We start from the raw sequence: 48020 nt of genomic DNA on the forward strand, positions 1-48020 counted from the left end.
CCCCCCGGGGGGCGGCCCGCGGGGGGGGGGGCGGCCCCGCGTGGGGGGCGCGGGCGGGCCCCGCCACGAGCCTCCAGTCCGTCCCCCGGTCGCGTCCGCGACGCGGGCCGCGTGGTCAGGCCGCGTCGTCGCGGTCCGGCGCGCCGATGCCGAGCACCGTGTCCGCACGGTCGTTGAGGCGGGCCAGCAGCCCGGCCAGGGTGTGCAGCTCGTCGGTCGCGAACGCCTGCGTGAGCTCGTCGACGGCTTCGGCACCGGCGACGTCGAGCCGGTCGAGCAGACGTCGCCCGGCGTCGGCGACCGCCACCAGGCTCGCGCGTCCGTCCGCGGGGTCGGGCGAGGTGTCGAGGTACCCGGCCTCGACCAGCGACGCGACCCGGCGACTGACGACCGGGCGGGACAGCCCGGTCGCGTCGGCGATCGCCATGGAGCGGACGGCACCGAAGTGGTCGACGGCCCGCAGGATCACGCGCGCCGTCGGGTCGAGCCCGCCGCGCGACTCGATGAGCGACGAGCGGAGCGCCTGGCGGACCCAGAGCCGATCGAGCTGCGCGTGCAGGAGCCGCTCGGCGGCGGCGCGGTCCTCGGTCACGCGGCCAGGGTACCGGCGCCGAATTAGTTGCTTGCTGGAAGCAATGGATGTATCGTTGCGCGGTCTGCAAAGTTACACAGCCAGAAAAAGGAGTTCGATGACCGCCACCGCACCCGTCCCGGTGCAGCACGGCCGCCACGCGGCCGAGGCGCCCGCGGCGACCGGCGCGCCCGCGCCCGGCACGCCCGGCCAGCAGCCGCTCATGACGCACCGCCAGATCCTCCTCGTGATCTACGGCCTGATGGCGGGCATGTTCCTGTCGTCCCTCGGCCAGACGGTGTTCGGCACGGCCATCCGCACCATCGGTGACGACCTGCACGGGCTCGACCAGCAGGCGTGGGTCACGACCGCGTACCTGATCACGTCGACCATCGCGACGCCGATCTACGGCAAGCTCTCCGACATCTTCGGCCGCCGACCCCTGTACATCTTCGGCATCGTGGTGTTCATCCTCGGCGCCGTGCTCTCGTCGATGTCCACGTCGATGCTCATGCTCGCCGCGTTCCGTGCGGTGCAGGGCATCGGCGCCGGCGCCCTGATGTCGCTGCCGCTCGCGATCATGGGCGACATCCTCGCCCCGCGCGAGCGCGCCAAGTACCAGGGCTACTTCCTGGCCGTGTTCGGCATCTCGTCCGTGATCGGCCCGCTCATCGGCGGCCTGCTCGCCGGCTCCTCCGAGATCCTGTGGATCACCGGCTGGCGCTGGGTGCTCCTCATCAACGTCCCGATCGGTGTCGCCGCGCTCATCATGGTGATCGTCTTCCTGCACCTGCCGAAGGTGCACGGCAAGGGCGACAAGCCGAAGGTCGACTGGTGGGGCGCCACGGCGGTGATCGTCACGCTCGTGCCGCTGCTGCTCGTCGCCGAACAGGGACGCACCTGGGGCTGGGGCTCCCCCGCCGCGATCGCGAGCTACGTCATCGGCGCGCTCGGTCTCGTCGCGCTGCTGCTCGTCGAGTCGAAGATGGGCGACGCGGCGATCATCCCGCTCAAGCTCTTCCGGTCCGGCACCTTCTCGATGGCCACGGTCATCGGGTTCCTGGTCGGCTTCGCGATGTTCGGCGCCATGCTGACCATCCCGCTCTACCTGCAGATCGTCGTCGGCCTCACCCCGACCGAGTCCGGCTTCGCGACGCTGCCCCTGGTCGGCGGGCTCATGATCGCGTCGATCACCTCCGGCCAGATCGTCGCCCGAGTCGGTCGCTACCGGATCTTCCCAGTCATCGGCACGTTCCTGGTGTCCGCCGGCTACGTCGTCCTGACCTTCATGACGATCGACAAGCCGCTCTGGTTCCTGATGATCGGCATGTTCCTCATCGGCCTCGGGCTCGGCTCGGTCATGCAGTCGCTGACCCTGGCGTCCCAGGGCTCGGTCGAGGCCCGGGACATGGGCGTCGCGACCTCGTCGGCGACCTTCTTCCGGCAGATCGGCGGCACGCTCGGCACCGCCGTGCTCCTGTCGATCCTGTTCTCGGTGATGCCGTCGAACATCCTCACCGCGACCGCGAACCAGGCCGACCTGAAGCCAGCGCTCTCCGCCGCGCTCGACCCGTCCGTGGCGGGCAAGGCCGAGAACCAGGGCGCGATCGACAAGATCTGGGCCCCGATCACCACGCCGCTCACGAAGACCGTGCAGTCGCAGCTCGACGACGCAACCGCACAGGCGAAGCAGGCCGCCGACGCGCAGGTCGTGTCGAAGGTCAGCGCCGCCGTCCAGGTCCAGGTCGACGCCGGGGCGCTGCCCGAGGCCGCCGCCCAGACCGTGATCGACCAGCAGGTCGCCGACGCCAGCCCCGCGGCCGAGGCCGCCGCGCTCGACGCCGTGGCGACGAAGGCCCACGCGAGTGTCCAGGACGGCACGGTGACCGTCGACTGGTCTGACGCCTCACAGCGGTCGTACTGGGTCGACGAGCTGACGCCGAAGCTGGCGGAGGAGATCCAGGACGGCAGCGGCACCGACTCGAACGCCACGAGCACGAACGACACCTCGTTCCTGACCGGTGCCGACAGCCGGCTGACCCGGCCGTTCATGGCGGGGTTCAACGCCTCGTCCGTGACGATCTACTGGGTCGGGCTCGGGGGGATCCTGCTCGCGTTCGTCCTGACCTGGTTCTTCCGGGTGCCGCCGCTCCGCCAGCGTTCGGCGCTGCAGGAGCAGCACGACCAGGCGAACGGTGCCGGCGACCGCGCTGACGAGCTGGAGGTGCAGGCCGGTCTCGCCGCCGCCGAGGCCGGGTCCTTCACCGGGCCGATGACCGGCTCCACGCCGACCCAGCGTCGGTGACCACGCGGCCGGTCCGGGTGCACCGCGCACCGGGACCGGCCGCTCCCGTCCCACCCACCCTCCACCCAGGAGTGCACGTGACCACCACAGCAGCACCGGACCCGGCCACCGCGCCGTGCACGTTGCGCGAGCGGAAGAAGCAGCAGACCCGGCAGGCGCTCCACGACGCCGCGCTCACGCTCGTGTCCGAGCACGGTCTCGACGGCGTCACCGTCGAGCAGATCTGCGCCGACGCCGACGTCTCCCCGCGGACCTTCTTCAACTACTTCACGTCGAAGGCGCACGCCGCGCTCGGCCTCGACACCGTGGAGGTCCCCGCGTCGGCCGCCTCCCGCTTCGCCGAGGCCGACGGACGCCTGGTCGACGACCTCTGCACGCTCATCGCCTCGACCGTCCCGCTGTCGCCCGACCGTCGGCGCATGAAGGAGCTGCTCGTCCTCCGGCCCGAGATGGCCTCGATGGTGATGCGGTGGATGGCCGAGTCGCGGCAGTCGCTCCTCGCCACCGTCGGTGTCCGGACCGACGAGCAGACGGCACGGACGGCGGTCGGGCTCGTGATGTCCGCGCTGTCCGAGGTCGCACACCGGGACACCGTGGGCGACAGCGACGAGCTCGACGCGCGGCTCCGGGTCGTCGTGGCGGAGATGGGCGCGCTGGCTTCGGCGTAGGGCGCGATCGGACCCGGTCCCGGTCCCGCTGGCTCGGCCGGTGCCGCTGGCTCGGAGAGACGCCCCCGTGTGGCCGAGACGCCTTCGTCCCCGGGGCCGTCTCGACGGGGCCGGGGCGTCTCGACGGGGCCGGGGCGTCTCGAGGCAGGCGGGCGTCTCGGCGGGGTCACGCGAGCAGCGTGCGGGTTGCCGTAACGCAGCCGTCGGTGCCGGCGGGACCGCCCTATGCTCGGTCCCGCCGACCCCGGTCGGCGGGAACCCGTGTCGGCGGCGCCAACGTCGTCGTCGTCGACACCGGGGGTCCCCGCTCGGCGCACCGGGTCAGACGACCGACCACCCGCCGTCGGACGGCAGCACGACGCCGTTGACGTTCGCGGAGTCGTCGCTCAGCAGCCAGGTGATGGCCGCCGCGAGCTGCTCGGGCTGCGCGACCGGCGGGATGGCCACCTGCATGATCGGTCCGACCCGACCGGCCGCGTACTCGCTCCGCATCGGCGCCTCGATGTTCGTCGCGACCGCACCGGGCGCGACCGCGTTCGCGCGGATGCCCTGCGGGCCGTGGAAGAACGCCACGCTCTTCGTGAAGCCGGCGACCGCGTGCTTGGACGCCGTGTAGGCAGCCCCGGCGGCGGAGGCCCGGAGCGCCGCCTCGGACGCGACGTTCACGACCGCACCGCGACCGGCCCCGATCATCACGGGCAGGACGGCCCGGGTCAGCCGCATCGGACCGGTGACGTTGACGCTGAACACGCGGTCCCAGGTGGCGTCGTCGACCTCGTCCGGCGGCAGGAACGCGTCCATGATCCCGGCGACGTTCGCGAGTCCGTCGATGCGCTGGCCCGCGGCGGCGAGCAGGGCGTCGATCGTGGCCGGGTCGGCGACGTCGCCGACGACGGTCTCGACGGCGAGCCCCGGGAGGTCGTCCCGGAGCGCGTCCAGTCGCTCGGGCACGACGTCGGTCGCGACGACGCGGCCGCCCTCGTGCGCGATGCGCGTCGCCGTGGCGCGTCCGATGCCGGACCCCGCTCCCGTGACGATGATGGTCTTGCCGGCGAACCGTCCGGCGGTGGTGTCGCTCATGTCGTCTCCTCGTCGAGGTGCGCGGTGCGCGAGCTGCGCAGGTGCGCGGTGTCCACCACCCAGTTGTAGCACTCAGTGCCGAAAGGATGCCATGGGAGCCGTCGGACGCCCGCGCACGATCGATCCGGATGCGGTGTCGCTCGTCGCGCTCCGGATGTTCGACGACCAGGGCTTCGACGCCGTCTCGATGGACGAGGTCGCGGCGGCCGCCGGGGTCAGCCGTCGTTCGTTGTTCCGCCTGTTCCCGAGCAAGGCCGCGCTCGTCTGGGGCGGCCTCGACGAGTTCGCCGACCGCTTCACCGCGGCGCTGCGGGAACGCCCGGCGGACGAGACGTCCGCGGACGCCCTGCGTGCCGCCTACCGGATCGGCGCGACCTTCCCGGACGACGTCGTCGAGACGACGCGGCACCGACTCCGGGTGATCCGCGCGGAGCCGTCGCTCGGTCTGGTCGGCGCGGAGACGATCGCCACCCTGACGAGGACCGTGGTCCGGTTCGTCGCGGAGCGGGACGGGCGGTCGCACACCGACCTCGAGGTGGTCGTCCGGGCGAACGTCCTGGTCGCCGCCGCGAGCGCCGCGCTCACGTGGTGGGCGGTCGACGGCGACGGACGCCCTGAGGACGCCGTCGACCGCGCCCTCTCGATGCTCGCCTGAGGCTCGCGGTCCCCGACGACCGGGCGTAGCGTCGGCGCATGGACGTCAGCGGACCGGCACCGTACTTCCTGCTCCCCGGGACGGCACGGGTGGCGCTCACCCGGTGGCAGCGGGTCTTCGGCGGCGAGCTCCGGATCGCCACCTACGCCGACTTCTCCCGGGACGACGGTCCGGCCGACGCCGTGGCGCACGGCGAGCTCGTCGGTGGTCTCCGGCTGTTCGCGGCGGACGCCGGCCCCGACGACGAGTCCTTCGCGGCGTCGGGCCTGCTCTTCTCCCTGCTCGGCGCGGCGAAACCCGAGGTCCTGCGGCGGTGGTTCGGGGACCTGGCCACCGACGGGACCGTGGTCGACCCGCTGCAGCAACGACCGTGGGACGACTGGGACGGCACCGTCCGGGACGCCTTCGGGGTCACGTGGCTGATCGGTTTCGAGGCGTCCGCAGCGGCGACCGGCCCGGCCCCGGCCGGCTCCTAGGCGGCGTCGGCGGGCAGCAGCGGGGCCCAGAACGCGTCCGGACCGTCGGCGACGACCGCGTCCCGCTCGAACCGGAAGCCGTACTCGCGCACGAAGTCGAGGGCCGCGGCCTGCTCGTCCTCGGCGTCGTCCTGCGCCGCGTCGAACAGGTACACGCCGTGCCCCATCGCGACCCCCGCGTCGCTGATGACGGAGAGGTCCCAGCGACCGGGTTCGGCGCGCTCGATCCGGACGACGGCGGCCTGTGCAGCGGAGAAGTCAGCCATGTCGCGAGCATACGGACGCCGATCCTGCGGCCGTTCAGGACCGCGGCACCCCGTAGCCTGAGCGCATGGACGCCCCGCAGCCGTCCGGCACGACGAGGCGCCGGATCACGCTCACCATCGACCGGCCCTGGTGCACCTGGGGCGCCCGCCCGACGGTGACGATCGACGGCGTCGGGCACCCCGCGCAGTGGGGCACCGGTACGTGGGCCGTCGCCGAGTCCGGCGACACCGAGGTGGGCGTCTACCTGTACAACCGGGCCTGGCGGTTCGGCGCCGCACGGGCCACCGTCCGCACGGCGCAGACGTTGCGCTACCGCGGCGGCGCCCTGCCCCTCGGACCCGGGACGATCACGGCGCGGACGACGGCCTGACGCAGGCGGAGCCCCAGGTACCGTCCCAGTAGTCTGAGGATCATGTCAGTCGGGTTGCTCGCCGTGGTGGACGACATCCTCTCGGCGGCCCTCAAGGCCAGCGCGAAGACCGCCGGCGTGGTGATCGACGACGCCGCGGTGACCCCGCAGTACGTGCAGGGCCTCGAGCCCGCGCGCGAGCTGCCGGTGGTCGGGCGCATCGCCCTGGGCAGCTTGTTCAACAAGTTCGTCATCATCATCCCCCTGGCCCTGCTGCTGTCGGCCTTCGCGCCGTGGGTGCTCCCGTGGCTCCTCGTGATCGGCGGGACGTACCTGTGCTTCGAGGGCGCCGAGAAGGTCACCGAGTGGTTCGGGGTGCACCACGCGGCGCACGGCGACGAGCAGCCGACGACCGAGCCGAAGCTCGTCTTCGGCGCGATCCGCACGGACCTCATCCTGAGCACCGAGATCATGCTCATCGCGCTCGCGAGCCTGGACACGAGCCTCGGGTTCTGGCCGACCGTCGGGGCCCTCGCGCTCATCGGCGCCGGCATGACCGCGCTCGTCTACGGCGCGGTGGCGCTCCTGGTCAAGGTCGACGACATCGGCCTGCAGATGATGAAGCAAGAGTCGCGCCGCACCCGACGTGCGGGCGCCCGGATCGTCGCCGCGATGCCGACGGTGTTCCGCGTGATCAGCATCGTCGGGACCGTGGCGATGCTCTGGGTCGGCGGGCACCTGGTGATCGCGAACCTCGCCGAGACGTTCTGGTCCGGGCCGTACGACCTGCTGCACCTGGTCGAACACGCGGTGGAGGCCGCCGGCCCGGTCGTCACCTGGATCGTCGACACGGCCGTGTCCGCCGTCTTCGGGCTCGTGCTCGGCATGGTCGTCGTGGGCGTCGTGCTCGGCGTCGGTCGGCTGCGCCGCCGCTCGCACTGACGGCGGCGGCGACCTCACGCGCTCAGCGACACCTCACGGCCCCGGGTGCGCGTGAAGTGTCGCTGAGCACGTGGACTCGCGCGCGCCGCACGACATACGCCGCGCGCCGCACGACATACGCCGCGCGCCGCACGCACGCGCCTCAGCGCCCGCCGTCGCCCGGCGACGCCGTCGACCACTGGTGCCAGGCCTCGAGCTGCGCCTGCGCGCTGCCGAGCGAACTGTGCGACCCGCGGACGGAGTTGTCGGCCGAGGCCAGTTCGTACTGCCGCTCGAGCACGATGGTCCCGAGGACGGTCTCGCCGTCGAGCGCGGACCACGCCGTCGCGGAGTCCTGTCGCCAGGTGAGGGGGTGCACGTGTGCCATCGGGGGCAGCTTCCGCTCGGTGCCGCAGGAGCCCGGATGGCGGAACGACTGCCCGGACGCTACGCCGTCCGCCTGGACGGTGCCCAGCATCGGAGCAACGAGCAGCACCGCGGCACGCAGCCCACGGCCGCGGTCAGATCTCGACGTCGCTGCCCATCGTCACCGTGCGCTGCGCCGGCAGGCCGAACCGTGCGGCGGGGTCGGCGGCGTTGTGCGCGAGCCCCACGAACAGCTTCTTCCGCCACCGCGCCATGCCCCGGTTGCCCGGCTGCGGCCGGAGCGCGCCGCGGGAGATGAAGTACGACGCGTGCTGCATCTCGTCCGGGTCGATGTCCAGCACCTCGGCCAGGCACGCGGCGTGCAGGGCACGGGGCAGGTCCTGGTCGTCGGAGAACCCGAACTTCACGGTGATGTGGTCGATCCCGTCGTCCTCGTAGCCCAGGTCGTCGCGGAAGAACGCCTTGGCGTGCGGGACGTGCGGCACGTTGGCGGTGAGCACGGACACGATGAGCACGGTCCGGTGCATGACGTGGTTGTGCTCGACGTTCGCCCGGAGCGCGAGCGGGGTGGTCTCCTTGTTCGGGTGCGGGAAGATCGCGATCCCCTCGACCCGTGGGATGTGCTTCGTGTTGACGCGCTCGATGAACTCGGCGAGGGATCCCTCGCGCTCCTTGCGTTCCTCCTGCACGAGCTGCCGACCCCGGCGCCACGTCGTCATGAGCGTGATGACGGCCAGGGCGATGAGGAGCGGGACCCACCCGCCGTGCAGGATCTTCGACAGGTTGCCAGCGAGGAAGGTCAGCTCGAGACCACCGAAGACGACCGCGGCGAGCACGAGCTTCCAGGTCTTCCACTGCCAGAGCGGCTTCACGACGAGCAGGAGCAGCAGGGTGTCCACGACGAGCGCGCCGGTGACGGACACCCCGTACGCGGTCGCGAGGCTCGCGGACGACCGGAACGCCAGCATGATCGCCATCACGCCGATGAACAGCAGCAGGTTCACGGCGGGCAGGTAGATCTGGCCGCCTTCCTCGCGCGAGGTCTGCCGGATCGTCAGCGGCGGCAGCAGCCCGAGCTGCACGGCCTGCCGCGTCAGCGAGAACGCCCCGCTGATCACCGCCTGGCTCGCGATCACCGTGGCCGCGGTGGCGAGCACCACGACGGGGAGCCGCAGACCGTCGGGGAACAGCAGGAAGAACGGGTCCTTCGCCGCCGAGGGGTCCTCGAGCACGAGCGACGCCTGCCCGAGGTAGTTGAGCACGAGTGCCGGGAACACCACGAAGAACCACGCGCGCAGGATCGCGGGACGCCCGAAGTGCCCCATGTCGGCGTACAGCGCCTCGGCCCCCGTGATGACGAGGACGACCGCCCCCATCGCGACGAACGTGATGTACGGGTGCGCGACGAGGAACGCGATCGCCCAGGTCGGCGAGAGCCCCTGCAGGACGCCCGGGTGCGCGATGATGTGCGGCACGCCGGCGACCGCGATCACGACGAACCACAGGAGCATCACGGGACCGAACAGGTTGCCGACCTTGCCCGTGCCGAACCGCTGGACGAAGAACAGCAGCACGAGGATCACCGCGGCGATCGGGACGATCAGGTGCTCGACCGACGGGGCCGCGGTGGACAGGCCCTCGACCGCGGAGAGCACCGAGACCGCCGGTGTGATCACCGAGTCGCCGTAGAACAGCGAGACGCCGATGATCCCGATCACCAGGAAGATCGTCGCCCCGCCGCGACGCTCGGCGTACAGCCGCCGTGCGAGGGCGGCGAGCGCCATCACCCCGCCCTCGCCGTTGTTGTCGGCCCGCATGAGCACGAGCACGTACTTGATCGACACGACGACCGTGACGCTCCAGAACATGATCGAGATGACGCCGTAGACGTCCTCCTGCGTCGCCTTGACGATGCCGCCGTCGATCGTGAAGACGGTGCGCAGCGCGTAGAGCGGGCTGGTGCCGATGTCGCCGAAGACGACGCCGAGCGCCGCCAGTGCCAGCGCGACGACGCCCTTGCCGGGGACGTGGCCGTCGTCGGCCACGGTGTCCGTGGTGGGCGACGGTGAGCGGGTCTCGGTCACGCGCGTCTCTTCCGTCAGGGTCGTCCGGGCGACGACCGCGGATCATCATCGCACCGACGGGCGGCTCCGGTTCGCAGGCGACCTCCACCTGTGGACAGCCGTGCGGAGACCGGCCTGCCGTTCGCTGTACCCCGACACCTCGACGCGTACAGGAACGGCGTCCTACCGTCGGCGACGAACAGAGCGCGGACACGCGCGGGAGGAGCACACCATGAACCTCGACGGCTTCGAACCGGCCCAGCTGATCGTCTTCGTCATCGCGGTGGTGCTGGTCTTCGGCGGACTCATCGCGAGCAGGCGCCGCCGCTGACGCGGCACCCCCACGGGCCTGGAGGCACGGGGCCCGGTCCGGCGCGGACGTCGGCCCGTCAGGCGGTCAGGTCGGTGACGACGTCGTGCGCGACGCGCGCGGCACGCGCGGACGCGTCGTCGAGGTGCTCCTTGAACTCGTCGCCGTCCGGCGCGCAGAGGTCGCTGATCCCGCGGATCGACACGAACGGCATGTCGTGCACGTGGGCGAACTGGGCGATCGCCGCGGACTCCATGTCGACGGCCGCGACCTCGGGGAACGCCTCGCGCAGGACGCGTGCCCGCCCCTCGGTCACGAACACCTCGCTCGAGCCGATCGTGGCCGATCGCACCCGGTACGGGGTCTCGGCCGCAGCGGCGACGGCGGCCATCCGTGCGTCCGGCGCGTACCCAGGCGGCATGCCCGGCACCTGGCCGAGTGCGTACCCGAAGGCGGTCGCGTCCGCGTTCACGTTCACGTAGTGGTCGCCGACCACGACGTCGCCGATGGCGATCCCGCGCATCAGCCCACCGGCGGTGCCGACGCTGATCACGGGCACGGCGCCGAAGTCGTGGAAGCAGTGGGCGACGGCGGCGGTGGCGTTCGTGAACCCGATGCCGCTGCGGCGGAGCGCGACCGTCCGACCGCCGACGTCGAGCAGGTGGTGCTCGTCGTGTCCGCCCACGGGACCGTCCTGCAGGACCACACCGCCGAACAGGTCGGCGACGGCGGCGAGCTCCTCGCTCATGGCCGCGATGACGACGGCGACGGGTCGGGACTCCTGGTGCACCGGACGATCCTCCCACGCCGTGCGCGTGCCAGCATGTCCGCATGGGGATGCGCACGGACCGGGACGAGCGGGCTGGCCTGCGGGCGTTCCGCAACCAGCTCGCCGTGGTGGCCGGGATCATGCCGGTCGTCGCCTTCGTGCTGGTCGTCGACCGCGAGTCGGTCGGCGTGCTCGCCGCCGTGGGGACCGCGCTGCCACTGGCTGCCCTCGCGGTCACGGCGGCGGTGCCCGCGACGGTCGACCCGCGGTGGTTCGCGGTGGTGCTCGCGGTCGACGTCGCCGCGATCGCCCTGATCCGCGGGGACGTGCCGTCCATCGGCGTCAGCGCACTGTTCACGCTCCCCGCGCTCTGGGCGGGCTACGCGTTCGGCTTCCCCGGCGCAGCGACGACCACGGCGTTCGCGGTCGGCCTGCTCTGGGTGGGCGCACCGGGCGAGTGGGCGGCGATCGACTCCGGTGACACCGCCCGCCTGGTGTCGCTGCCGCTCGTGATCGCGGCGGTCAGCGGCACGGCGGCCGCCCTCGCCCGACGGGGACGCGCGCGCCAGGAGCTCCTGCACGACCAAGCTGCGGTGCTGCGGCGACGGCTCGGCGAGGTCACCGCGCGCGAGGAACTCGTCCGCGCGGTGCTCGACTCGGTGGACTTCGACGTGCTCGCCTTCGACGCGGACGGGAACACCACGATCACGAACGCGGGGCGGAGCGGCGCGGCCGCCCGGGACCTCGCCGCCCGCCCCACGGCGGACGGGGTCGGGTCGCTCGTGCGGCGGACCCTGGACGGCGCCGAGCTCGAGGAGGAGCTCGTGCCGGTCCGGCGCGAGGACGGTCGGGCCAGGACGTACACGGTCAGCACGCGCCTGCTGCCCGACGAGGGCGGCGGGGGCGGCGTCCTCGTGGCGAGGGACGTCACCGCCGAGCGGAGCGCCCTGCAGGCCCGGGACGACCTGGTCGCCTCGGTGTCGCACGAGCTCCGCACACCGACCACGGCGGTCCTCGGCTCCGTGGAGCTCGCGCGCGAGGTGGAGGGCCTGCCCGCGGACGCCGAGCGCCTGCTCGACGTGGCCTCCCGCAACGCCGAACGACTCGTCGAGCTCGTCGGCGGCATCCTCGACGCGGCCCGGGAGGAACGCGTCGACCTCGTGCTCGCACCGTGCGACCTGCTCGAGGTCGTCGACGCCGCGGTCGAGGCCGCCGAGCCCGCCGCCCGCGCCGCCGGGGTGACGCTCCGGACGAGCGCGGCGGCGTCCCCGGTGACGGTGGTCGCCGACGCCTTCCGCATCCGGCAGGTCGTCGACAACCTGGTGAGCAACGCCGTCAAGTACAACCACGACGGCGGCTGGGTCGAGATCGGGGCGCACGCGGTCGGCGACCTCGTGTGGCTCATCGTGCGCGACGACGGGATCGGCATCGCGGACGCCGACCAGGACCGGCTGTTCGAGCGGTTCTTCCGTGCCGAGAGCGTCCGGAGCACCGGCATCCACGGCACCGGGCTCGGCCTCGCCATCTGCCGGCAGATCGCCCGGCGGCACGGCGGGGACCTCACGGTGCTCAGCGTGCTCGGCGAGGGCACCACCGCGACGATGACGATCCCGGCAGCGGGACCCGACCGGACGGAGGCCCTGGCGTGAACCCCTACCTGCTCTGGACCGCGGTCGGCAGCGGCCTCGTCCTGCTCGCCACCGCGCTGGTGAGCCGTCGTTCGGGCGCCCGACGGCCGGACGTCCCCCGGAGTGCCCTCGACGCGGCGGTCGGCATCGTCGGGGCGTTCCTCGTCTGCATCGCCGCGGCGCTCTTCGCCGGACCCGCCACCCGTGTGTTGGTGGTCTGGCTCGTCGTGCTGCTCACGGTCGGGCTCGTCTGCACGGTGCTCCGCGTCCGCCCGGGGATGGCGGCGGCCGCGGGCGACGGCGTCCCGCAGCGGGCCGAGGCGCTCCCGGCGGCGCTGCGGATGCTCGACCGCGCCGACTACCACCAGGTGTCGGTCGTCCGCCTCGCGGTGACCGTCGGCGAGGCCGCGCAGCTCGGGACCGCGTTCGGCTCCGAGACGGTCGACGCCGCTCGTGCTGCCCTCGCCCGGGCACTCCGGGGCGTCGTCCCGCCGGACGCCCCCCTGTGGACCGAGCAGCACGACCGGGTCGTCGCGCTCGTCCGGCAGGAGGAGTGCGACCTGACGGCCTGGCGCGCCGAGGTCGAGACGGCCCTCGTGGCGGTGTCACCGGACCGCGTCCCGACCGTTCCGACGGCGACCTGGCGCACGACCTCGACCGACGACCTCGGCTACCGGCTCGACGACCTCGAGCGGGAAGACTGACAGCCGACGCCCCGCGACCGCCCGACCTCCGTGCGGTCAGCCCGCCGGGGCGAGGTCGATCGACAGCGTGTCGGTCGCGGTCTGCTGTGCCGTCGCGCCGCCGCTCCCCGCCGTGGTCTCGGTGAACACGAGCGTCACGATCGCCCGGAGCCGCGCGGCCTCGGCGGGCGCCGCCCCGAGCACGAAGGTCCCGGACCACGACTGCGGTGCGGCGACCGCGAAGCCCTGTCCGTCCGCCTGCTCGGCGGGCGAGCCGTCCGACGCGACGTCGGCGCCCGACCCCGTCCGGTACGACACGGCGACGGCGGCCCGCACGAGCCGGACCTCGGCGTCGCCGCCGGACCGGGTCGTCACGGACATCGACAGGGGCTTGTCCGCTCCCGGGGTCCACTCGTCCATCGGCAGGGTCGACCAGTAACGGACGTCCACCGTCAGGTCGCCGGCCTGCAGGGTCCGGCTCGCCGCCCCGGAGGCCAGGTCCCCGCCGACGGCGGACGGCGTCGCGGGCGGCGTGCGCGACGGCGCCCCGGACCCCGACGCGGACGGTGCCCCCGATGCCGACGCGGACGCCGATGCCGCGACCTCCCACGGCGGCGTCCCGCACCCGGCGAGCACGAGCACCGCACCGACCGCGAGCGCCGACACGGCCGCAGCCCGCGCCACGACGGAACGCCCCATCGTCGGCCGCCGCACGTCCGACCCCCGCCGAACCGTCATCGTCGCCCCCGCTCCTGCGTCCAGAGCAGATCTTGAGGATCCGCTGCGCCATGGTAGCGCCGGCGCAGAGCGGCAGCCCGGAGACTCGGTGCAACCGCATCGACCCGAACGATCAGGAGCACCCCGTGTCCGCCACCCGACCCACCGAGGCCACCCGCACCGTCCCCACCACCTCGACCGCAGCCGACCGCAGCCGCTACACCCGCCGCCACGACCCCGAGCTGGCCGCGTCGGTCCTCGACGACCTGCAGGCGCTGCCGGAGTACCGCCCGTCCATCGGCTGCGTCATCCCGGCCTACAACGAGGAGGAGAGCATCGCCGCCGTGCTCACCTCGCTCCTCGAGCAGACCCGGCTGCCGGACGTGGTGCACGTCGTGATCAACAACACGACGGACCGGACCTTCGACGTCGCCGCGGACTTCGCCGGCCCGCACGTGGTCGAGCACGACGGGGTGGAGCAGCGCACCGAGGTCTACGTGCACGACATCGGCGAGAACCCTGACAAGAAGGTCGGGGCCCTGAACTACGGCTTCAGCCTCATCGAGGGCTGCGACTACATGCTCGGCGTCGACGGCGACACCACGGCGCACCCGGACGCCGTGGAGTGGTTGGCGCAGGAGATCGTCTCCGACGCGCGCATCGGCGGCATCTCCGCGATCTACTCGATCGACGACCGGCCCTTCCGCGGTCCCGTGCAGCGCTTCCTGATCGCCGGGCAGCGCGCCCAGTTCGCCGCGTTCAACATGCAGAACATGCTCAAGGGCCGGAACATGGCGGTCCTCGGCGGCCAGTTCTCGATCTTCTCGATGCGCGCCCTGCACGAGGTCATGGACGCGAACCACCAGGGCTCGCCGTGGGTGAAGGACAGCGAGGTCGAGGACTCCCTGCTCTCGCTCCAGGTGAAGAGCGCCGGGTACCTCACCAAGATCAGCGCCCGCGCCCGCGCCGACGTCGGCGGGATGCACACCCTGCGCGGCCTCGACGCCCAGCAGGTCAAGTGGAACTTCGGCGCGATCGAGCTCATGTGGCCCGGGCAGCGCGGCGACACGAAGGGGCAGCCGTTCCACCCGAACCTGCGCCTGCGCTGGGTCGAGCACGCCTCGATGGCGATGAACTTCCTGACGCGCGTGCTCTTCGTGCTGCTGCTCGTCGCGTCGCTGTCGATCCACGCGTTCGTGTTCAGCCCGCTGTGGCTGGTCCCGCCGGTGGTCGCCGTCGCGCTGAACCTGCGGGTCGTCGCGTCGATGAAGCACCGCACGTGGCGCGACGTGCTGTTCGCGGCGCTCGTCGCCCCGGCCGAGGTCTACATGTGGATCCGGCTCGGCCACTTCCTGCGTGCGTGGACCCGCTTCGCGAGCAAGAAGCAGACCGACAACTGGGCCGAGCAGGCCAAGGCCGAGCGCGGCTCGGGCAACGCGCACCTGGCACCGGTCGCGATCGTCCTGCTCGTGATGGCCGCCGCGGTGTACGGCTGGCTGCAGCTCGACGTCGTCGCGCAGTCCACGATCCTGTGGTTCGGATGGCCGGTGCTCGCCGTGATCACGGCGATGCAGACCCTCGGGATGGTCGGCAAGCTGCTCCGCCGCCAGTTCGGGTACCGGGTCTGACGGATGCCGCCTCCCCGCTCACTCCGCGACGAACCCCGGGTCCCCGGGTCCCGTCAGCCGGTAGCCGACGCCCCGGACCGTCACGACGAAGCGTGGCGCGTTCGGGTCGTCGGCGAGCTTGCGTCGCAGGTTCGCCATGTGCACCTCGACGTTCCGCCGGTCGGCGTCGCCGATGTAGTGGGTGGTGACGTACGCGTCGTTCCGGACGGCCAGCGCCAGGTCCGCCTTGGACCGGACGCGGCGACGGGTCTCGACGAGCGTCGCGATGAGGTCGAACTCGGTCTTGGTCAGCTCGACCGGGACGCCGTCCACCCGGACGAGCCGGGCCTCCTGGTCGATCGCGAGCCCGTTGTGGTGCACCCACGCACCGTCGACGTCGGCCGGACCGACCGGCGAAACCGGCGAGCCCGGCGACGCCGGACCGTCGGGCGAGGTCGGCGGGTCCGCGGCCGCCGAAGCGGCGGGGACCTCGGGCGTGACCGTCGCGACGGACAGGACGGCCGAGGGCGCGGCGGACGCGACCGGGACCTCGCTCGCGGCGAGCGGACCGGTGCCGTCCGGGTCGCCGACCTCGGGCGCCGCGGGCTCCGCGATGCGCGGACGCCGGAGCATCGCCCCGAGCCTGGCCCGGAGTTCCCGCGGCCGGAAGGGCTTGACGAGGTAGTCGTCGGCGCCGGCCTCGAGGCCCTGCAGGATGTCGATCTCGTCACCCATCGCCGAGATCATCACGATGTAGGTGCTGCTCGACTCCCGGATGCGCCGCGCCACCTCGAAGCCGTCGATGCCCGGCAGCGACACGTCGAGCGTCGTCACGACGGGCTCGTGCGCGAGGACCGCGCGCACGCCGTCCTCGCCGTTGCCGGTGCTGACCGTCGAGAAGCCGGCCTGCATGAGCACCTGCTCGAGCAGGTAGCGGATGTCGAGGTCGTCCTCGATGACGACGGCGACGCGTCGTTCCTGTCCCGGGTCCGTCACGACGGAGTCCCCCTCCCCCGCCACGGTGGTCACCCGTGAACGGCACGCTGGTGGTCCTGGACGCGCACGACCGTGCCGAGCGGTACGGGTGGCTCGTCTCCGAGGAGTATTGCAGCACCCTCCTGCATGCGGACACCTGGGGATCCGCGCTCCGCGGCTTCGCGCCGGCCCCCGACGTGCTCCTGGTCGCGTCCCTGACGGACCGCGACGCCGCCGCCGTCGCGTCGATCGTCCGGGTCGGTCGCGCGCTCGGCGTCCGCGTGGTCTGCGACGGCTCGCGGACGGGCGAGGTCCTGCTCCGTGCAGCGGTCGCCGCCGGTGCCACCGGGTGGGACGGCTCGGCTGCGTCCGCCGGGGCCGCCTTCGCCCCGCCCGTCGCGTGACGCGACCACCCACCGGCCGGGAGGCACGGTGCGGCCCCGCCACGTGCCTCCCGTCCGGTGGTCCCCGCCCCGGTGACGGGACGCGCCGTCAGGAGGCGAGCACCGCGTCCACGGCGACCGCGAAGGCGTCCGCCCCGCCGTGGTCGTCGGCGGTGACCGTGACCACGGCGTCGGCGGCGGACACGACCATCTGGCCGTACGCGCCGTGCAGGCGCCAGAGCCGCCCTGGCCCGCCCCAACCCGCCATCGCGTACCGGTCGTAGCCGGGGTCCGCGTCGGGTCGGACGACCCAGTCCGTGTGCATCGCGTCGCACCACCGCGCCCCGACGACGCGCCGTCCGTCCACGACGCCGCGGTCGCGCACCAGGCGGCCGAGGCGGGCGACCTCCTCGGTGCGGAGCGCGATGCCGGCCCCGCCGGCGACGAACCCGCGGGAGCAGCGCTCCCAGGTGACGCCGTCGACGCCGAGCGGCGTGAACAGGCGGTCCGCGACGAACGCGCCGACGTCGCCGACCCGGGTCTCGAGGACGCGCATCGCCGTGTACGTGCTGACGTTCGCGTACTGGAAGACCCGGCCGCGTGCGGGCCGGGCGAGGAACTCGGCGGCGAGGTCCGGCCACTCGGTGAGCTCCGTCGCCGACCAGGGCATGTCGATGCCGCTCGTCATCGTGAGCAGGTGCCGCAGGGTGACCTCGCCGGTGCCCGGGCCGAACGCGGTGCCCGGCAGGGCGGACGCCATCGCCTCGACGACCGGTGCGTCGACGTCGACGAGGCCGTCGTCCGCCGCGATGCCGACCGCCAGGACGGCGACGCCCTTCGCGATCGAGTGCACCTCGCGGCGGACGTCAGGCGTCCAGTGGTGCTCGGCCGTCTCGTCACCGATCCGGACGTGCAGGCCGTGGGCGCGGAAGCCGGTCCGGTCGGCGTGGGCGACGAGGGTGTCGAGGACGGCGTCGGCGGAGTGCACGGAGGCCATCATCGCGGACCCGCGGCCGCGGCGCGCGTCAGAGTCCGCGGAGCCGGCGCCCGGACGCGGCGTCGTTCCACGACGTGGACGAGCCCTCGACCTCGGCGGCGTGGAGGCCCTCGTGGCCGTCGGCGAGCGCGCAGCGCCAGCGGTCGAAGACGCTCATGCAGAGGTCGCGGACCACTGGGTCGGACGGCGGACCGCCGACGTCGTGGGGACGGTGGGGTGTGCCGGGTTCGGGTGCGGGTTCGTGGTGCATGTCGACAGGAGGACGTCCCGAGCGCGCGTTCTGTCACGAAATGACCGATCCGCGGCGTGTCCGGACGGGGCACGGCAGCGTCCGGCGTCCCCGCGGGCGCGGGGTGTTGGCTCGGGGTGTGCCCGAGGACGACCCCCTGCTCCACGCATCGGACGCGACCCTCGTGTCGCGCGCCGGTGACGGGGACGTCCTGGCGTTCGAGGTCCTCGCCCGGCGCCACGGTCCGGTGATGCGCGTGTACGCGGAGCAGGTCCTCGCGTCGAACGTCGAGTCGGACGACGTCGTGCAGGAGTCCTTCCTGACCGGGTGGCGGAAGCTCGGGGAGCTCGAGCAGCCCGCGCGGTTCCGGCCGTGGATGATGCAGATCGTCACGCGCAAGGCCCTCGACCGGCTGCGGCGACGGCGGCACCACGAGGAGCTCGACGACGACGTCGCCGAACCGACCCACGTCGCCCGGGACCCGGAGCGCATCGTCGAGACGCGACTGCAGCTCGACGCCGTCTGGGCCGCGCTCGACCGGCTGCCCGTCGACCAGCGTCGGTGCTGGCTGCTCCGGGAGACCGCCGGCTACAGCTACCAGCAGATCGCCGACGAACTCGAACTGCCCGTGACCACCGTCCGCGGGTTGCTCGCCCGAGCGCGACGGTTCCTCTCCGCGGAGATGGAGGGATGGCGATGAACCAGGACGACCTGCCCGTGCCCGACGACGACCTGCCCCTGCCGGACGACGACCTGTCCGTGCCGGACGACGACCTGTCCGTGCCGGACGACGACCTCGACGGCCACTCCATGGAGGAGCTCGCCGAGTACCTCGACCGCGGACGGAACCCGATCGACCCGTCGATCGAGGGTTCCGCCGCGTGCCGCCTCGCGCTCTCGAACATGCAGCGGCTCCGCGAGCTCTCGCTCGACGCCCTGCAGCACCGCGCCGACGGCGAGTCCGACCGCGAGACCGGCTGGGTCGACCGGCTGCTCGAGGCGATCCGCGCCGAGGTCCGCTCCGGCCGGGACGTCCCGGTCTCCCACCCCGACCCGCGACTGCGCCTGTCGATGACCGAGGCCGCCGTGCAGGGCATCGTGCGGCGGGCCGGCGACACCATGGGCGGGGTCGTGATGGGACGCTGCACCCTGACCGGCGACCTCGACGTCCCCGGCGCCCCGATCACCGTCTCCGTCACCGCCGGACTCGTCTACGGACACCCCGCCGAGGAGACCGCCGAGCGACTCCGGCTCGCCGTCACGCGCGCACTCGAGCGGCACACCGAGCTCACCGTCGCGTCGATCGACGTCCGGTTCGACGACGTCTTCCTGCCGTGAGGAGCAGCACCGTGGACGACGAAGCACTCTCCCGCGACCTGACCGCCGCCGTCCGGGCCGTCCCCGGCGTCGTCGGGGTGCACGCGCCCCGGTCGGCGGTGCACGCCGCCGCCGAGGCCGTCGCGGTCGCGCTCTCGCTGCGGGAGCCCGACGTGCTCGTCGACGTCGACCGGCTCGACACCACGCTCCGGCTCACCACGCACATCGCGGTGGACGACCGGCGGCCGGCGCCCGACACGCTCCGGGAGGTCGGGGAGCGGTTGCGCGAGGTCGTCGACGGGGTGCCGGGGCCGCCGGCGGTCCTGATCACGGTGACGATCCGCGTGGTGGAGGACAGCGGTACGGTCGTCGGGTGACGACTCCCCGCGGTCGTGTGCGTGCCGCCGTGACGGCGGTCGGCAGACGATGGCTGCCTCGTCCACGAGGATCTGCCGGGTCACTCGCCGACTTCGATGGTTCCCTTGCGGAGGAGGAAACAACCGTAGGGGCCGGGGTCGGATGTCCGGATCACTGCGTACGCTCCGCGCGCTGCTTCGTAGAAGTCGAACCGTGCAAGCGCTTCCACGGTGACGGGTCCGCCTGCGGCCAGATCAGCGACACGTTGCATCACCTGGTGCGCATCGACGAGCCGATCCGGTGCACCGACGACCTGCATCCGCCGGATCGGCGCATCGACGAAGGTGTCCAGTGGGAGCAGGGAGAGGATCGCGGTCGTCGCCCGCTCGATACCGCATCCCGTCATGTGTACGACGCTGCCGTGGACGGTGTGTGCGGCGATGGACGCTGCTGGGTGGTTGACGTCGCAGATCAGCACCTCGTCGCCGTGCCCCATCGCCATCAAGACGCTCAGCACCTCGGCGTTCAGGACCGGATCGATGCCTCGCAACATCGGTCACTCCTTCGCAGCGGCACGGTTGTTGAGCTGGTCGAACGCCACCGCGACGAGGATGAGCGCGCCGATCGCGATCTGCAGGGAGAACGAGTTCACGGCGAGGAGGTTGCCACCGTTGTTGAGCACGCCGATCAGCAGCGCCCCGCACGCAGCACCGATCGCGCTCCCACGTGCCCCGGACAAGCTGGCTCCGCCGATGACGCACGCGGCGATCGCCTGCAGCTCGAAACCCGTGCCCGCCGTCGGCACTCCGGCACCGAGACGCGAGGTGAGCAGGATGCCCCCGACGGCGGACAGCAGGCCCGCGATGACGTAGACGCAGACCGTCACGAGTCTGACGGGAACGCCGGCGAGACGTGCAGCTTCCGCGTTCGACCCGACGGCGTAGACGTAGCGCCCGAACACCGTTCGCCTGAGCACGAACGCGGCGGCCGCGGCGATCAGGACGAAGAGGATGAGCAGGTTCGGGACACCGAAGACCGTGCCGTTGGCGAGCTGTTGGAAGCTGTCGGGCAGGCCCTGGACGGTGTTGGCGTCGGTGATCACGAGGACGATACCGCGGGCGATGCCGAGCATGCCGAGGGTTGCGATGAACGGGGGCAGCTTGAAGCGTGTGACGACGAACCCGGTGAAGAGGCCGAGGACGGCGCCGATGAGGAGTCCGAGCGCGATCGCGGGGACGACCGGGACGCCGTCGACGATCAGCTGTGCGGTGACCGCCCCGGACAGGCCGAGGATCGATCCCGTCGACAGATCGATCCCGCCGGTGAGGATCACGAGGAGCTGCCCGATCGCGATGATGCCGTAGATCGAGACCTGTCGAGCGAGGTTCGCCAGGTTGTTGGCGGTGAGGAAGTCGTCGCTGAGGAGGGTCAGCGCGCCGAAGACGACGAGCAGGACGACGAGGACTCCGCTCTCGCGGCCGGCGATGCTCCCGAGCGTGGCGACCCTCGGCTTCGGGCTGATCCTCGCGGTGAGGGGGGCGCCACTGTCCCGGACCGTGCGGATGGTGGTGGTCTCGATGGCTTCGCGCCAGAGGAGTTTCGGCATGAGGTCTTCCCTAGGGGTTCTGTCCGACGGCGGTGTCGGATCGATCGTTGCGGAGGGACGGCGTTGCGCCACTGGCGAGCTGGAGGACGTCTTCCTCGGATGCCCCGCGGGGCAGTTCACCGGCGATGGCGTCCTCGCGGAGCACGACGACGCGGTCGGCGAGACCGAGGAGCTCGGGGAGGTAGGAGGAGACCACCACGACCGCGAGCCCCTGGCGGGCGAGGCCGTTGATCACGTCGTACAGCTCACCCTTCGCGCCGATGTCGATGCCCTTCGTGGGTTCGTCGAACATGATCACCTTGGGTTTGGTGAGCAACCACCGGGCGAGGAGGACTTTCTGCTGGTTGCCGCCGGAGAGGGACGAAACGGGCTGGTCGTACGAGCCGGCCCGGATCCGGAGGCTGTCGAGCAGCGCATCAGCCTCACTGATCTGAGACTTCCGCGGCAGGAGCCCCTTCCGCGAACCGGTTCGCAGGCTCGCGATCGTCACGTTCTCCCTGATGGAGAGTTCGGGGAGGAGCCCGAGGACCTTCCGGTCCTCGGTGAGCAGCGCGACACCGGCGTTCATCATGCTCCTGGGGCCGTCCGGCCTGACGACCCGCCCGTCGATCCGGATCTCGCCTGCTGCGATCGAGTCCGACCCGAAGATGCTCAGGAGCAGCTCGCTGCGCCCTGACCCGAGCAGGCCGCCGATACCGAGGATCTCACCGCCGCGCGCGACGAGGTCGATCGGCGGGCTGTCCGGTGTGCGTCGGAGGCCGGTGACCGTGAGGCGCTCGGAGTGTTCCTCGCGGACCTCGTCCGGGTAGAGCGCGGTGACGTCCCTGCCCACCATCGCGGTGATGAGGGTGTCCTCGGTGTAGTCGGAGAGAGGCCCGCTCTGGGAGAGTTCACCGTCGCGAAGGACGGTGACCCAGTCGCCGATGGCGAACATCTCCTCGAGCCGGTGCGTGATGTACAGGATCGCGACGCCGGCTGCCTTGAAGCGTCGAATCTGCTCGAGGAGGCGATCCGACTCCGCTTCGGTCAACGCGGTCGTGGGCTCGTCGAAGACGATGACCTTGACCTGGTCGGCGGTCGCGACCTTGGCGACCTCGACCAGCTGTTTCGTCGCCGCTGGCAGGTGCTCCACCGTCGCCGACGGATCGACCTCGGTGAGCCCGAGGTCGTCGAGCGCGACCCGGCATCGGTCGTGGAGCTCGCCGGTGCGGATGAGGCCTGACCTGGAGGGGAGTCTGCCCATGAACACGTTCTCGGCGACCGAGAGGTGCGGCAGCAGGCTGAGCTCCTGGTACACCGCTTGCACTCCTGCAGCTCGCAACGCTGACGGTGTCGCGGTGGTCACGGGGTCGGAGTCGATCCGGAATTCTCCCGAGTCACGATGCAAGGCTCCCGTGAGGATCTTGATCAGGGTGGACTTCCCGGCACCGTTCTCGCCTGCCAGGCAGTGCACCTGGCCGGCGACCAGCTTCAGGGACACCCCGCTGAGGGCCTGGACCGTTCCGAACGCCTTGGAGACGTCGACGAGGTGCAGGACCGCGGCTCCGTCGGGCTCGACGATCGTCACTTGTCGACCTTGGCGGTCTGCGGCTTCAGCAGGGTCTTGATCGCGGCGTCGTTCATGTTGTCGCGGTCGACGACGGCGACTCCGGGATCGAGGACCGCCGGCGGGATGCGCCCCTGGGAGGCCATGGCTGCCTCGACGACGCCCTGGTAGCCGAGGAACCAGGGGTTCTGCACCACGAGGGCGTCGATCGTCCCCGCCTTGAGCGCGGCGTTCTCGGCGGGGTCGGAGTCGAAGGCGACCACCGGGATGGTGTCCGCTGCCTTGTTGTCCTTGATCGCCGTGGCCGCTCCGACTCCGGAGCTGTTGTTGTCCGCGAAGACACCCACCAGGTCCGAGTGGGCCGAGATGGCGTCGTTCACCTGCGACGCGGCTGTGCTGATGTCGTTGTTGTTGTAGTTCTGCAGGCTCGCGTCGATCTTCGGGCAGTCCTTCGACAGACCGGACCGGAATCCTGCGTCGCGCTGCTGGTTCGCCTCGATGCCAGCGATCGGCGCTTCGACGAGGACCCTGCCGGTGGTCGTCCCCTGGGCGGTCAGGAGCTTGCACATCTTCTCGCCAGCGGAGGTGCCGGCGAGTTCGTTGTTGGTTCCGATGTGGCCGTCGACGTCGGCGGTGACGCGGGTGTCGGCGGTGATCACCTTGATCCCGGACTTCCGGGCCGCGTTGACGGACGCGTTCAGCGCCTCGCTCGAGCTCGGTGCGACGACGATCGCGTCCGCTCCGCGAGCCACGGAGTTCTCGACGAGCTGCACCTGGCCGGCGATGTCCGTCTCCGACGTCGGACCGAAGGTGCTGACGTCGACGCCGTAGTCCTTGGCTGCTGCTTCCGCACCGGCGAGGAGTGTCTGCCAGTACTCGGAGTCGGTTGCACGGATGATCACGTCGACCTTCACACCGGCGGCCGCACCTGCGGATCCGGAACTGCGCGCGTCGGCGTTCGAGACGGTGGCTCGTCCGCCGACGACACCGCCGACCACTGCGACGAGTGCGATCGCCACGACGAGGGAGAGGGAGAACACGGTTCTGGTTCGCGCCATTGCGTTGACCTTCTGGGATGCGCCGCACACGCTGGTGCCGCGGGGTGGATGAGGAGAGGAGGTTCAGCTGTTGACCGGGACGGGTTCGTCACGGCTGGTTGGTGCAACGTCGGGGGACGCTTTCTCCGCGGGGGTCTTGAGGAAGGGGGTGAGGATCGCGCTGAGGAGGTAGAAGCCGGCGTAGATGCCGAGGACGCCGCCCGCGCCCAACCACCCGAAGAAGAGTCCCGCGAGGGCCGGTGCGACGAACGCGGAGAGTCCGGCTCCGAGGTTGAGCACGGACATCGCTGCGCCCTTGTTGTCCGGCGCGAGCAGCGGGAAGAGCGCGGACAGCGGCACGAAGCCGGCCATCGTCACGCCGCACAGGCAGAGCACGATCGTCATCAGCGCCACGTCGTGGCCGATGAGGTGGGGCGCGAGGAACACCGCGACGAGCACGACGGAGTAGGCCACGCCGCCGACCCAGCCGATCGTGCGTCGCCAGCCGATCTTGTCGCCGACGTAGCCGAAGAACAGGTTGGCGAAGATGGCGACGGTGAACACGAGGGACCACATCTGCAGCCACTCTGTGGTCGTGTAGCCGAAGGACGCGAGGTAGATCGGCATGAACACCGGCAGGCCGTACTGCGCCAATCCGTTGATCGTCTTCACGAGGAGACCGATCGAGATCGTGGGTCGTCCGATCAGGGTGACAGCCTTCGACAGCTCGCGCGCACTGAACGGATGGATCTCCTCGGACGGGACGGTTGCTCGGTTGGCGATGGTGGCGACGAGTGCTCCGACGATGACGAAGGCCACACCGGTCCACAGCACCGCGATGTGCCCGAATGCAGGCAAGGCGAGTGATGAGTAGAACGGCCCGATCACGCTGAGGCCGAGCGAGAACATGAACCAGAACCAGCCGGCGGCGAGGCCACGGCGCTCCAGCGGGGCGCTGTAGTTGATCCAGGTGAGGAACGAGTACGCGAACAGCGGGTAACCCAGGCCCCGGATCGCGTAGAAGACGAGCATCACCGGCCAGTCGAGGCTGGTGACGCCGAACCCGATGAATCCGACGCTGCCGATGAGGAACGCGGCGAGGGCGAGGAGCATGACCTTGCGTGGCCCCATGGTCTGCACGAGGACGCCGGAGAACCAGGCCGCGATCGCGACCGTTACTCCGTAGACCGTGATCAGGGCGGCGGTGTCGGAGACGGTGACGCCGCGGGAGACGAGCCACGGCGAGATCCACCCTTGTTCGACGCCGTCACCCACCATGAAGAGGACGAGTCCGATGTAGCCCCAGACGAGGTTTCGGGGCAGTCCTATGCGGTCGAGGACGCGGTTCACTACGAGCCTTTCTGTTCACACCATCGGGAGGAGAGGCGAGGCCGGCCGGCGCAGGAATGTGCGCCGGCCGGGTTCACGGTCAGACGGCGAGTTCGCCCTGGTACTTCGACGACCCGATGCCGAGGAGTTCGTTGCGCAGTCGCTGCGCTGCGATGCCGTCCTGCGAACGGATGACCTCGGTGATGCGGTCGACACCGACAGCCTTGACCTTCTCGAAGAAGAGCTCGACGGTGGCGCGGTTGGTCTCGGCCTCGTCCTGCGCGTCCTCGCGGATCGGGAAGGTGTCGAAGTAGATGACTCCGTCCCACTCGTGGCGGAGGAGGAAGTAGATCATCTCCATGGTCTCGAACGGGTGGATGGATCCGATCATGAGGCCGTCGTCGTGGGCGTTGTTGCCGTCGTTGAGGTGGATCCCGAAGAGCTTGCCCTGCTCGAGGAGCAGCGACGCCCCGAACGCAGGCTGGTCTCCGGCCATCAGCATGTGTGCGAAGTCGAGGGTCGCTCCGAGGTTCGGGCGGTCGATGCGGGTGATGACGTCGAGCGTCTGTCCGAAGCTGTTGATCATCGAGTGCACGCGCTCCTCGTACGGCTTGTACTCGATGCTGATCCGGAAGTCCGGGCGGTGGTCGGCCAGTTCCTGGAAGGCGGACACGATGCGCTGCAGGTCGGCCGCGTAGTCCTTCTGGAACGTGAAGTCGTAGCCGTCGAATCCGAGCCAGACGGTGAGCAGGTCGCTGCCGCAGGTCGCGGCGGCATCGATCGCGTCCTTCGCCAGGTCGATCGCGGCTCGGCGGACCGTCTCGTCCGGGTTGCTGAACTCGCCGGCGACGAACTGCTTGCGGAAGCGCGTGGCGTTGCCGTTGAGCGTCAAGCCGAGTTCGTCCAGGAGCGCCTTCATGGCCTCCGGTTCGACGCTCTCGAAGTGCTCGGGGTAGTTGAGGTCGACGTAGTCGACGCCCTCGGTCGCAGCGATGCGGCGGAGAGCAGCGGGGACGTCGCCGCCGCTGACGAAGGAGTTGAGGCGCGTTGCGAACTTCATGTCGGCGAAGCTAGCCCGGCCTGACAAGTTTGGTCAAGTTTTTTCTTTTTGCGTCGCCGTCTTTGACAACGAGCGTCAGATCTTCCTAGGCTCAGCCCGTGTCGGCAACGCGGTGAGAGATCCGCTTGCCGCACGGCTGCTCCGCGCTGGAGCATGAGCGAGCACAACGAGGTGGAGGTCCCCATGGCAGGCACGGACGTCTTGGTCGTCGGGAGCGTCAACTACGACTACATCGTCACGCAGGACCGTCTCCCCCGCCGCGGCGAGACCTTCGCTGCGGCCGAGGCGAAGGGTGCGTTCGGCGGGAAGGGCGCGAACCAAGCGGTTCAGGCTGCGCGACTCGGAGCGACGGTCCGCTTCATCGGCGCCTGCGGTGCCGATGGTCTGGGCCGGCTGTGCCTCGACAACCTGCGGAGCCATGGCATCGACTGCCACATGCGACCGACCGACGAGTCCAGCGGGTTGGGCATCGTCCACGTCGTGGGTGAGGGCGATGTGTACGCCACCATCGTCGAAGGTGCCAACGGGGCGATCGACCCGGGCTGGATCGATGAGAACCAGCAGCTGTTCCGGGAAGCCGGCGTCGTCGTGATCCAGAACGAGATCCCTGCCGAGGCGAACGAACGGACCGTCGAACTGGCGGCAGCCGCCGCGGTACCGGTCGTGTTCAACGCCGCTCCTGCTCGCCCCGTCGCGGAGCGTGTGACGCGCCGGTGCACATGGTTCGTGGTGAACGAGGAGGAGGCGAGCGCGTACATCGGCCGCGACCTCGGCGACGTCCACGACGACGCGGCCATGCAGCGCGCGGTGGTCGACCTGCAACGCTTCTGCCAGGGGGTGGTCCTGACGCTCGGGAGCCGCGGGTGCTACGTCGCCGACAGCACCACTGTCCAGTTCGTCGAGGCCGTCCCCGCTCACGCCGTAGACTCGACCGGCGCCGGTGACTCGTTCATCGGGGCGTTCGCCAATGCCCTCGTCAACGGGTCCGACCCCTTCGCTGCTGCAGTCGATGCGACGCGTGTGGCGTCGATCACCGTCGAGGGCGTCGGCGCGCAGTCCAGCATGCCGACCCGCGAGGTGCTCACCAGTGAAGTCCTTTGAGCGACACCAGCTGATCCTCGAGCAGGCCGCCGCCGGCGACCCGGTGACGATCGAGGCGTTGATCGACGTGACGGGCGCGTCACCGTCGACGGTGCGCCGGGACATCAAGGCCCTCGAGGACACGGGCAGGATCGTGAGCCTGCGCGGCGGTGCCATCCGGCTCGAAGACGCTGCGAGCGAGGTGCCGATCGCGACGAAGTCCCTCATCAACCGGGCCCAGAAGACCGCGATCGCCGAAGCGGCCGCCGCGCTCGTCGCCGACGGTGACACGGTCTACGTGGACTCAGGAACGACTGCGACCGAACTCATGCGAGCGCTCCGTGGTTCGCGTGTGCACGTGATCACCTCGAACACGCACGCGCTGAACCTGCCGCTGCCTCCGAGTGTCACCGTCACCGCACTCGGCGGGGACGTGCTGCCCGTGATCGGCTCCGTGGCAGGTCCGATCACTGATCGCGAACTCGCCGACCTGTACTTCGACAAGGCGTTCATCGGCGTGACCGGCATCGATGCCGCCGCCGGGGTGACCACGTTCGACATCCGCGAGGCGAACAAGAAGCGGATCGTGCAGGCACACAGCAAGCACACCTACGTGCTCGCCGACAGCAGCAAGTTCAACCAGGTGTCGCTCTGCCATGCCTTCACGCTCGCCGATTGCACCGTGATCACAGACTCGGACGACGAGGTCCTCCAGCACGCCGGCGCGGCAGTGATCGCGTTGACGAGCAGCACGACCTCTTGACCCCCCGACACGGCGCGTGCGCGGACGACGCGGCGATGGAACCGTCCTTCGCACTCCTCCAGAAGAACGTCCTGAACCGGCGACGACGGGCCACCCAGGAGGAACTCCGGCCCCGACGGTCGCACTCGCGGCCTCGACGAACGAGTCAACCGAACCTGCAGCAGTCCCGCCTACTGACGGGACTGCTGTGAGTTGATCGAGCTGAGCCCGAGGACGACGGTCCTGATCCCGAAGCGGAAGTCGTCCACCGAACTCAGATCCCGCAGCATCACCAGATGGCCGTCCCGGGCCCCGAGTCTGTCGTACCAGAGCCGCTGCTGCTCGAGTGAAACATGCCCGAGCACGAAGTGCAGCACCACCGCTGCAGCTCGCCGTGTGTCGTCCGCAGTGAACGGGCCGGCCTCCAGTGCTGCGGTCAGGCGAACCAGCGCGCGGTCAGAGCCGAGCCCGAGAGCCATCGTGCTGACCACGATCTCAGCGCTGTCCCGGTGCTCCAGGAGCGCATCCCGGATCGCCGCAGCCTCGCCCCGCACCCGCTCTTGCCACGGCTCGGCTGCGCTCCCCGGTCCGTGACCAGCGAGGATCCGATCGGCGACCTCGGCAAGCAGTGCCTGCTTGTTCGGGAAGTGCCAGTAGATCGCGCTCGCTTGCACCCCCAGCAGCGCCGCGAGCCGGCGCATCGTGAAGTCAGGCAGACCGTCATCGTCGATGAGCCGCAGCGCTGTCGCGGCGACATCACCACGCGACAACCCACGACTTGGCACGTCGACGATTGTAGGACGACACCATCCCCCCGACGTCGCGCCCGCTGCTACCGTCGCTGAACACCGTTCAATGAACACCGTTCAGGAGAGCCCCATGACCACAGTCCCTTCATCCAGCCGCCGGAACTACCTTGCCGATGTCCGACCGCACTCCAAGCTCGTCGACGCCGCCCTCGTCCTCTCGGGGACCGCGCTCATCGTCCTCGCCGCACTGGTCACGATCCCGTTGCCCTTCACCCCGGTGCCGGTCACGATGTCCACCCTCGCCGTCATGGCCGTGGGCGCGGTCCTTGGATCCGGGCGCGGCGCGATCAGCGCTGCGCTCTACCTCGTCATCGGAGCGGCCGGCGCCCCGGTGTTCGCGTCCGGGCACTCCGGTGTCGCCCTGCCGACGTTCGGCTACATCGTCGGATTCGTCGTCGCCGCTGCGGTCGTCGGGCAGCTCGCCCGACGCAGGGCCGACCGCCACGTCCTCACCACGGTGCTGCTCGGCGCGTTCGGCACCATCGTGATCTACGCGTTCGGCGTTCCGTGGCTCGCCATCAGCCTCGGTGTCAGCGTCCAGCAGGCGATCCTCCTCGGCGTCGTGCCGTTCCTGATCGGCGACGCATTGAAGATCATCGTGCTCGCTGGCCTGCTCCCGACGCTGTGGCGCGCGGTCCAGGCGTTCCCCGTCGATGCCGGCGGTGATCGGTGATCGACATCCGCCTGCTGGTCGACGATGTCCTCGATGATCGCCCCATCGGTACTGAGGAGGCCCTCCAGGTCCTCACCACGCCGGACGACCAGGTGCTCGAACTCGTCACGGCGGTGTCGCGGATCCGGCGCCGCTTCTTCGGCAACCGGGTGAAACTGAACTACCTGGTCAACCTCAAGTCCGGCATGTGCCCGGAGAACTGCAACTACTGCTCACAGGCCCTCGGATCCAGCGCGCCCATCCTCAAGTACTCCTGGCTCGATCGGGACGAAGCAGTGACCCAAGCACTCACCGGCATCGGCGGCGGAGCGGCACGCGTGTGTCTGGTCGCCAGCGGCCGCGGCCCGTCGAACCGTGACGTCGAGCGGGTCGCCGACATCGCCGCTGACGTCAAGGAACGTGAGCCAGGCGTCGAGGTGTGCGCCTGCCTCGGGCTCCTGCGCGAGGGACAGGCTGATCGACTGGCGGCTGCCGGCATCGACGCGTACAACCACAACCTCAACACCGCCGAGTCCTTCCATGACCAGATCGTCCAGACCCACACCTACGACGACCGCGTCGACACAGTGCAGAGGACGAAGGCTGCCGGGCTGTCACCGTGCAGCGGCCTCATCGTCGGACTCGGCGAATCCGACGCGCAGGTCGTCGAAGCCCTCACAGCACTCCGCGACCTCGGCGCCGACTCGGTCCCCATCAACTTCCTCGTCCCCTTCGACGGGACACCGATGGCAGGCAAGTGGGATCTCACGCCCCTGCAGTGCCTCCGGATCGTCGCCCTCGCACGGCTGCTGTGCCCGACCGCGGAGATCCGCCTCGCCGGCGGTCGCGAGACCCACCTCGGATCGCTCCAAGGTCTCGCGCTGCACCTGGCGAACTCGATCTTCCTCGGCGACTACCTCACAGCCGAGGGCCAAGCGGCAGCAGCCGACCACGCGCTCATCAGGGACAACGGCTTCGTTGCAGAAGGGACCCACGACCGATCGCCGGGCGGGGAAGCGCCCCGCCCACCCGCCGCACGCAATCGCGGCGCGGGCACCGAGGTGCGCGCGAACGCTTGACGCTCGAACAGAGATCGTTTCAGGTACGCGCGTCGCCTCGATCACGACGTTGTCCACGGTCGGTCCACCGCACTTCTGCGGCTGCGTCGGAATGAAGGCGCCCGGTACCGACCCACATCGTGCAGCGCCGACCACGCAACCGACGTCTGCCAGCCCTCGTACCCGGATCTCGAGGATGCGCAGGTGTTCGAGGCGACGACGACGGAGCGGACCGGTAGCGGTGGATGCGCGGCCCGAGGACGGTCGAGATGACCGGTACAACGGCGGCCCTCTTCGCGAACAACCTTCGCATCATCGAACGGCTCACGGCGCGCCTCGCTCTGTGCACCCTGAGCCGTCCGAGCCGGTCAAGCACCACGTTTTCGGAGCCCGGGAACGAGATCCGCACCATCGTCGCGCGCGACCGACGCAACCCGTCCGACCGACTCGCGAAGGCAGAGCGACTCGGACTCGCCGCAGGTCGTGACGAGGGGAGGCCTCTTGGCTTGATGGAGCTGTCTCGCGCAACCACCGCCAAGAGGCCTCTCCGCCCCACGCTGACGTCCGGTTGACCCCGCTCGGACAGGATTTGCTCATCGCCCGCGCCGTCGACGATCGCCGTCCCGTTGCGCACGTCGAGAGAGAACTCGGCGTCTCCCGCCAGTGCCCACGCGCTCCGCCTCCAGGATTCGAACCCGGACCTAACGGCACCAAAGGCCGTCGTGCTGCCGTTACACCAAGGCGGAACACACCCGTCCGGGTGCATCGACCATCCTCCCACGACGCGGACGCTGGCCGCGCGCCGCCGGTTCGGCCAAGATGGAGGGATGCCGCAGCAGGACGAGGTCGACCGGATCGTCGCGGCGTGGGGTGGCGAACGCCCCGACCTGGACTTCGGCCCGCTCGAGGTGCTGTCCCGTGTGGACCGGCTCGCCCGGCACCTCGACCGTGCGCGCCGGGCTGCGTTCGACGCGAGCGACGTCGAGCCGTGGGAGTTCGACGTCCTGTCGGCGCTGCGCCGTGCGGGGGAACCGTACGAGCTCAGCCCGAAGTCGCTGCTGCAGCAGACCCTGGTGTCGAGCGGCACGATGACGAACCGCGTGGACCGGCTCGCCGCGCGCGGGCTCGTGAGCCGCCGCACCGACCCGAAGGACGGCCGGGGCATCCTCGTGTCGCTGACGAGCCGGGGACGCGCCGCGGTCGACGCCGCGATCGCGGACCTGCTGCGGGCCGAGCGGGACATCCTGACCGGGGTGTCCGACGACGAGCAGGCGCAGCTCGCCGCGCTGCTCCGCCGGCTCATCCTGGGCCTCGGCGACTAGCGACGGACGGTCGCGGTCGCACCGCACCAGACGAACGCGCCGGACCCCACGCACGCGCCGAGCGCGGCCGGACTACCGTGCCGCCCATGCACGCGATCACCCTCGCCGTCGCCGACGTCGCCCGCTCCGCCGCGTTCTACCGCACCCTCCTCGGGATCGAGGGCAGCGGCGTCATCGGGACGGAGTACCCGGCCACCGACACCACCGCGGGCGGCACGACGGCGATGTTCACGCTCGACGACGGGCTGATCGTGAGCGTCTACGGCCGCGAGGACATGCAGAAGGACTCCGGCGTCGACCTGGCCGCCGGACCGAGCACGACGATCGGGCACTTCACCGACTCGCAGGCCGAGGCGCAGGCGTTCCTCGACCGGGCCCGTTCCGCCGGGGCGACGATGCTCGCGCCGCCGTACACACGCCCGTGGGGGATGTGGTCCGGGTTCTTCCAGGACCCGGACGGCCACCTCTGGGAGGTCGTGTCGAACCCGGGTGGCGGGGACCCCGCGTCGGTGGAGCAGGAACCGTCGAGTCGCTCGTGACGACCCGACGTCTTCTGCTCCATCGACGGTCGACCCGGCAGCGCCGACCGGCCCCCGGCACCCCTAGACCCCGAGCGCCTCGGCGACCTCGAGCCAGCGCTCCTCCAGCTGCTCAACCTCGGCCTCGAGGGCGCCGAGCTGCGTCTGCAGCGCCCCGAGTCCCGCGTAGTCGGACTGGTCGTGTGCCGCGAACGCGTCGAGCAGCTTCTGCCGGTCCTGCCCTGCCTTCGCGATCTTGCGGTCGAGAGCCGACATCTCCTTCTCGGCAGCGCGCCGGTCCGCTCCGGACAGGCCGGGCGCAGCAGGGGCACCGGACGCGACCGTCCCGGGACCGGACCCGCCCGCCGGGGCCGTGTCGGGCCTCCCGGCTGATGCGGCGGCAGCCGCCGACGCCGTCTGCGGGACCGAACCCGACGCACGCAACCGCATGTACTCGTCGACGCCGCCCGGCAGGTGCCGGAGGTGCCCGCCGAGCACCGCGTACTGCTGGTCGGTGACGCGCTCGAGCAGGTACCGGTCGTGCGACACGACGAGCAGGGTGCCCGGCCAGGTGTCGAGCAGGTCCTCCATCGCGGCGAGCATGTCGGTGTCGAGGTCGTTCGTGGGCTCGTCGAGGATGAGCACGTTCGGCTCGTCGAGCAGGATGAGCATGAGCTGTAGCCGCCGCTTCTGCCCGCCACTGAGATCGCGAACCGGCGTGGAGAGCTGCTCCGACGTGAAGCCGAGGCGCTCGAGCAGCTGCGACGGCGTCATCTCCTTGCCGTCCGCGACGTAGCTCGTCTTCTTGCGGGCGACGACCTCGCGCACCCGGTCATCGGCGAACTGCGCGAGGTCCGCGAGCTGCTGGTCGAGCACCGCGACCTGCACGGTCTTGCCTGTCTTCACCCGGCCGACGGTGGGCTGGAGCGCGCCCGACACCAGGTTCAGCAGCGTGGACTTGCCCGCGCCGTTCGGCCCGAGGATGCCGGTCCGCTCCCCCGGCGCGATCCGCCACTCGACGTCGCGCAGGATCACGTCGTCGCCGAACGAGACGCCGACGTCGAGCAGGTCGACGACGTCCTTGCCGAGCCGCGCGGTCGCCGTCTGCGCCAGGGCGACGGTGTCGCGGATGGGCGGGACGTCGTCGATGAGCGCATTCGCCGCGTCGATGCGGAACTTCGGCTTGCTCGTGCGGGCCGGGGCCCCGCGGCGGAGCCAGGCGAGCTCCTTCCGCGCCAGGTTCTGCCGGCGCTGCTCGGAAGCGGCGGCCTGCCGGTCGCGCTCGACGCGCTGCAGGATGTACGCCGCGTAACCGCCCTCGAAGGGCTCGACGACGCCGTCGTGCACCTCCCACGTGTCCGTGGACACGGCGTCGAGGAACCACCGGTCGTGCGTCACGACCACGAGCCCGCCCTGGTTCGACGACCAGCGCCGGTTGATGTGGTCGGCGAGCCACTGGATGCCCTCGACGTCGAGGTGGTTCGTCGGCTCGTCGAGGAACAGCACGTCCCAGTCGCCCACCAGGAGCTTCGCGAGGGCGATCCGTCGACGCTGGCCTCCGGAGAGGTCGTCGACGACGGCCTCCCACGGGATGTCCGACACGAGACCGCCGATGACGTCGCGGATCTTCGGGTCGCCCGCCCACTCGTGCTCCGCGAGGTCACCGACCACGGTCGCGCCGACCGTGGCTCCGGCCGGGAGCACGTCGCGCTGGTCGAGGTAGCCGATCGTCAGCCCGCGGCGGTGCGTGACGCGGCCGGCGTCGGGCTCCAGACGCTGGGCGAGCAGCGCGAGCAGCGTCGACTTGCCGTCGCCGTTCCGGCCGACGACGCCGATGCGGTCGCCCTCGTCGAGGCCGAGGGTGACGCTGTCGAAGACGACACGGGTGGGGAACTCGAGATGCACGTTCTCGGCGCCGAGGAGATGAGCCACCCGACAAGGGTAGGTGGCGCGGGTGACGAGTCGAACCAGGGATGCGACGTCGAACCAACCGCGGTGGCTGGTTCGACGTCGGGAACGTGGTTCGACACATGGCTGCGCGCGGGCGTGCGCGCGCGCAGCCGCGGGGCGCTGTCGCGCCGTCGGCCTGGAGGCGCGGGTCAGCTCCCCGGGGTCGGCTCGCCCTCGCCGGCTGCCTCCTTGGCACGGCGCAGTCGCGCCTGGGCCTCCCAGTACTCGATCTCCCGCTCGAGCGCGGCGAGCTCCTGCTCCGTGCCGGTCACGCGCGCATCCCCGTGGGCGGCGCGGGCGTGCCCGAGGCTCGCGTACTGGTCCTCGTGACGGTTCGGCTCGAGGTACCGGCCGTGGTTCCGGTCGTTCGCGCTCCAGTCGTGGCCGACGGCGAACCACACGATGCTGCCGACGACGGGCAGGAAGACGCAGATCAGGATCCACGCGAACTTCGGCAGACCGCGGACCTGGTCCTCGCCCCGCGTGATGATGTCGATCAGGGCGAACACGAGCAGGACGACTCCGGCTCCGTACAGCAGCACGCTCATGTCTCGGGAGTCTATGGACCAGCCGAGTGCCCGACCACGCCCAGGACGGGTGCCGCGATCACGATCCTGCGTCGGTCTCCTGCGGGGCCGTACAGGTCAGAGTGCGGCCACCCACTCGTCGCTGCCGTCGGTGAACCGCTGGTGCTTCCAGATCGGCGTCCGCTCCTTGACCAGGTCGACGAGGGCGCCGCACGCGGTGAAGGCCACCCCGCGGTGCGGCGAGGCCACGGCGGCGGCGAGCGCCACGTCCCCGATGCCCAGGGCGCCGACACGGTGCAGCACGGCGATGCGGACCTCGGGGTGCTCGTCGGCGATGGTGCGGGCGACCTCGGCGATGACCTCGGCCGCGCTCGGGTGGCGCTCGTAGTCGAGCGCGGTGACGCCCTTGCCGCCGTCGTGGTCGCGGACGATGCCGGCGAAGGTCACGACGGCACCGTCCCGGTCGGTCGCGACGGCCGCGGAGACCTCGTCCACGGTGATGACCCGGTCGACGACGTCGGCGAGGACGACGCGGTCGGCGGAGGTCCCGGCGCCCCGGTCGGCGGCCTGCCCGCCGGGCTGCTCGGCGCTCACGACGCGCTCCGTCGTGCGTGTCCTTCGCCGTGCAGCTGGGCGAGCACGTGGTCGAGCACCCCGTCGAGGACCGCGAGTCCGTCGGCGACCCCGCCGCGCGATCCGGGCAGCGTGACGACCAGGGAACGGCCACCGGCGATCCCAGCGACACCCCGGGTCAGGAGCGCCGTCGGACCGGCGCCGGCGAGCCCGCGGCGACGGATCTCCTCGGTGATGCCGGGCAGCTCGAGGTCGACGAGGGGCGCCACGGCCTCGGGCGTGCGGTCGGTCGGTGTGACGCCCGTGCCGCCGGTCGTGACGACGAGCCGGGCATCGGCGAGCAGCTCCGCGGACACCGTCTCGGCGATCGGGCCGCCGTCCGGCACGATCGTCGGCTCGGCCACGGTGAAGCCGCGCTCGCGCAGCCAGCCCGCGATGACCGGTCCGGTGTGGTCGAGGGCGGGGTCCGTCGCGGCGGACGTCGAGACGACGACCACGCCGGCGCGCCCCCTGGTCGGTTCGGTGGTCATCGGTTGCTCCAGTCGCCGGAGCGTCCGCCGTGCTTCTCCAGCACCCGCACCTCCGTGATCACGGCCGCGCGGTCGACGGCCTTCACCATGTCGTACACGGTCAGCGCAGCGACGCTCGCCCCCGTCAGCGCCTCCATCTCGACGCCGGTGCGCGAGGTCGTGCGCACGGACACCTCGATCCGGACGCGGTCCCCGTCGCCCGTGATGTCGACCTGCACCCCGGCGATCGGCAGGGGGTGGCAGAGGGGCACGAGGTCCGAGGTCTTCTTGACGGCCATGATCGCGGCGATCCGGGCGGTGCCGATGACCTCGCCCTTCGGCAGCGACCCGTCGAGGATCCGGTCGACGACGTCCGCGCGCGTCACGAGGGTCGCGGTCGCCGTCGCCGAGCGGTCGGTGACGTCCTTCTCGGAGACGTCGACCATGTGCGCGGAGCCGTCGGCCCGGACGTGGGAGAGGTCGGGCTGGTCGGGCGCAGTGGTCATCGCAGGCTCCAGACGGTCAGGGGGTCGCCCGGTGCGACGGTGTCGGTGCCGACCGGGACGTGGACGAGGTGGGTGGCCGCCGCGAGGTGCCCGAGCAGGTGCGAGCTCGGCCCGCCGACGAACCAGACCCGGCCGTCCTGCACCCGGCCGCGACGGACCTGGTGCTTCGTCGGGGGCGAGGTCGTGCCCTCGGCAGCGGGGAGCTCGGCGGCGGCACGGTCGGGCGCGCCGACGAGTGGGGCGAGCACCGGGCGGACGAACAGCTCGAACGACACGAGCGCGGACACCGGGTTGCCCGGGAACGCCACGACCGGGACCGGACGTCCGCCGAGCGCGACGGTGCCGAGCGCCTGGGGCCCGCCGGGCTGCACCGCGACCGGGGTGACGGCGAGGCCGAGCGGCTCGAGGGCCTGCCGGACGACCTCGTACGCACCCGCGCTGATCCCGCCGGTGGTGAGCACGAGGTCAGCGCCGTCCACCCCGGGGTCGCCGACCGCCTCGCCGAGGGCGTCGACGAAGCGGTCCGGGTCGTCGCGCAGGCGGACGGTGCGGGACCGGGCGCCGACCTCGGCCAGGGCGGCCTGCAGCGCGACACCGTTCGCGTCCCCGATCGTCGCTGCGGCGTCGGCACCAGCGGCGGCACCGGGGTCCGTCGTGTCGTCCCGCAGCTCGCTGCCCGTCGACACGACGAGCACGCGCAGCGGCCGCACGACGTCCACGGCGTCGATGCCCGCCGCGGCGAGCGCCCCGAGGAGCGCCGGCGTCACCGGGGCGCCCGCGGGTGCGAGCTCGGCACCGGCTGCGACGTCGCTCCCGACGGTCCGGACGAACGTGCCCACCGTGGTGTCGACCGGGACCGTGAGCACGTCGAGCGCCATGGCCGCCGGGAAGGCCCCCGGCGGGACGGACTCGACCGGGACGACCGCGTCCGCGCCGTCCGGGATGCTCGCCCCGGTCATCACCGGCGCGGCGGTACCGGGGTCGAGCGGCGCGGGGACGATGCCTGCCGGGATCGGGTCGACGACGCGTACCACCGCACCGGCGTCGGCGGCCCGGACCGCGAAGCCGTCCATCTGGCTGTTGTCGAAGGTCGGTAGCGGCACCGGTGCGTGCACGGCCGCGGCGAGCACGCGGTACCCGCGCCCGGCGTCCGACGCGGTGGCGAGCGCCGCCAGCGACCGCCGCTCCGACCCGAGGCCGCCGAGGACCGGCGCGAGCAGCGTCGCGACCGCCTGGCGGTGCTGACCGATCGATCGCACGCGTGCCTCCGAACTCGTGTGGGCCCGAGCACTCGGCTGCTGCCGGTGGGCCGTCGATAGCGTATCCAGGGCGCACCGCGCGCCGAGGACATCGCCAGGACCTGTGGAGGACGACGTGAGCACGACCGCACCTGTGGACGGAACGACCGCACGCATCGGGGTGATCGGCGGCTCCGGCCTGTACCGGCTCTTCGAGGGGGGCACGGCCGACGAGCTCGTCGTCGAGACCCCGTTCGGCGCGACCTCCAGCCCGATCACCGTCGGCACGATGTCGGGCAAGCGCGTGGCGTTCCTCACCCGGCACGGCCGCGAGCACTCGGTCGCCCCGCACCTGATCAACCACCGCGCGAACCTGTGGGCGCTGCGCTCGCTCGGCGTCCGCGCGATCGTGTCCTCGAGCGCGGTCGGCGGCCTGCACCCGGACTACGCGCCCGGCACCTTCGTCGTGACGGACCAGCTCATCGACCGCACCTGGGGCCGCGCCGACACCTTCTTCGAGGACCAGGTGCAGCACCTGTCCTTCGCCGACCCCTTCGACCCCGTGCTCCGGCGCGCGGCGATCGACGCGGTGTCCGCCCTCGACGTGCCCTTCCGGCCGACCGGCACCTGCGTCGTGATCCAGGGGCCGCGCTTCTCGACCCGCGCGGAGTCCGTCTGGCTGCGCGAGGCCGGCGGCCACACGATCAACATGACCATGACGCCCGAGGTCCCGCTCGCCGCCGAGCTCGGCATCGGCACCGTGAACCTGTCGTTCGTCACCGACGCCGACGCCGGCCTGGCCCCGGCAGCGGACGAGACGGCCGGCCGACCCGCCGCGGACACGGAGGCCCCCGTCACGCACGCCGCCGTGATGGAGCGCCTGGCCCGGGCGAACGAGGTGATCGTCCGCGCCATCGGCGACATCGTCGGCGCGCTGCCGGACGACTACACCCCGCGCGAGCTCGTCCCCGCCGCCGCCAGCGCCAGCGTCGTGACCCTCGGGAGCGAGCGGTGACCCGCCTGCTCGTCACCGGCGGCGCGGGCTTCATCGGCTCCGCGATCGTCCGCCGCGCCCTCGCCGAGGGGTACGAGGTCCGCGTGCTCGACTCCCTCCGTGACGACGTGCACGGCGACCCCGCCGAGGTCGTCCGCGCCCACGAACAGCAGGGCACCGCGTTCGTGCACGGCGACGTCCGCGACCGGGCCGCCCTGGAGGCCGCGCTCGACGGCGTCGACGTCGTCTGCCACCAGGCCGCCAAGGTGGGGCTCGGCGTCGACTTCCAGGACGCCCCCGACTACGTGTCCTCGAACGACGCCGGGACCGCGCACGTCCTGGCCGGCATGGACCGCCGCGGCATCGGGCGACTCGTCGTCGCGAGCTCGATGGTCGTCTACGGCGAGGGCGCCTACGAGACCGCCGACGGCGAGCCGACCCGCCCGCCGGCCCGACGCCGCGAGGACCTGGACGCCGGACGGTTCGACCCGATCGGCCCCGACGGACGGCCGCTCGTCCCCGGCCTGATCGACGAGTCGGCGGCGCTCGACCCGCGGAACGTCTACGCGCAGACCAAGGTCGCGCAGGAGCACCTGGCCTCGAGCTGGGCCCGCGCGACCGGCGGGACCGCGATCGCCCTGCGGTACCACAACGTCTACGGCCCCGGCATGCCCTCGAACACCCCGTACGCCGGCGTCGCGTCCCTTTTCCGGTCGGCGCTCGCCCGGGGCGAGGCACCTCGCGTCTTCGAGGACGGCCGCCAGCGACGGGACTTCGTGCACGTGGACGACGTCGCCGGGGCGAACGCGGCCTCGATCGCGGCGACCGCCGACCTGCCCGCCGAGACGTTCCGCGCGTACAACGTCGGCTCCGGGGTCGTGCACACGATCGGCGACATGGCGTCCGCGATCGCCGGACCGGACGGGCCGCAGCCCGTCGTCACGGGCGAGTACCGGCTCGGTGACGTCCGGCACGTGACGGCGTCCTCGGAGCGCATCCGCGCCGAGCTCGGCTGGCACGCGCAGGTCGACTTCGAGCAGGGCATGCGCGACTTCGCGACCGCCCCGCTCCGCGCCGCCGTCCGCTGACCCGCACCGGGCCGCGCCCGACCGCGGCCTGCCCATCCCGGGCACCCGCCCGGCGCGACGCGCGCGCCGGGCGGGTGCCGTGCCTCCCGTCCGTCCCCCGAACGCGTGCCGCGACAGCCGCAACACGCGCACCGCCACGCCCGGGGGACACGGATCCTGTACCCCGCGACGTTGCATCGTGTTACGTCGAGGGCATGCACCCCGAGCCGACCGACGCCCCCGCGACCGGGTCGCGGAGTCGCTCGGTCGGCGCCTGTGGGAAGTCCCGGTCGGCTTCAAGTGGTTCGTCCCGGGTCTGATCGACGGCTCGGTGGCGTTCGGTGGCGAAGAATCTGCCGGGGCGTCGTTCCTTCGCAAGGACGGCACCGCGTGGACGACCGACAAGGACGGCATCATCCTGGCGCTGCTCGCCTCGGAGATCATCGCCGTGACGGGCAAGACGCCCTCGCAGCTCTACACGGAGCTGACCGAGCGGTTCGGGGCGCCCGTGTACCAGCGCGTCGACGCCGCAGCCAGCAAGGAGCAGAAGGCCCGCCTGTCGAAGCTCGACGGGGACGCCATCACGGCCGACACCCTGGCGGGCGACCCGATCACCGCGAAGCTGTCGAAGGCCCCGGGCAACGACGCGGCGGTCGGCGGCGTGAAGGTGGTCACCGACCGGGCGTGGTTCGCCGCGCGCCCGTCAGGCACCGAGGACGTCTACAAGATCTACGCCGAGAGCTTCGTCGGGCAGGAGCACCTGGAGCAGGTGCAGCGCGAGGCCAAGGAGATCGTGGACGCTGCGCTCGGGGCGTAGTCCCAGCCCGCTGGTCCCCCGGGAGGCGTCGTCGGATCCGTCCGACGGCGCCTCCTCCACATCCCGCAACCACCCTGCCGATGTCCACAGGAACGCCGTCGGTGGGAACAACTGGGTTGCGTCGGTTGTATTTTTGCAGCGAGCGCAACCTTCGATCACCGGGACGGTCGCGCACGCACCAGCACGGGAGACCCGAAGCACATGACCCAGACAGCGACCGCACCTGCGGCTCCCACGACGTCCTCGAACGCCGTGATGAACCACCGGCAGATCCTGCTCGTCATCTACGGACTGATGGCCGGCATGTTCCTCGGTGCCCTCGACCAGACCATCGTCGGCACGGCCATCCGCACGATCGGCGACGACCTGCACGGGCTCGACCAGCAGGCGTGGGTCACGACGGGGTACCTCATCGCCTCGACCGTGACGACCCCGATCTACGGCAAGCTCTCCGACATCTTCGGCCGCCGACCGCTGTTCCTCACCGCGATCGGCATCTTCATCATCGGCTCGCTCGCCGCGTCGTTCTCGACCTCGATGCTCATGCTCGCCGGGTTCCGCGCACTGCAGGGCCTGGGTGCCGGTGGCCTGATGTCGCTGCCCCTCGCGATCATGGGCGACATGCTCGCCCCGCGCGAGCGTGCGAAGTACCAGGGCTACTTCCTGGCGGTGTTCGGGATCTCGTCCGTCATCGGCCCGCTCGTGGGCGGTCTGTTCGCCGGGGCCTCGCAGATCCTGTTCATCAACGGCTGGCGCTGGGTCTTCCTGATCAACGTGCCCGTGGGGATCGTCGCGCTCGTCATGGTGCTGACGTTCCTGCACCTGCCGAAGTTCGGCGACCGCGGCAAGCCCCGCATCGACTGGTGGGGCGCGATGCTCGTCATCGTCACCCTCGTCCCGCTGCTGCTCATCGCCGAGCAGGGCCGCGAGTGGGGCTGGGGCTCCCCCGGCGCCATCGCCTGCTACGCCATCGGCGCGCTCGGGCTCATCGCTTTCGTGATCGTCGAGCGCTCGATGGGCGACGACGCGATCCTGCCCCTCAAGCTCTTCGGCTCGCGGGTGTTCTCGATGGCGGCGGTGCTGAGCGTGCTGGTCGGCTTCGGCATGTTCGGCGCGATGCTGACCATCCCGCTGTACCTGCAGATCGTGAAGGGCGTGACCCCGACGGAGTCCGGCTTCGCCATGCTCCCGATGGTCCTCGGCCTGATGATCGCGTCGATCGCCTCCGGCCAGATCATCTCGCGCACCGGCAAGTACCAGGTGTTCCCGGTCACCGGCACGGCGTTCACCGCGATCGGCTTCACGGTCCTGACCTTCCTGACCGCAGACCGTCCGCTCTGGTTCCTCATGCTCGGCATGTTCGGCATCGGGCTGGGCCTCGGGCAGCTCATGCAGACGCTGACCCTGGCGGCTCAGAACTCGGTGAGCCCCCGGGACATCGGTGTCGCGACGAGCGCGGCGACGTTCTTCCGGCAGATCGGCGGCACCATGGGCACCGCGGTGCTCCTGTCCGTCCTGTTCACGCTGATGCCGACGAACATCACCGGCGCGATGCAGAACGAGTCGACGCTCAAGCCGGCCCTGACCGCCGCCCTCACGCCGTCCGTGGCGAACGCCTCCGAGAACAAGGGCGTGATGGACCAGATCTGGTCGAAGATCGTCCGCCCGGTCCAGCAGAACGTCCAGAGCGGGCTCGACAAGGGGGCCGCCGCGGCCAAGCAGGCAGCGGACCAGGCGGTCACGCAGAAGGTCACCGCGGCCGTCCAGCAGCAGGTCGCCGCCGGCGCCGTGCCCGCATCGGCCGCCGACAGCGTCATCGCCCAGCAGGTCGCGGCCGCGAAGCCGCAGGCCGAGCAGCAGGCGCTCGAGACGGTCGCGTCCAAGGCGAACGCCGAGGTCGTCGACGGCACGGTCCAGGTCGACTACAGCAACGCCGACCAGCGCAGCGCCGTGGTGGACGAGGTCGCCCCGAAGCTCGTCGACCAGCTGAAGAAGGGCGACACGGCGGCGAGCTCGGGAGCCGGATCGGCCACGAGCGACACCTCGTTCCTGAACGGCGCCGACCCGCGGCTCACCCGTCCGTTCCTCGTCGGGTTCAGCAGCTCGGCCGTCGTCGTCTACTGGGTCGGCCTCGCGGTCATCCTGCTCGCGTTCGTCCTGACCTGGTTCTTCCGCGTCCCGCCGCTCCGCAAGGTGTCCGCCCTGCAGGAGCAGGCGAACGCCGCCAAGGGCGCCGCCGGCGGGAACGGCACCGACCAGCTGTCCGCCGACGCCCAGCGCGCGGCCGCGAACACGGGCTCGCTCGTGTCCCCGGACACCGGTTCGATGCGGACCGTGCCCGTGTCGCCGGACGTCGCGGCGGCCCCGCAGCCCCGGAGCGCCACCTCGGCCGTCGGAGCGGGCGCGACCGGCGGGACGGCCACCGCGGTCGCGGACCGGGCGACCGACACGCGTGCACCGCTGCCGGACGCGACGACGCACGGTGCGCACGCCGCGGCGGCCCCGGTCGACGAGCCGGCCGCCACCACGGGGACCATCCGCACCCACCCGGCCCACGCGGCGGCCGGGACCGACGAGGCGGACGCGAGCCGCGCCTCCCGTCCGACCGCCCCGGCGGAACCGCAGACGGGACCGCACCCGACCCACGGACGCCACTCGGCGTAGCGGTCCAGGGGACGGCACGAGGGGCGGGTGCGACGCGACGGCGTCGGACCCGCCCCTCGGTCGTCAGCCCTCGGTGCCCTGCTGCTCCACCGACGCACCGGGCAGTCGCCGGCGCATGACGTCGACCGCGACCGGGTTGTGGTCGACCAGGACGAAGCGCCGACCGAGCGCGTGGGCGACGGCGCCGAGCGTGCCGCTGCCGGCGAAGGAGTCGAGGACCCAGTCACCCTCTCGTGAGGACGCCTGCACCATCCGGCGGAGCACCCCCTCGGGCTTCTGCGTCGGGTAGCCGGTCTTCTCGCTCCCGGTCGGCGACACGATCGTGTGCCACCAGACGTCCGTCGGGAGCTTCCCGCGCTCGCGCTTCTCGGGGGTGACGAGTCCCGGCGCCATGTACGGCTCGCGGTCGACGGCCTCGGAGTCGAACCAGTACCGCTCGGGGTCCTTCACGTAGACCAGGATCGTGTCGTGCTTGGTCGGCCAGCGCGACCGGGACTTCGCGCCGAAGTCGTACGCCCAGATGATCTCGTTGAGGAACGCCTCGCGGCCGAACAGCGCGTCGAGCAGGACCTTGGCGTAGTGGGCCTCGCGGTAGTCGAGGTGCAGGTAGAGGGTGCCGTCGTCCGCGAGCAGGCGCCAGGCCTCGAGCAGCCGCGGCTCGAGGAACGACCAGTAGTCCTCGAACCGGTCGTCGAAGCGCATCAGGTCGCCGCGGACCCGCTCGTACGTGCGACCCCGGAAGCCCGTGATCGTGGACGGTGATCCGGTGTCCCGCTGCACGGCGGTCACGGCGTGCCGACGCTGCTTCCGGCCGGTGTTGAACGGCGGGTCGAGGTAGACGACCGTGAACGCCCCGTCGGGCAGGGTCGGCGTGACGTCGAGGTTCTCGCCGAGCACGACCAGGTCGGGGCTGCGGTCGTCGATGGTGCGCACCGGACCATCCTCCCCGACCCGAGGCGGGCGCCGATGCCGTGGGTCGGCGCTCGGCGGCGGCGCCGAGCGTCGGTGCCCGCGCCGGTCAGGAGTTCGCGGCGTACCCCGGCTGGTCGGAGGCCGTCCGGCACGTCACCGCGCCGGCGTGCACGTCGGCTGCGTGCTCCGTCCCCCCGACGAACACGTCGGTGACCTTCCCGGCGTGCAGCGGGGTGACGACGGCGACGTCGTGCGGCTTCGTCAGGGACCCGACCGCGGCGTCGACGGTGAACTGCACGGCTGCGGCGGCGCAGTCCGCGGAGGGCGTGACGGCGAACGCCACGCAGTCCTCCTCGTCGCACCCGGCGGGCACGTCGGCGTCGGCCACCGTCGTGTCCTCGTGCTGGGTCGCCGTCACGCGGTCGCCGTCGGTCTCGTCGCCGGTCGCACAGGTCACGTCGCCGATGTCCGAGGCTTCTTCGTCGTAGTTCTCGACCAGGACCAGCGGGACGCCCTTCGTCAGGGTGACCGTGCGCTCCTCGATGCGGCTCGGCTGGTCGTCATCCGCCGAGGCGAAGAACCCGACCGTGACGATCGCCGTGCAGCTGTGGTCGCTCGTGATCTCCCACGGGTCGCAGGTGGTGGTGCCCGGGGTCATGTCGCAGGTGGCCTCCCACTCGTCGTCGGCGGCCAGCCAGTACGTCTTGATGCTGCCGTCGTCGGACGCCCAGCCGGGCTGCGGGGCATCGTCCCCGCCCGACGGGTCGTCCGCGGACGGGCCGCTGCCGTCCGTGCTGGACGCGGCGGACAGCTCCTGCCCGACGGAGTCGACGGCGGGGACCGCGGCGACGACGGCACCGCCGAGCAGCACGAGCGCCGCGACGCCCGCGGTGACACCGGCGAGCACGTGCTGCGCCCGCGGGATCGCCCGGGAGGGTGTGCCCTCGTGGAAGGGACGAGCAGACGGAACGGTCCAGGCGTCCGCGTCCCAGGCAGCGAGCGCCTCGTCCGGCGCCACGTCGGGGTGGGCCTGCGCGACCCGCGGCGGCAGCTCCCCGGCGCGGCGGGCGGCTGACCATGCACGGACCTCGGCCACGGCCTCGCTGATGCGGTCGCCGTACCGGACGACACCGACCACCCACAGGGCGGCACCGGCAACCAGGGTCGGGAGTGCGAAGACCGCGGGCAGGCCGAGCGCCCAGAGGACGACGGCGACGACGAACGACGCGACGGTCACCGCGGCGCCCACGGACAGCAGCACCAGCGCGGACCGGGGCACGCGACGGCGCAGCGCCCGGGTCGGCACCCAGAACGTCCAGCGCGCCGGGGCCGGGGGCACGTCCGCGGCGGGGCTCCACCCGGCGGTGGGTTCGGCGCCCTGGAAGAGCTCGACCCACTCGGGCGAGGGCGTGGGCCACCCGGGCGGGGTCCGGAAGCGCAGGGGCGGTGTCTGGTCGTGCACGAGGTGACAGTAGTGCGTTCCGGGAGCGGTCACAGCCCCGCGTTCGGGGATCGGCGGGAGCACTGCGCGGGACCGCAGCCGGAACGTCGTCAGGGCGGGGGCGTAGCGTCGCCCGCATGGCATCACCCGAGGTCCGGAACGACACCGACGCGCAGCAGTACTCCCTGGTCGAGGACGGCGAGGTGATCGGGTTCGCCGCGTACGAGGTGGACGGCGACGAGATCCGCTTCACCCACACCGAGGTCGACCCGGCACACCGCGGCGGCGGTCACGCGTCGATCCTCGTCCAGCACGCGTTGGACGACGTGCGCGAGGGCACGCGGCGGGTCGTCCCGCTGTGCAGCTACGTCAAGGCCTGGATCGAGCGGCACCCCGACTACCAGGAGCTGACGACCCGCTAGTCGGGATCAGTAGCTGCGGTCGAGCGTGCCGGGACGGGCCTCGTGCCGACCGGTGTGCCCGACCGTGGGCACCTTGATGAGCACGCTGCCGCTGAGCAGGTCGTGGTCGTCGTCGGCCGGCGTCGGGGCTTCCCGGGGCAGGCGTGACTGCCGTTCGTACTCGGCCTGGGACTCGTGCCGTGTCGGCGCGAAGACCTCGTCCATCATCGAGATGACGCCGCCGGATCCGCCCGAGCGAGTGGCCTTGTTCGACAGGTCGATCCACCCCAGGCGATCGGCGATCCACATCACGACGACCGCTGCGGCCACCGCCCCCATGAGGATCAACCAGTTCACGTGCCCGACGGTACGTCAGCCGGGCGGGTGACACCTCCGCCGCGCGGATGATCCTCGCGATCCGACCGGATGTGGCCCGGATCGGAGGACGTTCACGAAGCGGGCGCGACGGTCGGCGGAACCACTGGTTCTCCCGAGCCGGCCGCGAAGGAACGCGTCGACGCTCGCGGCATGGAGTCGAAGCAACAGCTGTGGGTGGCGATCGGGCTCGGTGCCGCACTCGTCCTCGGGGCGGTGCCGCCGTCGTGGTCCTGACCGCTCCCCCGGCGTCCGCGCACGCCGGGGCCCTCCTGACCGGGACCGTCCGGCAGGGATCGGTGTCGGCCGGGGTGAGCACCACGGGCAACGTCGCCCCGGTGTCGGAGACCGCCGTCGGGTTCGCCGTGCGCGGGACGATCGCGACGCTCGACGTGCAGGACGGGCAGACCGTCCAGGCAGGGCAGACGATCGCGACCATCGGCACGGCTGCCCTGTCCGGACAGTTGACCGACGCGCAGGCGGCGCTGTCGAGCGACGAGACCGCCCTGTCCGACGCGCAGACGGCGCTGACGGCGGCGGAGTCGACGCCGAGCACGACCGCCGAGTCGGTGACGACCAGGAGCGGGACCTCGGGTGCCGCGTCGGGGTCGGGCGCCGCGTCGGCGTCGAGCGCCTCGTCGGCGTCGGGCGTCGACCAGGCGCAGACGCAGGTCCTGGCGGACCAGGCGAAGGTCACCTCCGACCAGACGGCCGTCACGGACGCCCAGACCGCGGTCGGCGAGGCGACCCTGACGGCACCGGTCTCCGGCGCGGTCGTCGCGGTCTCCGGCGCGGTCGGGCAGACCGTGTCCGGCACCGGCTCGCAGACCGTGTCCCCGAGCGCCACGGGGTCGACGTCGACGAGCGGCGGATCGGGGTCGGGCGGCTCCGGGTCCGGTGGATCGGGTTCCGGCGGGACGAACGGCTCGTCGGGCACCGCGTCGTCGACCGGCTCCGGCGGGGTCGTGACGATCGCGGACACGTCGCACGACGTCGTCACCACGGACGTCCCCGAGTCCGAGGTCGGCGCGCTGAAGACCGGGCAGACGGCATCGGTGACGTACCCGGCGGCGAGCGGCGTCACGAGCACCGCCACCGTCACGGCGATCGCCCCGGTCGGGACCTCGTCCGCCGGTGTCGTGGTCTTCCCGGTCACCGTGACGCTCGCCGCCCTGCCGTCCGGCGTCCGGTACGGCGACACCGCCGACGTCACGGTCACCACGCAGTCGTCCCCGGCGAGCGCGCTGTCCGTCCCGGCGGCGGCGATCCACACGTCCGGGAGCGGGTCGTACGTCGACGTCGTCACCGGGGGCACGACGAAGCGGGTCCCCGTGACGACGGGCGTCGTCGGCACCGCCGGGACGCAGGTGAGCGGGTCCGGGCTGCGCGCCGGCGAGACGATCTCGCTCGGCACCGCAGCGGCGACCACCGGGACCGGCACGGGAGCCAGCGGGACCGGGTTCGGCGGGTCGGGCTTCGGCAGCGCCGGTCTCGGCGGCGGCACGGGCTTCGGCGGCACCCGCGGCGGCGGCGGCGGCGGGGCCGGCGGTGTCGCCGTACCGGACGCCGGACG

The 48020-nt window shown here is 71.8% G+C and carries 50 protein-coding genes, 1 tRNA gene and 1 pseudogene; 25 read left to right on the plus strand and 27 right to left on the minus strand.

Annotated features, from left to right (window positions below):
- Window positions 1-115 precede the first annotated feature (115 nt).
- Window positions 116-592: a MarR family winged helix-turn-helix transcriptional regulator gene (locus HUN59_RS15305; protein ID WP_058742848.1), complete on the minus strand. Its 477-nt coding sequence runs from the start codon at window positions 590-592 to the stop codon at window positions 116-118.
- A gap of 97 nt (window positions 593-689) precedes the next feature.
- Between HUN59_RS15305 and HUN59_RS15310 the strand changes: the two genes are divergently transcribed.
- Window positions 690-2876: an MDR family MFS transporter gene (locus HUN59_RS15310; protein ID WP_174779524.1), complete on the plus strand. Its 2187-nt coding sequence runs from the start codon at window positions 690-692 to the stop codon at window positions 2874-2876.
- A 77-nt stretch (window positions 2877-2953) separates the two neighbouring features.
- On the plus strand, window positions 2954-3544 hold the full coding sequence (locus HUN59_RS15315) for a TetR/AcrR family transcriptional regulator (protein ID WP_174778847.1): 591 nt from the start codon (window positions 2954-2956) through the stop codon (window positions 3542-3544).
- A 321-nt stretch (window positions 3545-3865) separates the two neighbouring features.
- Here the strand turns inward: HUN59_RS15315 and HUN59_RS15320 are convergent, their stop codons facing one another.
- Window positions 3866-4624, minus strand: coding sequence for an SDR family NAD(P)-dependent oxidoreductase (locus HUN59_RS15320; RefSeq protein WP_144802691.1), 759 nt, complete (start codon window positions 4622-4624; stop codon window positions 3866-3868).
- Window positions 4625-4715: 91 nt separating this feature from the next.
- Here HUN59_RS15320 and HUN59_RS15325 point away from each other — a divergent pair, with 91 nt between their 5' ends.
- Both HUN59_RS15325 and HUN59_RS15330 read left to right on the plus strand, forming a co-directional pair.
- The gene (locus HUN59_RS15325) at window positions 4716-5279 is read left to right on the plus strand and encodes a TetR family transcriptional regulator (protein ID WP_144802694.1); all 564 of its coding nucleotides are present in this window, start codon (window positions 4716-4718) and stop codon (window positions 5277-5279) included.
- Between the two features lie 38 nt (window positions 5280-5317).
- Entirely contained in the window at window positions 5318-5755 is a 438-nt protein-coding gene (locus tag HUN59_RS15330; RefSeq protein ID WP_174778848.1) for a VOC family protein, read from the plus strand.
- Here the strand turns inward: HUN59_RS15330 and HUN59_RS15335 are convergent.
- The gene (locus HUN59_RS15335; protein WP_058741162.1) at window positions 5752-6021 is read right to left on the minus strand and encodes a hypothetical protein; all 270 of its coding nucleotides are present in this window, start codon (window positions 6019-6021) and stop codon (window positions 5752-5754) included. The genes HUN59_RS15330 and HUN59_RS15335 overlap by 4 nt on opposite strands.
- 65 nt (window positions 6022-6086) lie before the next feature.
- On the opposite strand from HUN59_RS15335, the gene HUN59_RS15340 reads away from it, so the two are divergent.
- Window positions 6087-6392, plus strand: a complete 306-nt coding sequence (locus HUN59_RS15340) for a hypothetical protein (protein WP_174778849.1) — start codon at window positions 6087-6089, stop codon at window positions 6390-6392.
- Window positions 6393-6434: 42 nt separating this feature from the next.
- Window positions 6435-7313, plus strand: a complete 879-nt coding sequence (locus HUN59_RS15345; RefSeq protein ID WP_144802703.1) for a DUF808 domain-containing protein — start codon at window positions 6435-6437, stop codon at window positions 7311-7313.
- A 142-nt stretch (window positions 7314-7455) separates the two neighbouring features.
- Here HUN59_RS15345 and HUN59_RS15350 read toward each other — a convergent pair whose 3' ends face one another.
- From HUN59_RS15350 to mtnN, 3 genes are all read right to left on the minus strand, one after another.
- Window positions 7456-7680 (minus strand): hypothetical protein, encoded by a 225-nt coding sequence (locus tag HUN59_RS15350; RefSeq protein ID WP_174778850.1) that lies wholly within the window; start codon window positions 7678-7680, stop codon window positions 7456-7458.
- A 133-nt stretch (window positions 7681-7813) separates the two neighbouring features.
- Window positions 7814-9763, minus strand: a complete 1950-nt coding sequence (locus HUN59_RS15355) for a potassium transporter Kup (RefSeq protein ID WP_174778851.1) — start codon at window positions 9761-9763, stop codon at window positions 7814-7816.
- A 368-nt stretch (window positions 9764-10131) separates the two neighbouring features.
- The gene (gene mtnN / locus HUN59_RS15360; protein ID WP_174778852.1) at window positions 10132-10842 is read right to left on the minus strand and encodes a 5'-methylthioadenosine/S-adenosylhomocysteine nucleosidase; all 711 of its coding nucleotides are present in this window, start codon (window positions 10840-10842) and stop codon (window positions 10132-10134) included.
- 41 nt (window positions 10843-10883) lie between these two features.
- On the opposite strand from mtnN, the gene HUN59_RS15365 reads away from it, so the two are divergent.
- The gene (locus HUN59_RS15365; RefSeq protein ID WP_174778853.1) at window positions 10884-12470 is read left to right on the plus strand and encodes a sensor histidine kinase; all 1587 of its coding nucleotides are present in this window, start codon (window positions 10884-10886) and stop codon (window positions 12468-12470) included.
- Window positions 12467-13153 carry a hypothetical protein gene (locus HUN59_RS15370; protein WP_174778854.1) on the plus strand — a complete coding sequence of 229 codons (687 nt, stop codon included), beginning with the start codon at window positions 12467-12469 and terminating at the stop codon, window positions 13151-13153. The genes HUN59_RS15365 and HUN59_RS15370 overlap by 4 nt, the downstream gene beginning before the upstream one ends.
- Window positions 13154-13189: 36 nt before the next feature.
- Here the strand turns inward: HUN59_RS15370 and HUN59_RS15375 are convergent, their stop codons facing one another.
- Window positions 13190-13870, minus strand: a complete 681-nt coding sequence (locus HUN59_RS15375; RefSeq protein ID WP_174778855.1) for a hypothetical protein — start codon at window positions 13868-13870, stop codon at window positions 13190-13192.
- 125 nt (window positions 13871-13995) lie between these two features.
- Here HUN59_RS15375 and HUN59_RS15380 point away from each other — a divergent pair, with 125 nt between their 5' ends.
- Entirely contained in the window at window positions 13996-15477 is a 1482-nt protein-coding gene (locus tag HUN59_RS15380; RefSeq protein WP_058741175.1) for a glycosyltransferase family 2 protein, read from the plus strand.
- Between the two features lie 18 nt (window positions 15478-15495).
- Here the strand turns inward: HUN59_RS15380 and HUN59_RS15385 are convergent, their stop codons facing one another.
- Window positions 15496-16485: a response regulator transcription factor gene (locus tag HUN59_RS15385; protein ID WP_254629905.1), complete on the minus strand. Its 990-nt coding sequence runs from the start codon at window positions 16483-16485 to the stop codon at window positions 15496-15498.
- 2 nt (window positions 16486-16487) lie between these two features.
- Between HUN59_RS15385 and HUN59_RS15390 the strand changes: the two genes are divergently transcribed.
- The gene (locus HUN59_RS15390) at window positions 16488-16835 is read left to right on the plus strand and encodes a hypothetical protein (protein ID WP_058741171.1); all 348 of its coding nucleotides are present in this window, start codon (window positions 16488-16490) and stop codon (window positions 16833-16835) included.
- 88 nt (window positions 16836-16923) lie between these two features.
- Here HUN59_RS15390 and HUN59_RS15395 read toward each other — a convergent pair whose 3' ends face one another.
- Window positions 16924-17802 carry a serine hydrolase domain-containing protein gene (locus tag HUN59_RS15395; RefSeq protein WP_174778857.1) on the minus strand — a complete coding sequence of 293 codons (879 nt, stop codon included), beginning with the start codon at window positions 17800-17802 and terminating at the stop codon, window positions 16924-16926.
- 37 nt (window positions 17803-17839) lie between these two features.
- Window positions 17840-17968, minus strand: coding sequence for a hypothetical protein (locus HUN59_RS19970; protein WP_257222040.1), 129 nt, complete (start codon window positions 17966-17968; stop codon window positions 17840-17842).
- 211 nt (window positions 17969-18179) lie between these two features.
- Between HUN59_RS19970 and HUN59_RS15400 the strand changes: the two genes are divergently transcribed.
- Genes HUN59_RS15400 through HUN59_RS15410 form a run of 3 tightly spaced genes read left to right on the plus strand, consistent with a single transcriptional unit; the run spans window position 18180 to window position 19734 of the window.
- On the plus strand, window positions 18180-18740 hold the full coding sequence (locus HUN59_RS15400; protein ID WP_254629906.1) for an RNA polymerase sigma factor: 561 nt from the start codon (window positions 18180-18182) through the stop codon (window positions 18738-18740).
- Entirely contained in the window at window positions 18737-19378 is a 642-nt protein-coding gene (locus tag HUN59_RS15405; RefSeq protein WP_174778859.1) for an Asp23/Gls24 family envelope stress response protein, read from the plus strand. The genes HUN59_RS15400 and HUN59_RS15405 overlap by 4 nt, the downstream gene beginning before the upstream one ends.
- 11 nt (window positions 19379-19389) lie before the next feature.
- Window positions 19390-19734, plus strand: a complete 345-nt coding sequence (locus HUN59_RS15410) for a hypothetical protein (protein ID WP_174778860.1) — start codon at window positions 19390-19392, stop codon at window positions 19732-19734.
- An 80-nt stretch (window positions 19735-19814) separates the two neighbouring features.
- Here the strand turns inward: HUN59_RS15410 and HUN59_RS15415 are convergent, their stop codons facing one another.
- The 6 genes from HUN59_RS15415 to HUN59_RS15440 all read right to left on the minus strand — a co-directional run bounded on the left by HUN59_RS15415 (window position 19815) and on the right by HUN59_RS15440 (window position 26292).
- Window positions 19815-20267 carry an RbsD/FucU family protein gene (locus HUN59_RS15415; RefSeq protein WP_174778861.1) on the minus strand — a complete coding sequence of 151 codons (453 nt, stop codon included), beginning with the start codon at window positions 20265-20267 and terminating at the stop codon, window positions 19815-19817.
- A gap of 3 nt (window positions 20268-20270) precedes the next feature.
- Window positions 20271-21320 (minus strand): ABC transporter permease, encoded by a 1050-nt coding sequence (locus tag HUN59_RS15420; RefSeq protein WP_114848834.1) that lies wholly within the window; start codon window positions 21318-21320, stop codon window positions 20271-20273.
- A 10-nt stretch (window positions 21321-21330) separates the two neighbouring features.
- Window positions 21331-22887 (minus strand): sugar ABC transporter ATP-binding protein, encoded by a 1557-nt coding sequence (locus HUN59_RS15425; protein ID WP_202596804.1) that lies wholly within the window; start codon window positions 22885-22887, stop codon window positions 21331-21333.
- Entirely contained in the window at window positions 22884-23924 is a 1041-nt protein-coding gene (locus HUN59_RS15430) for an ABC transporter substrate-binding protein (protein ID WP_174778862.1), read from the minus strand. The genes HUN59_RS15425 and HUN59_RS15430 overlap by 4 nt, the downstream gene beginning before the upstream one ends.
- Before the next feature lie 63 nt (window positions 23925-23987).
- Complete coding sequence (locus tag HUN59_RS15435; RefSeq protein WP_217483567.1) at window positions 23988-25253, minus strand: MFS transporter; 1266 nt, start codon at window positions 25251-25253, stop codon at window positions 23988-23990.
- 79 nt (window positions 25254-25332) lie between these two features.
- Window positions 25333-26292 carry a sugar phosphate isomerase/epimerase family protein gene (locus HUN59_RS15440; protein WP_058740565.1) on the minus strand — a complete coding sequence of 320 codons (960 nt, stop codon included), beginning with the start codon at window positions 26290-26292 and terminating at the stop codon, window positions 25333-25335.
- Window positions 26293-26475: 183 nt separating this feature from the next.
- On the opposite strand from HUN59_RS15440, the gene HUN59_RS15445 reads away from it, so the two are divergent.
- Both HUN59_RS15445 and HUN59_RS15450 read left to right on the plus strand, forming a co-directional pair.
- Entirely contained in the window at window positions 26476-27393 is a 918-nt protein-coding gene (locus HUN59_RS15445; RefSeq protein WP_174778863.1) for a ribokinase, read from the plus strand.
- Window positions 27380-28135 carry a DeoR/GlpR family DNA-binding transcription regulator gene (locus HUN59_RS15450; RefSeq protein WP_058740567.1) on the plus strand — a complete coding sequence of 252 codons (756 nt, stop codon included), beginning with the start codon at window positions 27380-27382 and terminating at the stop codon, window positions 28133-28135. The genes HUN59_RS15445 and HUN59_RS15450 overlap by 14 nt, the downstream gene beginning before the upstream one ends.
- Before the next feature lie 170 nt (window positions 28136-28305).
- On the opposite strand, the gene HUN59_RS15455 is transcribed toward HUN59_RS15450, so the two are convergent.
- On the minus strand, window positions 28306-28899 hold the full coding sequence (locus HUN59_RS15455; protein ID WP_254629907.1) for a TetR family transcriptional regulator: 594 nt from the start codon (window positions 28897-28899) through the stop codon (window positions 28306-28308).
- Window positions 28900-28993: 94 nt separating this feature from the next.
- Here HUN59_RS15455 and HUN59_RS15460 point away from each other — a divergent pair, with 94 nt between their 5' ends.
- Both HUN59_RS15460 and bioB read left to right on the plus strand, forming a co-directional pair.
- Window positions 28994-29596: a biotin transporter BioY gene (locus HUN59_RS15460; protein WP_174778864.1), complete on the plus strand. Its 603-nt coding sequence runs from the start codon at window positions 28994-28996 to the stop codon at window positions 29594-29596.
- Entirely contained in the window at window positions 29593-30654 is a 1062-nt protein-coding gene (gene bioB, locus HUN59_RS15465; protein ID WP_174778865.1) for a biotin synthase BioB, read from the plus strand. The genes HUN59_RS15460 and bioB overlap by 4 nt, the downstream gene beginning before the upstream one ends.
- A 653-nt stretch (window positions 30655-31307) precedes the next feature.
- Here the strand turns inward: bioB and HUN59_RS15475 are convergent.
- A tRNA-Gln gene (locus tag HUN59_RS15475) sits at window positions 31308-31379 on the minus strand.
- A gap of 81 nt (window positions 31380-31460) precedes the next feature.
- Here HUN59_RS15475 and HUN59_RS15480 point away from each other — a divergent pair.
- Window positions 31461-31955: a MarR family winged helix-turn-helix transcriptional regulator gene (locus HUN59_RS15480; protein ID WP_058740569.1), complete on the plus strand. Its 495-nt coding sequence runs from the start codon at window positions 31461-31463 to the stop codon at window positions 31953-31955.
- Window positions 31956-32041: 86 nt separating this feature from the next.
- Window positions 32042-32494, plus strand: coding sequence for a VOC family protein (locus tag HUN59_RS15485; protein ID WP_174779527.1), 453 nt, complete (start codon window positions 32042-32044; stop codon window positions 32492-32494).
- Window positions 32495-32557: 63 nt separating this feature from the next.
- Here the strand turns inward: HUN59_RS15485 and HUN59_RS15490 are convergent, their stop codons facing one another.
- The 6 genes from HUN59_RS15490 to HUN59_RS15515 form a co-directional block, all read right to left on the minus strand.
- Window positions 32558-34405: an ABC-F family ATP-binding cassette domain-containing protein gene (locus HUN59_RS15490; RefSeq protein ID WP_174777131.1), complete on the minus strand. Its 1848-nt coding sequence runs from the start codon at window positions 34403-34405 to the stop codon at window positions 32558-32560.
- A gap of 167 nt (window positions 34406-34572) precedes the next feature.
- Entirely contained in the window at window positions 34573-34971 is a 399-nt protein-coding gene (locus tag HUN59_RS15495) for a PLD nuclease N-terminal domain-containing protein (RefSeq protein ID WP_058740572.1), read from the minus strand.
- 96 nt (window positions 34972-35067) lie between these two features.
- Window positions 35068-35544 carry a molybdenum cofactor biosynthesis protein MoaE gene (locus HUN59_RS15500; protein ID WP_174777132.1) on the minus strand — a complete coding sequence of 159 codons (477 nt, stop codon included), beginning with the start codon at window positions 35542-35544 and terminating at the stop codon, window positions 35068-35070.
- Window positions 35541-36053 carry a MogA/MoaB family molybdenum cofactor biosynthesis protein gene (locus HUN59_RS15505; protein ID WP_174777133.1) on the minus strand — a complete coding sequence of 171 codons (513 nt, stop codon included), beginning with the start codon at window positions 36051-36053 and terminating at the stop codon, window positions 35541-35543. The genes HUN59_RS15500 and HUN59_RS15505 overlap by 4 nt, the downstream gene beginning before the upstream one ends.
- Entirely contained in the window at window positions 36050-36538 is a 489-nt protein-coding gene (gene moaC / locus HUN59_RS15510) for a cyclic pyranopterin monophosphate synthase MoaC (protein ID WP_174777134.1), read from the minus strand. Before moaC ends, HUN59_RS15505 begins: the two co-directional genes overlap by 4 nt.
- Window positions 36535-37797 (minus strand): molybdopterin molybdotransferase MoeA, encoded by a 1263-nt coding sequence (locus HUN59_RS15515; RefSeq protein WP_254629908.1) that lies wholly within the window; start codon window positions 37795-37797, stop codon window positions 36535-36537. The genes moaC and HUN59_RS15515 overlap by 4 nt, the downstream gene beginning before the upstream one ends.
- A gap of 115 nt (window positions 37798-37912) precedes the next feature.
- Here HUN59_RS15515 and HUN59_RS15520 point away from each other — a divergent pair, with 115 nt between their 5' ends.
- The 4 genes and pseudogenes from HUN59_RS15520 (at window position 37913) to HUN59_RS15535 (ending at window position 43318) form a co-directional block, all read left to right on the plus strand.
- Window positions 37913-38791: an MTAP family purine nucleoside phosphorylase gene (locus HUN59_RS15520; protein ID WP_254629909.1), complete on the plus strand. Its 879-nt coding sequence runs from the start codon at window positions 37913-37915 to the stop codon at window positions 38789-38791.
- Window positions 38788-39858 carry an NAD-dependent epimerase/dehydratase family protein gene (locus HUN59_RS15525; protein WP_174777137.1) on the plus strand — a complete coding sequence of 357 codons (1071 nt, stop codon included), beginning with the start codon at window positions 38788-38790 and terminating at the stop codon, window positions 39856-39858. The genes HUN59_RS15520 and HUN59_RS15525 overlap by 4 nt, the downstream gene beginning before the upstream one ends.
- Window positions 39859-40081: 223 nt before the next feature.
- Window positions 40082-40654, plus strand: a pseudogene (locus HUN59_RS15530) (phosphoglucomutase, alpha-D-glucose phosphate-specific); the annotation flags it as partial.
- A 201-nt stretch (window positions 40655-40855) separates the two neighbouring features.
- Window positions 40856-43318, plus strand: a complete 2463-nt coding sequence (locus HUN59_RS15535) for an MDR family MFS transporter (RefSeq protein ID WP_174777143.1) — start codon at window positions 40856-40858, stop codon at window positions 43316-43318.
- A gap of 63 nt (window positions 43319-43381) precedes the next feature.
- On the opposite strand, the gene HUN59_RS15540 is transcribed toward HUN59_RS15535, so the two are convergent.
- Window positions 43382-44251, minus strand: coding sequence for a DNA-methyltransferase (locus HUN59_RS15540; protein WP_174777144.1), 870 nt, complete (start codon window positions 44249-44251; stop codon window positions 43382-43384).
- Between the two features lie 85 nt (window positions 44252-44336).
- Window positions 44337-45692: a hypothetical protein gene (locus HUN59_RS15545; protein ID WP_174777145.1), complete on the minus strand. Its 1356-nt coding sequence runs from the start codon at window positions 45690-45692 to the stop codon at window positions 44337-44339.
- 116 nt (window positions 45693-45808) lie between these two features.
- Here HUN59_RS15545 and HUN59_RS15550 point away from each other — a divergent pair, with 116 nt between their 5' ends.
- Complete coding sequence (locus HUN59_RS15550; protein WP_144802804.1) at window positions 45809-46093, plus strand: GNAT family N-acetyltransferase; 285 nt, start codon at window positions 45809-45811, stop codon at window positions 46091-46093.
- Between the two features lie 6 nt (window positions 46094-46099).
- On the opposite strand, the gene HUN59_RS15555 is transcribed toward HUN59_RS15550, so the two are convergent.
- Window positions 46100-46429: a hypothetical protein gene (locus tag HUN59_RS15555; protein WP_174777146.1), complete on the minus strand. Its 330-nt coding sequence runs from the start codon at window positions 46427-46429 to the stop codon at window positions 46100-46102.
- Window positions 46430-46674: 245 nt separating this feature from the next.
- Here HUN59_RS15555 and HUN59_RS15560 point away from each other — a divergent pair.
- The coding region (locus HUN59_RS15560; RefSeq protein ID WP_217483568.1) for an efflux RND transporter periplasmic adaptor subunit at window positions 46675-48020 on the plus strand (1346 nt) is incomplete at its 3' end.

The sequence above is a fragment of the Curtobacterium sp. Csp2 genome, from assembly GCF_013347165.1.

Excerpts from the sequence above, each read along its gene's own strand:
- HUN59_RS15505 (WP_174777133.1), bottom strand. The coding sequence starts at position 36,053 with ATGACCACCGAACCGACCAGGGGGCGCGCCGGCGTGGTCGTCGTCTCG.
- HUN59_RS15405 (WP_174778859.1), top strand. The coding sequence starts at position 18,737 with ATGAACCAGGACGACCTGCCCGTGCCCGACGACGACCTGCCCCTGCCG.
- HUN59_RS19970 (WP_257222040.1), bottom strand. The coding sequence starts at position 17,968 with ATGAGCGTCTTCGACCGCTGGCGCTGCGCGCTCGCCGACGGCCACGAG.
- HUN59_RS15320 (WP_144802691.1), bottom strand. The coding sequence starts at position 4,624 with ATGAGCGACACCACCGCCGGACGGTTCGCCGGCAAGACCATCATCGTC.
- HUN59_RS15350 (WP_174778850.1), bottom strand. The coding sequence starts at position 7,680 with ATGGCACACGTGCACCCCCTCACCTGGCGACAGGACTCCGCGACGGCG.
- HUN59_RS15335 (WP_058741162.1), bottom strand. The coding sequence starts at position 6,021 with ATGGCTGACTTCTCCGCTGCACAGGCCGCCGTCGTCCGGATCGAGCGC.
- HUN59_RS15550 (WP_144802804.1), top strand. The coding sequence starts at position 45,809 with ATGGCATCACCCGAGGTCCGGAACGACACCGACGCGCAGCAGTACTCC.
- HUN59_RS15430 (WP_174778862.1), bottom strand. The coding sequence starts at position 23,924 with ATGGCGCGAACCAGAACCGTGTTCTCCCTCTCCCTCGTCGTGGCGATC.
- HUN59_RS15420 (WP_114848834.1), bottom strand. The coding sequence starts at position 21,320 with ATGCCGAAACTCCTCTGGCGCGAAGCCATCGAGACCACCACCATCCGC.
- HUN59_RS15310 (WP_174779524.1), top strand. The coding sequence starts at position 690 with ATGACCGCCACCGCACCCGTCCCGGTGCAGCACGGCCGCCACGCGGCC.
- moaC (WP_174777134.1), bottom strand. The coding sequence starts at position 36,538 with ATGACCACTGCGCCCGACCAGCCCGACCTCTCCCACGTCCGGGCCGAC.
- HUN59_RS15375 (WP_174778855.1), bottom strand. The coding sequence starts at position 13,870 with ATGACGGTTCGGCGGGGGTCGGACGTGCGGCGGCCGACGATGGGGCGT.
- HUN59_RS15340 (WP_174778849.1), top strand. The coding sequence starts at position 6,087 with ATGGACGCCCCGCAGCCGTCCGGCACGACGAGGCGCCGGATCACGCTC.
- HUN59_RS15415 (WP_174778861.1), bottom strand. The coding sequence starts at position 20,267 with ATGTTGCGAGGCATCGATCCGGTCCTGAACGCCGAGGTGCTGAGCGTC.
- HUN59_RS15330 (WP_174778848.1), top strand. The coding sequence starts at position 5,318 with ATGGACGTCAGCGGACCGGCACCGTACTTCCTGCTCCCCGGGACGGCA.
- HUN59_RS15325 (WP_144802694.1), top strand. The coding sequence starts at position 4,716 with ATGGGAGCCGTCGGACGCCCGCGCACGATCGATCCGGATGCGGTGTCG.
- HUN59_RS15460 (WP_174778864.1), top strand. The coding sequence starts at position 28,994 with ATGACCACAGTCCCTTCATCCAGCCGCCGGAACTACCTTGCCGATGTC.
- HUN59_RS15495 (WP_058740572.1), bottom strand. The coding sequence starts at position 34,971 with ATGAGCGTGCTGCTGTACGGAGCCGGAGTCGTCCTGCTCGTGTTCGCC.
- HUN59_RS15365 (WP_174778853.1), top strand. The coding sequence starts at position 10,884 with ATGGGGATGCGCACGGACCGGGACGAGCGGGCTGGCCTGCGGGCGTTC.
- HUN59_RS15480 (WP_058740569.1), top strand. The coding sequence starts at position 31,461 with ATGCCGCAGCAGGACGAGGTCGACCGGATCGTCGCGGCGTGGGGTGGC.
- HUN59_RS15440 (WP_058740565.1), bottom strand. The coding sequence starts at position 26,292 with ATGAAGTTCGCAACGCGCCTCAACTCCTTCGTCAGCGGCGGCGACGTC.
- HUN59_RS15485 (WP_174779527.1), top strand. The coding sequence starts at position 32,042 with ATGCACGCGATCACCCTCGCCGTCGCCGACGTCGCCCGCTCCGCCGCG.
- HUN59_RS15535 (WP_174777143.1), top strand. The coding sequence starts at position 40,856 with ATGACCCAGACAGCGACCGCACCTGCGGCTCCCACGACGTCCTCGAAC.
- HUN59_RS15445 (WP_174778863.1), top strand. The coding sequence starts at position 26,476 with ATGGCAGGCACGGACGTCTTGGTCGTCGGGAGCGTCAACTACGACTAC.
- HUN59_RS15345 (WP_144802703.1), top strand. The coding sequence starts at position 6,435 with ATGTCAGTCGGGTTGCTCGCCGTGGTGGACGACATCCTCTCGGCGGCC.